General features: G+C 60.9%; 42 protein-coding genes, 1 pseudogene and 2 riboswitches (1 of these 45 running past the window's edge). Of the genes and pseudogenes, 11 read left to right on the top strand and 32 right to left on the bottom strand.

Translation table 11 applies throughout. The features are described 5' to 3' along the window. From argH to ACTQYB_RS05975, 12 genes are all read right to left on the bottom strand, one after another. Positions 1 to 1,076 carry the 5' portion of an argininosuccinate lyase gene (gene argH / locus ACTQYB_RS06030; protein ID WP_033507341.1) on the bottom strand. It extends 427 nt beyond the left edge of the window, so only the first 1,076 of its 1,503 coding nucleotides appear in the window; its start codon is at positions 1,074 to 1,076; its stop codon lies off the left edge, out of view. Positions 1,077 to 1,306: 230 nt separating this feature from the next. After that, positions 1,307 to 2,545: an argininosuccinate synthase gene (locus ACTQYB_RS06025; protein ID WP_015451273.1), complete on the bottom strand. Its 1,239-nt coding sequence runs from the start codon at positions 2,543 to 2,545 to the stop codon at positions 1,307 to 1,309. A 266-nt stretch (positions 2,546 to 2,811) separates the two neighbouring features. Then, complete coding sequence (gene argR / locus ACTQYB_RS06020; RefSeq protein WP_029577051.1) at positions 2,812 to 3,330, bottom strand: arginine repressor; 519 nt, start codon at positions 3,328 to 3,330, stop codon at positions 2,812 to 2,814. A gap of 14 nt (positions 3,331 to 3,344) precedes the next feature. Next, positions 3,345 to 4,310, bottom strand: coding sequence for an ornithine carbamoyltransferase (argF, locus tag ACTQYB_RS06015; RefSeq protein WP_015451276.1), 966 nt, complete (start codon positions 4,308 to 4,310; stop codon positions 3,345 to 3,347). 131 nt (positions 4,311 to 4,441) lie between these two features. Then, a complete protein-coding gene (locus tag ACTQYB_RS06010; protein WP_033507335.1) occupies positions 4,442 to 5,740 on the bottom strand; it encodes an acetylornithine transaminase in 1,299 nt (432 codons plus the stop codon). Beyond that, positions 5,730 to 6,683: an acetylglutamate kinase gene (gene argB, locus ACTQYB_RS06005; RefSeq protein ID WP_101452661.1), complete on the bottom strand. Its 954-nt coding sequence runs from the start codon at positions 6,681 to 6,683 to the stop codon at positions 5,730 to 5,732. The genes ACTQYB_RS06010 and argB overlap by 11 nt, the downstream gene beginning before the upstream one ends. 71 nt (positions 6,684 to 6,754) lie before the next feature. After that, a complete protein-coding gene (gene argJ / locus ACTQYB_RS06000) occupies positions 6,755 to 7,924 on the bottom strand; it encodes a bifunctional glutamate N-acetyltransferase/amino-acid acetyltransferase ArgJ (RefSeq protein WP_441482136.1) in 1,170 nt (389 codons plus the stop codon). Then, positions 7,921 to 9,015, bottom strand: coding sequence for an N-acetyl-gamma-glutamyl-phosphate reductase (gene argC, locus ACTQYB_RS05995; RefSeq protein WP_441482135.1), 1,095 nt, complete (start codon positions 9,013 to 9,015; stop codon positions 7,921 to 7,923). Before argC ends, argJ begins: the two co-directional genes overlap by 4 nt. 148 nt (positions 9,016 to 9,163) lie before the next feature. After that, positions 9,164 to 9,961 (bottom strand): hypothetical protein, encoded by a 798-nt coding sequence (locus ACTQYB_RS05990; RefSeq protein ID WP_441482134.1) that lies wholly within the window; start codon positions 9,959 to 9,961, stop codon positions 9,164 to 9,166. Between the two features lie 196 nt (positions 9,962 to 10,157). After that, complete coding sequence (gene pheT / locus ACTQYB_RS05985; RefSeq protein ID WP_412170657.1) at positions 10,158 to 12,770, bottom strand: phenylalanine--tRNA ligase subunit beta; 2,613 nt, start codon at positions 12,768 to 12,770, stop codon at positions 10,158 to 10,160. Between the two features lie 7 nt (positions 12,771 to 12,777). Next, the gene (gene pheS / locus ACTQYB_RS05980) at positions 12,778 to 13,845 is read right to left on the bottom strand and encodes a phenylalanine--tRNA ligase subunit alpha (protein ID WP_033493423.1); all 1,068 of its coding nucleotides are present in this window, start codon (positions 13,843 to 13,845) and stop codon (positions 12,778 to 12,780) included. A gap of 57 nt (positions 13,846 to 13,902) precedes the next feature. Beyond that, complete coding sequence (locus tag ACTQYB_RS05975) at positions 13,903 to 14,811, bottom strand: TrmH family RNA methyltransferase (protein ID WP_441482133.1); 909 nt, start codon at positions 14,809 to 14,811, stop codon at positions 13,903 to 13,905. 323 nt (positions 14,812 to 15,134) lie between these two features. Between ACTQYB_RS05975 and ACTQYB_RS05970 the strand changes: the two genes are divergently transcribed. Beyond that, entirely contained in the window at positions 15,135 to 15,707 is a 573-nt protein-coding gene (locus ACTQYB_RS05970; protein ID WP_321046208.1) for a TIGR01440 family protein, read from the top strand. 52 nt (positions 15,708 to 15,759) lie between these two features. On the opposite strand, the gene ACTQYB_RS05965 is transcribed toward ACTQYB_RS05970, so the two are convergent. From ACTQYB_RS05965 to ACTQYB_RS05925, 9 genes are all read right to left on the bottom strand, one after another. Further along, positions 15,760 to 16,473, bottom strand: a complete 714-nt coding sequence (locus tag ACTQYB_RS05965; protein ID WP_441482132.1) for a hypothetical protein — start codon at positions 16,471 to 16,473, stop codon at positions 15,760 to 15,762. A 348-nt stretch (positions 16,474 to 16,821) separates the two neighbouring features. Beyond that, positions 16,822 to 19,392: an ATP-binding cassette domain-containing protein gene (locus tag ACTQYB_RS05960; protein ID WP_441482131.1), complete on the bottom strand. Its 2,571-nt coding sequence runs from the start codon at positions 19,390 to 19,392 to the stop codon at positions 16,822 to 16,824. Between the two features lie 206 nt (positions 19,393 to 19,598). Next, the gene (locus ACTQYB_RS05955) at positions 19,599 to 20,303 is read right to left on the bottom strand and encodes an ECF transporter S component (protein ID WP_441482130.1); all 705 of its coding nucleotides are present in this window, start codon (positions 20,301 to 20,303) and stop codon (positions 19,599 to 19,601) included. 216 nt (positions 20,304 to 20,519) lie between these two features. Beyond that, a complete protein-coding gene (locus ACTQYB_RS05950; RefSeq protein WP_404441724.1) occupies positions 20,520 to 21,149 on the bottom strand; it encodes an ECF transporter S component in 630 nt (209 codons plus the stop codon). Positions 21,150 to 21,181: 32 nt separating this feature from the next. Then, a riboswitch (TPP riboswitch) is annotated at positions 21,182 to 21,292 on the bottom strand. A gap of 865 nt (positions 21,293 to 22,157) precedes the next feature. Next, complete coding sequence (locus tag ACTQYB_RS05945) at positions 22,158 to 23,279, bottom strand: hypothetical protein (RefSeq protein WP_441482129.1); 1,122 nt, start codon at positions 23,277 to 23,279, stop codon at positions 22,158 to 22,160. A gap of 26 nt (positions 23,280 to 23,305) precedes the next feature. Further along, complete coding sequence (locus tag ACTQYB_RS05940; protein ID WP_152356117.1) at positions 23,306 to 24,061, bottom strand: ABC transporter ATP-binding protein; 756 nt, start codon at positions 24,059 to 24,061, stop codon at positions 23,306 to 23,308. Beyond that, entirely contained in the window at positions 24,052 to 25,137 is a 1,086-nt protein-coding gene (locus tag ACTQYB_RS05935; protein ID WP_033507312.1) for a hypothetical protein, read from the bottom strand. The genes ACTQYB_RS05940 and ACTQYB_RS05935 overlap by 10 nt, the downstream gene beginning before the upstream one ends. 68 nt (positions 25,138 to 25,205) lie before the next feature. After that, positions 25,206 to 25,982, bottom strand: a complete 777-nt coding sequence (locus tag ACTQYB_RS05930) for a hypothetical protein (RefSeq protein WP_152570420.1) — start codon at positions 25,980 to 25,982, stop codon at positions 25,206 to 25,208. A 70-nt stretch (positions 25,983 to 26,052) separates the two neighbouring features. Next, positions 26,053 to 26,793: a hypothetical protein gene (locus ACTQYB_RS05925; RefSeq protein ID WP_033493401.1), complete on the bottom strand. Its 741-nt coding sequence runs from the start codon at positions 26,791 to 26,793 to the stop codon at positions 26,053 to 26,055. A gap of 337 nt (positions 26,794 to 27,130) precedes the next feature. On the opposite strand from ACTQYB_RS05925, the gene ACTQYB_RS05920 reads away from it, so the two are divergent. Further along, on the top strand, positions 27,131 to 27,745 hold the full coding sequence (locus ACTQYB_RS05920) for a hypothetical protein (protein ID WP_441482128.1): 615 nt from the start codon (positions 27,131 to 27,133) through the stop codon (positions 27,743 to 27,745). Positions 27,746 to 28,057: 312 nt separating this feature from the next. Here ACTQYB_RS05920 and ACTQYB_RS05915 read toward each other — a convergent pair whose 3' ends face one another. After that, positions 28,058 to 29,428 (bottom strand): dipeptidase, encoded by a 1,371-nt coding sequence (locus ACTQYB_RS05915; protein ID WP_441482127.1) that lies wholly within the window; start codon positions 29,426 to 29,428, stop codon positions 28,058 to 28,060. A 174-nt stretch (positions 29,429 to 29,602) separates the two neighbouring features. Here ACTQYB_RS05915 and ACTQYB_RS05910 point away from each other — a divergent pair, with 174 nt between their 5' ends. The 5 genes from ACTQYB_RS05910 to ACTQYB_RS05890 all read left to right on the top strand — a co-directional run bounded on the left by ACTQYB_RS05910 (position 29,603) and on the right by ACTQYB_RS05890 (position 36,175). Continuing rightward, positions 29,603 to 30,229 (top strand): DUF3043 domain-containing protein, encoded by a 627-nt coding sequence (locus tag ACTQYB_RS05910; RefSeq protein ID WP_441482126.1) that lies wholly within the window; start codon positions 29,603 to 29,605, stop codon positions 30,227 to 30,229. A gap of 222 nt (positions 30,230 to 30,451) precedes the next feature. Then, positions 30,452 to 31,930, top strand: coding sequence for a dihydrolipoyl dehydrogenase (lpdA, locus tag ACTQYB_RS05905; protein ID WP_441482125.1), 1,479 nt, complete (start codon positions 30,452 to 30,454; stop codon positions 31,928 to 31,930). 148 nt (positions 31,931 to 32,078) lie between these two features. Continuing rightward, positions 32,079 to 32,870, top strand: coding sequence for a DUF4191 domain-containing protein (locus tag ACTQYB_RS05900; RefSeq protein ID WP_015451296.1), 792 nt, complete (start codon positions 32,079 to 32,081; stop codon positions 32,868 to 32,870). Positions 32,871 to 33,228: 358 nt separating this feature from the next. Then, positions 33,229 to 34,665, top strand: a complete 1,437-nt coding sequence (gene glnA / locus ACTQYB_RS05895) for a type I glutamate--ammonia ligase (protein WP_033493394.1) — start codon at positions 33,229 to 33,231, stop codon at positions 34,663 to 34,665. Positions 34,666 to 34,921: 256 nt separating this feature from the next. After that, positions 34,922 to 36,175, top strand: a complete 1,254-nt coding sequence (locus tag ACTQYB_RS05890) for a P-loop NTPase (protein ID WP_441482124.1) — start codon at positions 34,922 to 34,924, stop codon at positions 36,173 to 36,175. Positions 36,176 to 36,338: 163 nt separating this feature from the next. Here the strand turns inward: ACTQYB_RS05890 and ligA are convergent, their stop codons facing one another. Together ligA and ACTQYB_RS05880 are read right to left on the bottom strand one after the other, a co-directional pair. Further along, positions 36,339 to 39,137 carry an NAD-dependent DNA ligase LigA gene (gene ligA / locus ACTQYB_RS05885; protein ID WP_441482123.1) on the bottom strand — a complete coding sequence of 933 codons (2,799 nt, stop codon included), beginning with the start codon at positions 39,135 to 39,137 and terminating at the stop codon, positions 36,339 to 36,341. 279 nt (positions 39,138 to 39,416) lie between these two features. Next, positions 39,417 to 43,097 (bottom strand): tetratricopeptide repeat protein, encoded by a 3,681-nt coding sequence (locus ACTQYB_RS05880; RefSeq protein ID WP_441482122.1) that lies wholly within the window; start codon positions 43,095 to 43,097, stop codon positions 39,417 to 39,419. A 60-nt stretch (positions 43,098 to 43,157) separates the two neighbouring features. On the opposite strand from ACTQYB_RS05880, the gene ACTQYB_RS05875 reads away from it, so the two are divergent. Next, entirely contained in the window at positions 43,158 to 45,383 is a 2,226-nt protein-coding gene (locus ACTQYB_RS05875; RefSeq protein ID WP_441482121.1) for a glycosyltransferase, read from the top strand. A 5-nt stretch (positions 45,384 to 45,388) separates the two neighbouring features. Then, a complete protein-coding gene (locus ACTQYB_RS05870; RefSeq protein ID WP_441482120.1) occupies positions 45,389 to 46,180 on the top strand; it encodes an ATP-binding cassette domain-containing protein in 792 nt (263 codons plus the stop codon). 197 nt (positions 46,181 to 46,377) lie between these two features. Here the strand turns inward: ACTQYB_RS05870 and ACTQYB_RS05865 are convergent, their stop codons facing one another. The 3 genes from ACTQYB_RS05865 to ACTQYB_RS05855 all read right to left on the bottom strand — a co-directional run bounded on the left by ACTQYB_RS05865 (position 46,378) and on the right by ACTQYB_RS05855 (position 50,396). Next, the gene (locus ACTQYB_RS05865; RefSeq protein WP_441482119.1) at positions 46,378 to 47,571 is read right to left on the bottom strand and encodes a pyridoxal phosphate-dependent aminotransferase; all 1,194 of its coding nucleotides are present in this window, start codon (positions 47,569 to 47,571) and stop codon (positions 46,378 to 46,380) included. Between the two features lie 849 nt (positions 47,572 to 48,420). Next, positions 48,421 to 49,209 carry a polyphosphate--glucose phosphotransferase gene (ppgK, locus tag ACTQYB_RS05860; RefSeq protein ID WP_033507295.1) on the bottom strand — a complete coding sequence of 263 codons (789 nt, stop codon included), beginning with the start codon at positions 49,207 to 49,209 and terminating at the stop codon, positions 48,421 to 48,423. A gap of 170 nt (positions 49,210 to 49,379) precedes the next feature. After that, positions 49,380 to 50,396, bottom strand: coding sequence for a glycosyltransferase family 2 protein (locus tag ACTQYB_RS05855; protein ID WP_033507293.1), 1,017 nt, complete (start codon positions 50,394 to 50,396; stop codon positions 49,380 to 49,382). A gap of 88 nt (positions 50,397 to 50,484) precedes the next feature. Continuing rightward, positions 50,485 to 50,641: riboswitch (FMN riboswitch) on the top strand. A 4-nt stretch (positions 50,642 to 50,645) separates the two neighbouring features. Between ACTQYB_RS05855 and ACTQYB_RS05850 the strand changes: the two genes are divergently transcribed. Continuing rightward, positions 50,646 to 51,365: an ECF transporter S component gene (locus tag ACTQYB_RS05850; RefSeq protein ID WP_441482118.1), complete on the top strand. Its 720-nt coding sequence runs from the start codon at positions 50,646 to 50,648 to the stop codon at positions 51,363 to 51,365. A gap of 151 nt (positions 51,366 to 51,516) precedes the next feature. Then, positions 51,517 to 54,255 carry an energy-coupling factor transporter ATPase gene (locus ACTQYB_RS05845; protein ID WP_441482117.1) on the top strand — a complete coding sequence of 913 codons (2,739 nt, stop codon included), beginning with the start codon at positions 51,517 to 51,519 and terminating at the stop codon, positions 54,253 to 54,255. Positions 54,256 to 54,577: 322 nt separating this feature from the next. On the opposite strand, the pseudogene ACTQYB_RS05840 reads toward ACTQYB_RS05845, so the two are convergent. The 5 genes and pseudogenes from ACTQYB_RS05840 to ACTQYB_RS05820 form a co-directional block, all read right to left on the bottom strand. Continuing rightward, a pseudogene (locus tag ACTQYB_RS05840) lies at positions 54,578 to 54,964 on the bottom strand (DUF4186 family protein); the annotation flags it as partial. A gap of 59 nt (positions 54,965 to 55,023) precedes the next feature. Beyond that, positions 55,024 to 55,272, bottom strand: a complete 249-nt coding sequence (locus tag ACTQYB_RS05835) for a hypothetical protein (protein ID WP_033507291.1) — start codon at positions 55,270 to 55,272, stop codon at positions 55,024 to 55,026. Further along, positions 55,269 to 55,481 (bottom strand): hypothetical protein, encoded by a 213-nt coding sequence (locus ACTQYB_RS05830; protein ID WP_441482116.1) that lies wholly within the window; start codon positions 55,479 to 55,481, stop codon positions 55,269 to 55,271. Before ACTQYB_RS05830 ends, ACTQYB_RS05835 begins: the two co-directional genes overlap by 4 nt. 341 nt (positions 55,482 to 55,822) lie before the next feature. Continuing rightward, positions 55,823 to 56,542 (bottom strand): hypothetical protein, encoded by a 720-nt coding sequence (locus tag ACTQYB_RS05825; protein ID WP_441482115.1) that lies wholly within the window; start codon positions 56,540 to 56,542, stop codon positions 55,823 to 55,825. Positions 56,543 to 56,578: 36 nt separating this feature from the next. Next, positions 56,579 to 57,028: a hypothetical protein gene (locus ACTQYB_RS05820; protein ID WP_441482114.1), complete on the bottom strand. Its 450-nt coding sequence runs from the start codon at positions 57,026 to 57,028 to the stop codon at positions 56,579 to 56,581. Between the last annotated feature and the right edge of the window lie 643 nt (positions 57,029 to 57,671).

Raw genomic sequence — 57,671 nt, 5'->3', positions numbered from 1 at the left:
GCGAATGCGGGCAGCACGACCTCAAGGGTGTCCACTTGGTCGAACACCGCTTCCTTATCTTCCTGCAAATCGCGCGCATATGCGGTCGGCAGACCCTTCAGAGTGGCGAGCAGACCGGTCAGGTCGCCGATCAGCCTGCCGGACTTGCCACGGGTGAGCTCGGCGATGTCCGGGTTCTTTTTCTGAGGCATGATCGACGAGCCGGTCGAATAGGCATCATCAAGTTTGACGAAGGCGAATTCCTGAGTATTCCAGATGATGATTTCCTCGCTCAGACGCGACAGGTCTATGCCGGCCATCGCGGCGACGAAGGCGAATTCCGCAACCACGTCGCGGCTTGCCGTCCCGTCGATTGAATTTTCGGTGACACGGCTGAAACCGAGTTCGCGTGCCACGGCATCAGGATCAAGGCCCAGGGTGTTGCCGGCGAGCGCACCGGAACCGTACGGGCTGGCGTCCGCCCGGCGGTCCCAGTCGACCAGGCGTTGTACATCGCGCAGCAACGGCCATGCGTGCGCCATGAGCTGGTGGGCGAGCAGAACGGGCTGGGCGTGCTGCATATGGGTGCGTCCGGGCATAACGGTGTCCCCCGCCTGTTCGGCCTGGCCGATCAGCGCCTGGACGACATCGATGATCTGCCCGGCGATGAAGCGGGCATGGCGACGCAGCCACATGCGGATAAGCGCGGCGATCTGGTCGTTGCGCGACCGGCCTGCCCGCAGTTTGCCGCCTAGCTCGTCTCCGGCGATGTCCAGCAGACCTCGTTCGAGCGCCGTCGCCTCGTCCTCGTCCTCCTCGATGGGGGTGAACGACCCGTCATCGACGGAACGCTGCAGCTGGTCGAGCGCGGCTTCCATACGATTGAGCTCGTCCTTGGTGAGCAGTCCCGCACGACCGAGAGCGCGTGCATGGGCGCGCGAACCGGCGATGTCGTCGTCGGCGAGCCGCCAGTCGAACTGGGTCGATTTGCTCAGCCGCGCCAGCTCAGGCGAGGGACCGGATGAGAATCGCCCTCCCCACAGCGCGATTGAATGTTCCGGTGCGTTCGAATGTTCCTGTTCGTTGTTCTGTTCCATGAACGTTGGCGTCTTTCTGTGTTGTCTGGGTTGTCGGATTCGGCGTTGTCGGATGCAATATTGCCGGACTCGGTATTCCGCAGGCTTGTTGTGTCCTACCCTACACCGGCGATTCGTCAACCGGCCGGATATGCCGGGAAGGCCATGGACCGGCGTGCCGGCATGGCCTTCCCAATGCATTCCCCCGCACGCAACATCCTGTGCCGCAGGTTGCGCGTGCCGCGTTGGGGTTACTCGACGGTGTTCTCCGGTACTTCGATGCCGTTGCCGAACTTGACGTCACGAGCGGCGGCGACCTTGCTCGGCAGGCCGTAGATCTCGATGAAGCCGTTGGACGCGTGCTGGTCGAAGCTGTCACCAGAATCGTAGGTGGCGAGGTTGTAGTCGTACAGCGAGCTGTCGGAGCGGCGTCCGGTCACGACCGCGCGGCCGCCGTGCAGGGTCATGCGGATTTCGCCGGACACGTACTTCTGGGTGTCCTCGATGAAGGCGTTGAGCGAATGGACCGCCGGAGAGAACCACTGGGCATCATAGACGAGCTCCGCCCAACGCTTGTCGATATCGCGCTTGATGCGGTGCTGCTCACGTTCGAGGCAGCAGTTCTCGAGTTCCTGATGCGCGGTGATGAGCGCGACAGCACCCGGGGCTTCATACAGTTCGCGAGACTTGATGCCGACGAGACGATCTTCGATCAGGTCGATACGGCCGATGCCCTGGGCGCCGGCGCGACGGTTCATTTCCTCGATGGCCTGCAGCGGGGTGACTTCCTTGCCGTCGATCTTGACGGGGACGCCCTGCTTGAATTCGATGACCACCTCGTCCTCGACCGGTGGGAACGCCGGGTCGTCGGTGTAGGAGTAGCAGTCCTTGGTCGGGGCGTTCCACGGATCTTCGAGGAAGCCAGTCTCGATGGCGCGGCCCCACACGTTCTGGTCGATGGAGTACGGGCTCTTCTCGGTCTGGGTGATCGGCAGCTTGTGGTCCTTGGCGAACTGGATTTCGACGTCGCGGGTCAGGGACAGATCGCGAATCGGGCTGATGGCCTTGAGTGTCGGGTCGATCGACTGGATGGAGACCTCGAAGCGGACCTGATCGTTGCCCTTGCCGGTGCAGCCATGCGAAATGGTGTCGGCGCCGAACTGGTGGGCCGCACGCACCAGATGCTTGGTGATCAGCGGACGGGAGATGGCGGAAACGAGCGGATAGACGCCTTCGTACATGGCGTTCGCCTTGAGGGCGAGCATGCAGTATTCGTCGGCGAACTCCTCACGGGCGTCCACGACATATGCTTCGACCGCGCCGCAGGCGAGTGCACGCTGCTTGATGGTCTCGAGGCTTTCGCCGCCCTGGCCGACGTCGAGGGACACAGCAACGACGTCTTTGCCAGTGCGCTCCTTGAGGTACGGGATTGCCACGGAGGTGTCGAGGCCTCCGGAATACGCCAAGACGATGCGCTTGTTGTCGCTCATGACTGCCCTTTCTGATTGGAGTTCTTGCATGTTGATACTGTAATTATATACAGACCTATGCATAAGTATGCATTAAGCGGTGTTCCGCGTGTCGTTTTTCGGATCGGACCGCGCGCAGACCCGTCTGAGGACAGGATTTGCATACAAACCACCATTTGCCGAAACGAGCCGCGATGACCAAACCCGCGCAGAAAAAAGTACGCAGAAAAAAGTACGCCCGGCGGATTGTCATTGTGGTGACAGTCCACCGGGCGTGGCACACAGGATCAGTCAGTGCTCTGCTGGCTGTTGGAGGAGGCGATGCTTAGCAGCCATTTGGCACGCGCGGCTGCCGATTGGTCGTCCTTGCAGATGATGAGCACGGTGTCATCGCCGGCGATTGTGCCGAGCACATCGTCCAGTGATTGGCGATCCATGACACTGGCCACATACTGGGCCGCCCCCGAAGGCGTATGTATCACCGCAAGATTGCGCGCCGACGCCACGGAAGTGACCAGTCCGGACAGAATACGCGACATCTGCTGCTGCGCCGATTTCGGAGTCGTCGACTGCCCGTACCCCAACACGTAGGCGACTGTCCCGTTCTCGAGACGTGTTTTCGTCGCGTTGATCTCCTCGAGATCTCGGCTGAGCGTCGCCTGGGTGACGTCTATTCCCTCATCCGACAGCATGTCGGAGAGTTGGGATTGGGACGTGACGATGTGATGCAGCAGCATCTCCTCGATCGCGCTGAGACGAGCCGCCCGTGTCGCAGGCCGTTGCAACGGCGTTTTCTTGTCTTCCATAGCGTCCATGCAGCTTAGGCGAGCAGGCTTTCGTCGCCGCGCAGCTGGCCAGTCAGCCAGGTGAGCAAAGCCTTCTGGGCGTGCAGACGGTTTTCGGCTTCGTCCCAGACCACGGACTGCGGGCCATCGATCACCGATGCGGTGACCTCCTTGCCGCGATACGCGGGCAGGCAGTGCTGGAACAGGGCGTCCGGCTTGGCGAGCTTCATCAGTTCGTCGTTGACTTGGTAATCCCAGAACGGCTTGGAACGCTTCTCATACTCGGCCTCTTCGCCCATGGACACCCAGGTGTCCGTGAACACGCAGTCGGCGCCTTCGACTGCCTCGCGCGGATCGGTGGTCACAAGAATGGACCCGCCGTTTTCGGCCGCGATGCGCTTGGCGTCATCCACGATGCTCTGCTCAGGCAGATAACCGTAAGGCCCGGCGATGCGGACGTTCATACCCGCAGTCGCGCCAGCGAGCAGATAGGAGTTGGCCATATTGTTGGCCGCGTCCCCCAGATAGGCGATGGTCTGCCCGGCAAGCGCATCGACACCGCCGCGGAACTGGGCGATGGTCATGAAGTCGGCGAGCACCTGGCAGGGATGGAACTGGTCGGTCAGCGCGTTGACGACGGGGACGGTCGCATATTTGGCCATCTCCTCGACGCGTTCCTGCCCGAAGGTGCGCCAGACGATGCCGTAGGCCATACGGGTGAGTACGCGCGCGGTGTCGGCGACCGGCTCGCCTCGGCCCAGCTGGGAGCCGGACTTGTCGATGACCAGCGGATATCCGCCAAGTTCCGCCACGCCGATTGAGAAGCTCGAACGGGTGCGGGTGCTGGGCTTGTCGAACAGCACGGCGACGCCCTGCGGCCCTTCGAACGGCCGCTTGTAGAAGCGGTTTTCACGGAATTTCAATCCAAGTGCGATGATCTGCTTCTGCTCGTCATGATTGACGTCATCATCGCGAAGCATGTGGCGCAACTGCCCATCCATACGGTGTACTCCATTCTCTTTGGTTCTCTTTGGTCTGTACTGTCTCTTCGGTCTGTCCAACTCGGGCGTCGCACTTGCACCGGTCGCGAACCGTTTGTACATCGGTCGTAGCGGCCACGAAGGCCGTGACGTCAGTCGTCGGCGAGATCCGCCGGCACGCCGGCCATAATCGAAACGGCCTCATCTACATCCTGCGCGGAAACGATCAGCGGGGGTGCGATGCGCAGCGCATTCGGGGCGACGGCATTGACGATCAGCCCGTGTTCAAGCATCCAGTTCATCGCCGCATGGGCGCACGGGTGCGCCAGCTCGACCGCATCCAGCAGACCGGCGCCGCGCGTTGACTTGAACAGCGGATTACCGGTGGCCATGATGCCTTCGCGCAGCTGCTTGCCTCGCGCCTGGGCGTTGGCGAGCAGATCATCATGCTCAATGACGCCCAAGGTGGCGAGCGCAGCCGCGGCCCCGAGCGGGTTGCCTGCGAAGGTGGATCCGTGCGATCCGGGAGTGAACAGGTCGGACAACCGCTGCCCGAAGGCGATCATGCCGCCCATCGGGAAGCCTCCCGCCACACCTTTGGCGAAGGTGATGATATCTGGAGTCACGCCACCGGAGAGTTCCTTCTGTTGGAAGGCGAACCAGCTGCCGGTACGTCCGATGCCGGTCTGCACTTCGTCGATGATGAGCAACGCGTGATGCTCATCGCACAGCTGCCGCGCCTGGCGTACATACTCGGCGCCGACCGGCATGACGCCGGCTTCGCCTTGGATGAGTTCCATGATGACCGCGGCGACCGGGCCTTTGCCGTCAGCTGTGGTTCCGGTCGCGTCGAATGCGGCCTTGAGCGCTTCGACGTCGCCGGGTTCGACGAATTCGACCGCCGGGACGAGCGGCTCGAACGGCTCGCGGATCACGGGCTTCCAGGTGGCGCTCAGCGCGCCCAGAGTGCGCCCGTGGAAACCGTGGACCATGGAGATGATACGCGCGGGTTTCCCGCCCTGTTCAGGCAGGGCACCCGGAAGTGTGCGGCCATAGAGCTTGGCAAGCTTGATGGCGGCCTCATTGCCTTCGGCGCCCGAATTGCCGAAATAGACGTGGGACCCTTCAGGGGCCCCGGCGAGCTTGACCAGTTTCGCCGCGAGTTCGATCTGCGGTTCGGTGGCGAAATAGTTGCTGGTGTGGGCGACTTTGGCCGCCTGCTCGCTGACGGCCTTCACCCACGCCGGATGGGCGTAACCGAGCGAGTTAACCGCGATACCTGCGAGGAAATCAAGGTATTCATTGCCGTCGATATCCCAGATGCGCGTGCCCTTGCCGTGATCCATGACGCGCAGCGGAGTGCCGAACACGTTCATGTGCACTTGCGAGTATTTGCCGAGCCACGCTTTGTCTTTGGTCCCGAGTTGCTCGAGCTGTCCGTCAGTCGTCATAGGAACTCCTCATTTCCACACCATCTTCGGGCACGACCATGGTGCCGACGCCTGAGGTGGTGAATATCTCGTTCAGAATCGAATGTGGTTTGCGCCCGTCGATGATGTGCGCCTGGGGCACTCCCCCGTCGATGGCGCGCACACATGCCTCCATCTTGGGCCGCATGCCGGTTTCCAGATCGGGCAGCATGTCGCGCAGGTTTTCGACGCCGATGCGGCCAATCAGAGAGTTGCGGTCCGGCCAATCCGCGTACAGGCCGTCAACATCGGTGAGAATCACCAGTTTGCGGGCGCCAAGCGCGGAGGCGAGGGCAGCGGCCGCTGAGTCTGCGTTCACGTTGAGCACTTGGGTGGCGTCTTCTTCGTCTGGTGCGACCGAGGACACGACAGGGATGCGACCAGCGGAAATCAGATCCTCAACAGCGGAGGCGTCGACGCTGACCACATCGCCGACGAGCCCGATATCGGTGGGTTTGCCGTCGATGATAGGTTTGCGCTTCATGGCGGAAAACAGGCCGCCGTCCTCGCCTGACAGGCCTACGGCCATCGGACCGTGGGAGTTGATGTAGCCGACCAGTTCGCGGGAGACCTTGCCGGTGAGCACCATACGCACGACGTCCATCGCCTCAGGTGAAGTGACGCGTAAACCGCCCTTGAACTCGGATTTGATGCCGAGCGCCTTGAGCATCTTAGAAATCTGCGGGCCGCCGCCGTGGACGACGACGGGATGCATGCCCACTTGACGCAGGAACACCATGTCTTCGGCGAAGCACTGTTTGAGATGCTCGTCGACCATGGCGTTGCCGCCGTATTTGATGACGATCCGCTGCCCGGCGAACTCCTCGAGCCAAGGAAGCGCTTCGATCAGCACTTCAGCTTTCTGGTCCGCCCGCAAATCGGTGTGTACGTCCAGGTGGTATCCCGGACCTTTCAAATCACTCATGCCGTTCTTTCTGTATGTGTAATCGCTTGCGTGTCTGTGACAGGCATAGCCTCGTAAGCGACCTTTGCCGATCAGCTCTCGTAATCGGCGTTGATGTGTACGTATTCGTGGGTCAGGTCGTCGGTCCACACGGTCGCTTCGGCCTCGCCGGCGTTGAGGTAGACGTCCACCCCCACTTCGCGCGGGGTCATATCGACCTCGGAGCGATCACGCCCGGTGCCGCCTCCTTGGCAGATGCGCACGCCGTTGACGTCGACATCAACATGCGTTGGGTCGAATGGTGCGACACTAGGCGGAACCGTGCCCAGCGAGCTGAGGATGCGGCCCCAGTTCGGGTCGTTGCCGCTGACCGCGCATTTGAACAGGTTCGATGCGGCGATGGCACGCCCGCAGGCTAGCGCCGCGTCTTCACTGGTTGCCCCGTGGATGCTGATGCGGATGTCGTGGCTGGCGCCTTCACCGTCGCCTACGATCTGGCGGGCGAGGGATGCGCATGCCTGACGGACGAGATCGTTGAATTCGTCAGGGTCCGGCTCCACGCCGGAAGCGCCTGATGCGAGCAGCAGCACGGTGTCGTTAGTGGACATGCAGCCGTCGGTGTCAATGCGGTTGAAGGTCACTGAGGTGCCTGCGGACAACGCGGCCTGCATGGCGCCCGGGGTGACGACGGCGTCAGTGGTGATGACACAGAGCATCGTAGCCAGCTGTGGGGCGATCATGCCGGAGCCCTTGACCATGCCGCCGATGCGGTATCCGTTGCCTTCCAACGCCACGGTTTTCGGCTTGGTGTCGGTGGTCATGATTGCGTGCGCGGCGTCGCTTCCGCCCTGTTCGCCGGAATCAAGCCCCGCGTAAGCGCTTTGTACTCCGGACAGGACGTGGTCCAGCGGCAGCAGCTCGCCGATCAAGCCGGTCGAACATACCGCGACCTTGCCGTCTTCGACGCCGAGCAGGCCTGCCGCCTCATGCGCGGTGGCTTGGGACTGTTCGAACCCGGGCTGCCCAGTGCAGGCGTTGGCCCCGCCGGAATTGAGCACCACAGCCTTGAGATGGCCGTTGGCCACCGCTTTGCGTGACCATTGTACCGGGGCGGCGCAGAATCGGTTGGAGGTGAATACGCCTGCAGCCGCGTCAAGCGGGCCGTTGTTGACCACGAAGGCAAGATCAAGCTTGCCCGCTTTCGCGGAGATGCCGGCGGCGACTCCGGCGGCGGAGAATCCTTGTGCGAACGTTACACTCATGGCGCCACTCCAATCTTGGTCAGACCTTGGTCCTCGGGAAGCCCCAAGGCGATGTTCAGCGATTCGACCGCCTGGCCGGCGGTTCCCCTGTTGAGGTTGTCGATTGCGGCAAAGGCGATAATCCTGCCTGCATGCCGGTCGGCGACGACCTGAACATGCGCTGCATTCGAGCCGACGACATTGCCTGTGGCCGGAAGCGTACCCTGCGGCAACACGGTGACGAAATCTTGCCCTGCGTATGCCTGTTCCCAAACCGCATGCAACTGGTCGTCGCTCAGATCACGGGCGGCGTCGGTCATCGGCGCGCTCACCGTAGCGAGGATGCCACGCGCCATCGGCACCAGCACCGGGGTGAACGACAGAGAGAACTGCGATGCCTGCGCCGCCTGCAAACCGGCGGCATGGGCGAAGTTCTGCAGGATTTCAGGGATATGCCGATGGGTGCCGCCGACGCCATAAGGCACCGCGGAACCGAAGGCTTCAGCAGCCAGCAGGTTGGTGCGTTTGAGGTTCTTGCCGGCACCCGAATACCCGACGGCGAGGTCGGCGACGATGCCGGTATGCTCGATCAGCCCTTCGGCGATACCGGGCTGCAACGCGAATGTGGTTGCGGTGACATTGCACCCCGGGCCGGCGATGCGCTTGGCGCCGGGCAACGCGGCACGTTGACGGGCGTACGTGCCGTCAGTGCTCTTGCCGGTGATGAGCTCGGGCATGCCGTACGTCCAGTGCTCGTAGAAATCACCGCCATAGAAAGCATCCCAAGCGTCCCGCTCTTCGAGACGGTGGTCCGCACCCAAGTCGACAACGATGGACTGCGGGTCGAGCTTGGCGGCCAAAGCGCCGGAAGCGCCGTGCGGCAGGGCAAGCACGATGACATCATGCCCATTGAGTACTTCCGGGGTGGTGTCCTGCACCGTCAAATCCGCAAGCTGCGGGATATGCGGCATATGCTTGCCCAGTCGGTCTCCCACCGAAGAATGACCCGCGACACACGTCACCTCGAAATCGGGGTGCGTCGCTAAAATGCGCAACGCCTCCCCGCCTGCATACCCAGTGGCTCCCGCCACCGCGACGGTGTATTTTGCCATTTCACATCACTTCCCATGCATGATGGCTGCATATCAATACCGCCAGTATAGCATATCTATACAGAACCATGTATAACTATGCATTGGTGTGTCGCGCACAACGATCAGGCGACACCACAGCCCGCCGGGCACGCGCAGTCAGGCGCGGTCAGGCGCTCAGCGAATCCGTTCCGCTTCCCGATCCACCGCCGTACAGCTGGTTGCTGATCATCTGGTACAAATCGGCGGAGGTGATGCCTTTGACCAGCATCCACACCCACACCACAGTGATAATCACGTCGATGATGACGGCGGCGATGGCGAAGCCTCGACCTTTCATATGGAAGGTCTTGTCACGCCAGATCGAGACGGCCCCAAGAATCGCCGGAAGGATAGGCAAGCCCATGAGCGCGAACACGAACGACACGATGGCCGAACTGTCCCAGCGCCCGTACAACGGATTGGAAGCGGGGTCGTTGACATCGATACCGTTGAAATACCGTGGCTGATAACCGGGTTGGCCCGGCAACGGCGTACCGTTCCTGCCTTGTTGCGACCACACACCTTGCGGTCCGTACGGATACGGCCCGTATGGCTGGTTCGGATTCTGCGTTCCCGGCTGGGTGTATTGCCCAGACGGATACTGCCGGGACGGGCCTTGCGGTTGATTGTTCCCCGGCCATTGTTCCTGCTGCGGCGCGCCCGCCCACGGCATTGCCGGCTGGGTGTTGCCGTCCTGTTGCCCCGCAGGAGAAGAATTGGCGTCCTGACGTTTGTTCTTACCGCTGTCGTCATCGTCGCGGCCGAACTGGTAAGGATTGTAATCGGCGGGGAACTGACTGCGCATGGCACCGTATTCCGGTGCTCCGGACCGGCTTGTCTGTGCAGACTGTGCAGAACCGACGCTCTCGCCCGTGGTCTGCTGCGGTTCAGATGCCGTCTGTCCGGGACGATCGGCTTCGCTCATGGTTCCTCCTCGTTGCCGCGCGATGTCACGCACCGCGGCTGCCGTTGTCCGGCCTGTACGCCGCCCGGTCACAAGGCCGGACAGCCTGAATACACATCTGCCGGCGCCCAATCCGGGAGCCGGCAGAATCAACGGGCCTCCGGATGTGCGCCGCTTGCGCACACCACGATAGCACCCTTGTCAGCGTAACCGCCGATTACGCACGCAATTGCGCGCCAAGCTCAGCGGCAGCGTCAGTGACGGCCTTACGGACCGCAACGCTGTCTTGTGAGTCGAAGGTCTTATCCGCGGAGCGGAAGACCACCGAGAACGCAAGCGACTTCTTGCCTTCGCCGAGCTGATCGCCGGTGAATACGTCGAACAGCTGGATGGATTCAAGCTGGTCGCCTGCCGCCTTGCGGATCACGGCTTCAAGCTGAGCGGCGCTCACCGTATCCGGGACGGTGAACGCAAGGTCCTGCTTGACCGGCGGGAAGGTTGAAATCGGCTTGGCCTGCACGGGCTTGCCATCAAGTGTGCCGAACAGCGCGGTCAGATTGAGCTCGAAAGCGGCGGTATGCGCCGGGAATTCGAGCGCATCGTTGACGTGCGGATGCAGCTCGCCGACCATGCCAACCTCGGTTTCACCGGCCATCACCTTGGCGGCACGGCCCGGATGCCATTGCGCAGGAACATCGGCGGCCGACGGCTGCGACAACGTCAGATGCGCGCCCAGACGGTCGCTGATCCGCTGCACGGCCTCGACCGCGTCAGACCAATCGACGTCACGATGCACGCCCAGCCAGCCGGTTTCCTCAGCCTTGCCGGCAAGGATGCCAGCCACGTGAAGCGGCTGGTCCGGCAAACCCGCGTCCAACGCCTTGAGCTGTTCGTCGGTCGGCTTGACGCCGCCGGGGAGCGCCGGGATGGCAGGGGCGTTCGGATCCCACAGGTACACATGCCCGATTTCATACAGGCTGACGTTCTCAATGCCGCGACGCAGATTGCGCTGCACGGTGTGAGCCAAGGTCGGCAGGACTTCGCGGCGCAGGAACGGACGGTCTCCGGCGAGCGGGTTCGCGATTTCCACGCTGACGGGCTTGACCGCGTCGGCGTCATAGGAGAACGCCTTGTAGTCGGCGTCGCCGACGAACGGGTAGCTCAGCGTCTCGACCATACCGTATTCAGCGAGCTCGTTGGCCACCTCACGGCGATGACGCTGGTCAGGGGTCAAGCCGACAGCACCGGATACGGGAGCCGGCGGCACGGTGGTCGGAATCTGGTCGTAGCCGACCAGACGGGCGACTTCCTCGACCAAATCGCACGGCTCGTTCAAATCAGGACGCCACGTCGGTGGGGTGACGGAGAATTCGCCATTGCCGCCGCCGGCGACCATGCAGCCGATATCGGTGAGGATATCGCTGATCTTGTTGACTGGAGTATCAAGGCCTGCGACGCGACGCACCTCATCGGCCTTGAAGTGGATAGGACGACGACGCGCAGGCGTGTTGTTCACGTCGGTAGGATGCTCAGACGGCTCACCGTTGCCGTACTTGGTCATCAGTTCGGCTGCCATCTGCGCGGCTGCCGGCTGCAATGCGAAGTCCACGCCGCGTTCGAAACGCTTCGACGCCTCGGAAGGAATCTTGTGGCGACGGGCCGAACGCGCGATGGTGACCTGGTCAAAATGCGCGGATTCCAGCAGCACGTTCTTCGTTTCGGCGGTCACTTCGCCATACAGACCGCCCATCACGCCGGCGATGCCAAGGATGCGTGAACCGTGCTGGCCGTTCGGCGAATCCGTAATCAGCAGGTCCTCCGGGCTCAGGTCATGATCCTTGCCGTCGAGCGTGGTGAGCTTCTCGCCCGCCTTGGCGCGGCGCACAACGATCGGGCCTTCGATCTTGTCCAAATCGTAGGCGTGCATCGGCTGGCCCAAGTCAAGCATCACGTAGTTGGTGACGTCCACAGCGAGCGAAATGGACCGCATGCCCGAACGGATCAGACGGCGACGCATCCAGTTCGGTGTATGCGAGGACGGGTCGAAATTGCGCACCGCACGAGCATAATAGCGGTCGCAACCGGGGACACCGTGAATCGGGTTGTCGTCTTCGATGGACACTTCGATGTCGGACGGAGTGCCGGCCGCCACGGCGGTCAGATCCGGCGCCTTCTCGTTGAGCTCAATCACCGGATCGGTGAACTTCGCACCGGTGGAATGATGGTATTCGCGCGCCACACCACGGTAGGAAAGCGTGTACCCGCGATCCGGGGTGATGTTGATCTCGAGGATCGGCTGGTCCAGATGCAGCAGGTGCATCGCGTCGTCGCCGGGCTTGAGCGCCTCATACTCGTCAGGCGTGAAGCCGTAGTTGCGCAGCAGGATGATGCCGTCGTGGTTGTCACCGAGTCCGAGTTCGCGTTCGGAGGCGCACATGCCGTCGGACATATGCCCGTAGGTCTTGCGCGGCTCGATACGGAAATCACCGGGCAGCACAGCTCCCGGCAATGTGACGACAACCTTCTCGCCGGCGGCCATATTCGGCGCTCCGCACACGATGCCGCGCGGCACCTTGTTGCCGTTCTCGTCAACGGCATTGTACTTGTCGCCGACATCTACATGGCACCAGTTGATGGTCTTGCCGTTCTTCTGCGGTTCCGGCGTGGCATCCACCACATAGCCGACCACAATCGGACCGGTCACCTGGGAAGCATGAATCTGTTCCTCTTCGAGACCGACCTTGACAAGGTCCTTGGCAAGCTGTTCGTAGGTCAGGCCCTGGGGAACCTCGACGTGTTCCTTGAGCCAGTCAATATCAACCATAGGCATGGGTCAATCACTCCCCCATCACAAACTGTTCGCTGAAGCGCACGTCACCTTCGACGAGGTCGTGCATGTCGTTGATGTCGTGGCGCAGCAGAAGCGTACGCTCCATGCCGACGCCGAACGCGAAGCCGGTGTAGACCTCCGGGTCAAGCCCCGCGGACTTGAGCACGTTCGGGTTGACCATGCCGCAGCCGCCCCATTCGAGCCAGCCGGCGCCGCCCTTCTTGTCAGGGAACCACAGGTCAAGCTCGGCGCTCGGCTCAGTGAACGGGAAGTAGCTCGGACGTAGACGGGTCTTGGCCTCGGGGCCGAACATGGCGACGGCAAGCTTGTCCAGCACGCCCTTGAGATCGGCCATGGTCAGATGCTTGTCCACTGCGAGCGCCTCGCACTGGTGGAACACCGGGGTGTGGGTGGCGTCGAGCTCGTCTGTGCGGAACACACGGCCCGGGGACGCGATATACAGCGGAACCCCGCGGGTAAGCAGCGCGCGCACCTGGTCGGAGGAAGTCTGCGTACGCAACACCATGTTGGAGCCGACGAAGCCCGCAGCGTCCTTGGCCTGATTGCCCTTGACATAGAAGGTGTCCTGCATCTGGCGGGCGGGATGGTCGGGGCCGAAGTTCAAGGCGTCGAAGTCATACCACTCGGTTTCCACTTCCGGACCCGCCGAAATCTGCCAGCCCATCGAGATGAAGAAGTCCTCGACATCCTCCATAAGCCTCGGCAGCGGATGACGCGCGCCCAAGGGCTTACGGCGGATCGGCAGCGTCATGTCAACCGTCTCGGCGGCGAGGGCGCGCTGCTCCTCCTCAGCCTTGATCTGCTGCTGCTTGGCGCCAAACGCGCGCCCGAAATCGGCGCGCAGCTTGCCCATGAGCTTGCCGGCTTCCTTCTTCTGGTCGGCGGGGAGCGAGCCAATAGCCTTGCTCGCTTGCGTCATTGCCGATTCCGCACCCGCATACTGGGTTTTGATGGCTTTCAATTCCTCCGAGCTGGAGGCTTTTTCGATCTTCCCGATGCCTTCGTTGACCGCTGCGGTCACCGCCTGTGCATCGAATACCGCGCTCTGTGCCACGAGTACCCTTTCTTATTTCAGTGAAACGTCGCTCTCGCTCAAGCCGTTGTACCGTCTTCACATTTTCCCAATATGACTCGACATAGCCAGGCTCATGAGCATGACTGCCGCGCTGGTCGCCAGGTTCAGCGATTCGGCCTTCCCATAAATCGGGATGGCGACAACACGGTCGGCTTGCTCGACCAAGTGGGCCGGCAGACCGCGCGCCTCGTTGCCGAACAGCACGGTAAGCGGACGGCTGGAGTCCTGCGGTTCGCGTTCCAGCATGTGGCCGCGTTCGCCGAGCAGACCCGGCAGCTGTTCGGGGGCCCGATCCGGCGTGCCATGCACGTCGGCGGCGACCAAAGTGCTGTGCTCGCCAGCGCACCAACCAAGGAAATCCTGGGTGGTCATGGTCAGGACCGGCACATGGAACAGCGATCCGGCGGTGGCGCGGATGACCTTGGGATTGAAGCGGTCGACGCTGTCATCCACGAAAATCACGGCGTCACAGCCGGCGGCATCGGCGGCGCGGATCACAGTACCCGCATTGCCAGGGTCGCGCACCTGCCAGAACGCGGCGACCATGGGATGATCTGACCAGTCGAGGTCATCGGGGTCGTCTTGCATGCGTTCGGTGAGGCCGACGGCGGCGATGCCTTGGCAGTCCCCGCTGATCTGGCGCAAGACTTGGGCGGTGGCGCCGTGGATGTACAGGCCACCCTGCTGGCCCGCCCGCGGGTTGTCAAGCGCTTCGCGGTAGATTTCGGCGATGGTCTGGTTCGCGGGCTGTGGGTCGTCCCCGCTCATCTGCACGTACAGGTCAGTCACGGCGTCGGGACGCCAACGGATCGCCTCGCGTACGGATTGCGGGCCTTCGATAAGGAAGCGCCCGGAGCGTTCGCGCTGCGACTTGGACTCCAAGCCTGCGATCTTGCGCACGCGATCAGCATGCGGATTGCTCAGTATCTCATTGTTCAACGGCATACCGCCCACTGTACGCGGCGGCGGCTACCTGGCGTGGCGTGCGAGGATCCGCTCACACGGCGGGCATCTACCACGCTCCAGACCACCCGCACAGCATCCAACCGGGCCACCATGTGAGGATTCACTCACACGATGGGCACTGTTACAAGCCGCAATTATGGGGGAACACTTCCGCGTAACTTGCATTCCCATCGCATAACACTGGGATGGTTTTACCGAATTACCTGAAAAAAGCCGGGAACCCGCATCATGAATGATGATTGGTTTGACCGCAGGTGAACCGCAGGGGCAGTGTGCAACTCCGCGCTAGTACAATCGGCGGTATGCAGACACAGGATTTCGAACAGATCAGGCAGCAGACCGCGCAGGCGGTGCACGAGGTCCTCGAGGCGGCGCATCTGTCGTCCGGGGATATTTTCGTCATCGGATGCTCGTCCAGCGAGGTGCTCGGCGAGCAGATCGGCACCCACACGTCCATGGATGTGGCGCCGTACCTGTTCGAAGGCGCTCAGTCGGTGCTGAAGCCGGCGGGGATCTTCCTCGCCGCGCAATGCTGCGAGCACCTCAACCGTGCGCTGGTCATAGAACAGGAATGCCTGGAACATTACGGTTTCGACCAGGTCAACGCGATTCCCCAGCCCAATCATGCGGGCGGCGCGTTCGGCACCATCGCCTACCGGTCGTTCGACCATCCGGTACTGGTCGAGGACATCCAAGCCAAAGCGAAGGCCGGCATCGACATCGGCGGCACGCTCATCGGCATGCATATCCACCCGGTGGTCGTTCCGCTGCGCATTTCCATTGACATGATTGGCAAGGCGCACATCATCTGCGCACGATACCGCCCCAAGTACATCGGCGGCAGCCGCGCGATCTACGACGAAAAGCTGATGTAGGCCCTGACGGCCTCCAGTCACGGGCTGTGTCGGGAAGCCCGCAAGCCCGTGACTATTCGGCCGCCCCGGTCGCCTTGCCAAGTAGCCCGAAGTCAACAGTGGACATGAATATCGTCTGCGTGAGCATCGTGCGATAATTCTCACGCACATCGGTAGCGGTACACTCGCCGTTCGTCTGGATATGACGTAGGAAATCAACCATCAGGCATGAGAACAGAATCACCGCTTCTTTCGGATTGCTGCACACCATGCGAATAGACGGCTTCCACATATCCCATAGCTGATTGCCATGCGCAACCTTGGTCGTCCAGCTTCCGCCAAAAATCTGATGCGACCCATTACCGACCATTGAACCGACAACGGTGTCGGCAATGCCTTGAATGTCAAGATCAGCGCCATCCGGGTAGACGTTTCGATACCCGAACTGCACGAGACCAGCCACGCTGTAATCCTGCATATTGAGCAGATACTGGTCCAACGCGGGGCCCATCACCCAACGGCTGCCATCGGAACCCATCACCGTGTCAAGACGCAAACCCGAAGGCACACCCGAGTACACTGCCGCATACTGCGCGGCGTACGCAGCGATGAGCGCCACCGGATTCGCCATCTCACTGACCTGGACAACGCCGTTGATTGAACACTTCCGCTCAAGACGCGCATAGAACGGCCCTTCCGCCACAGCCAGGCCGTGCAACAGGTCGCGCTGCTTCTTCTTACGCACCCGCGCGAAATAAATTCTGTCTTGCAAAGTCGGCTTGGGCATCGGCTTTGCATACGCCGGCCAACCGTTCGTTGGTTCGTCATCATCCCTTCTTTCATTTTGATGATTTGGATTGTGTCTGGGTCCCGATTATGAGCGTTGGAAAAACATCTGCCTCACGTACGTCAGCTTTCGCCACGGCACACTCCTCTCAACCCAACGGAAACCAAGCTGCAAACGGTTCACCAACTCCCCCGTCAGCACGACCATACCCCCGTCACGCACGCAACATCTGCAACGTCACGCAGAAAACCATCAGAAAACATTCGTCAAACGTTTGACGTTTTTTCTGTGTCCCAACATGTGGACAATATCAAAAGCGAAAACCGCGCGCTACCGCCGCGACCGCACTCACCTGCCGCCAAAGAAACTGAACGCACCAAACCACACCGACACCGCGAGCGCGATCATCGGCACCGCGAAGCAGCACACGAGGAACACCCGGTCGCGCATCCCGCTCGTGCTGACACGCGCGTGGCTGCGAGGCCCATCGCCGCCGAATCCACGCGCCTCCATCGCAGTCGCCAAGGTGGTCGAACGCCTGATGGACAACACCAGCAACGCGAACGCCTGCGGGAAGAACGCCTTGAACGCATTGTCGTCGCCGATCCCACGCGAACGGCGTGAGGCGGTAAGTGCCGCCCAGTCGTCGCGTAGCACGGAAAACAGGCGCATACCGGCGAGCCCGCCATAGACGAATCGGTCCGGTAAATGCAGAATCTGGCTGAACGCGTCCGCCAGCTCGGTCGCATCAATGCCCAACACCAAAATAATCGCGGGAATACCCACCGCCAGAATGCGCAGTCCGGTAGCCAATGCAAGCCACGCCGACCGTTCACTGACGGTGATCATGCCCCAATGCCACCAGACGGCTCCCCCCTGTTTGCCGTACAGCAGTACGGCGAGCGCCGAACCTGGCGCCCCGATGAATACCGGCCACGTGGATTTGACGACCCGCAACGGTTTGAGCCCGAGACAAGCGAGCGCCAGGAATTCGACGATGAGCGCGGTGCATGCGGACACCCAGTCGAGGCTGAAAATAAGCGGCAGCGAGGCAAGCAGAGCGCCGAAGAGCCGGTAGGCGGGGTTGATGGATGCGATGACGCTTGACCTGCTGGAGGCTCGCGGCTGTTCGTGACGTTCGTTGACCGGGCTGACGCGGATGGTCTGCTCGTCATCCCATTGGCCTTGCCCGCCTTGCGGGATGAGTTCGATGACGCGTGCGCCGAGCGCGGTGACGAGCTCATGGTCGTGGGTGACGACGATGATGCTGACGCCGTCGCCGCGCAGCCCGTGGATGAGGTGGACGATCTGCATCCAAGTGCGGCGGTCCTGCCCGAACGTCGGTTCGTCAAGGATGAGCACGCGTGGGGCGGCGGCGAGCGCTGCGGCCACGGTGAGCCGGCGTTTTTCGCCTCCGGACAGCGTGTACGGGTTGACGTTCTCGTACCGGCTGAGGTTGAAGCGTTCGAGCAGGTCGTGCGCGCGGCGGCGGGCTTCGTCGGGTGCGATGCCGGTGCGCAGCGGTCCGAGCATGACTTCGTCGATGACGCTGCCTCGGGCGAACTGGTGCTCGGGGTTTTGGAAAACGTAGGAGATGCGGGAGGCGAGTTCGGTTGATTTCCAGTTGATTGGCTGGGTGCCGTGCGCGTTCCCGGCGAGTTCGCGGCTGGCGTTAACGGAGCCTTCGAGCGGTTTGAGCAGGCCGGCGAGGGTCAGGGAGAGCGTGGATTTTCCGGCGCCGTTCGCTCCGACGAGCGCGGTGATTTGCCCGGGTTTGAATGCGAGGTTGATGTCGCGTGCGATGGCGTCTTCACTGTGCCCGATGCTCAGGCCGCTGGTGGTCAGGATCGGCTCGCCGGTACCAGTCGCCGGATCATATTCGGGTTCGCTGTCGGTGTAGATGCGGGTGATGGCGTCTTCGGGGCGTTGGTAGCGTTTGGGCAGCCAGATGCCGAGGCCGGCGAAATCGATGGTGCGGTCGGAGAAGATCTCGTCCGGGGTGCCGTCGGCGATAATCACCGTACGTTGGTCGCCATGGCGGCCTAATTCGGCTTCATCGCCTTGCTGGGTGATGACGGTGGCGTTATCTGGTTCGTTCTGCCCGCCGGATTCCTCTGTTTCCCCGGCCCCGCCCGCGGGCTGGCTGTCTTGCAATCCGAGAACGATGACCCTGTCGATCATGTCAATCCAAGGTTCCGCTCGGTGTTCGACGAGCATCATGGTCGCGTGCGTACTGTCGAGCACATTACGTACCGCGCCGACGATCTGGTCTACACCGTCCGAATCGAGGTTGGCGGTGGGCTCGTCCAACAGCAGGACGCCGGGCTGCATGGCGAGCGCTCCGGCGAGGGCGAGGCGCTGCATTTGCCCGCCGCTTAAGTGCATGGTGGAACGGTCAAGCTGGATACCGTGCATGCCGACCGCGTCGAGACTGTCGCGGACGCGCTGCCAGATCGCTTCGCGCGGCACGTTGAGATTTTCCGGACCGAAGGCGACATTGTCACCAAGCCGTTCGAAAATCGCCTGCGCATCCGGGTCCTGCAATACGAGGCCGACGCGTCCCCTGGCCTGACTGACGGGCGTGCCGTCAACAGTGACGCTCCCCTCGGTCAACCCGCCATCCGCGTCAATGGTGCTGGTCGTGCCGTTAGCGGCGGTGTTCACGCTTTCGATATCGCCGCCGAGCAATCCGGCCGCGCCTTCGAGAATGGTAGATTTCCCTATGCCGGAAGCCCCAAGCAGCAGTACGCGCTGGCCGGGTTCAATGCTCAGGTTGAGGCCGCGGACGGCGAAGTGGCGGCGTGAAGCATGCCGGTAACCCCAATCATGGAATTCGAGGCGTGCCGGTTGTGTCGATACCGATGTCGGTTGCATCGATCCTGCCGTCATCGTGTTGTTGTTGTGTTCGCTTGACTTCATCGCGTCCTGTGTCCTGCCGTCTTCGAATGCGCTGGCGTGGAACCGTTGTTCTGTCGCCGTTCGCTACTGTATCGCGAACTGCCGTCCGCCGGATCGCGGTTCCACCCATGCTTGCCGGGCTATACTGCCATACTGTTCTGCCGTGCACTTGAACAGTTCCGTCGAAGTGCCGGCGTTTGGAGCGAGACTCATCGCCTCGCGGTTATTCAGGCTGCAGCCCGTGCCTCGCGTCCGGACGCGAACTTATCGAGCGCACCGGTCCGTGCGATCGCCCGATACAAGTACCACACTACGATACCGGCGAACACGATGCCAGAAATCACCGACGTGACCAGATAGATGGTGATGTACTGCCCGGTGAACGCCTGGCCGCGCATGAAAATGTCATGCAGCCACACGGCGACACCCGCGAATGCACCGGACAGCATGGTGATCGGCACGTTCCACACGCGGTACAGCACAATGAGGAACGCAAGTTCGGCGAACGCGCCCTGCATCAGCGATGTGCTGAACGTGTCCATGCCCGTCCACTGGTTGCCCATCAGGCTTTCGATGACCCCGCCGAGCAGTTCCGCGTACGTGGCGGCGCCGGGCTTGCGCATGATGACCGCCGCCAAGGGGCCGGCGAACAGCCACAAACCGTTGTAGATGCCTTGGAATCCGGGCATGACCAGACCGATCAGGTCGCCGACGCCCAGTGAGTAAATCAGGGACACCAGCCAGAAAATCAGTGCGCTGGCCACGCCGATCACCGACGCGACGGCGATATCTACGACACGCCATCTCAGGCTGGGGCGACCCGCTGCGACCGGGGTCGCCTCGGGTTGAACGGTTGCCAAATTGCCAGTAGATGTCGATGTGGCGACGGATGTGTTGGATGCGTTGGATGCGTTCGAAGAGTTGTTGCTCATATTCATGTCTTCCTATGCGATGCCGGATTTCGATGATGCCCGGCACAGGGTGGTATATCGCTGCAATGATCCCGAAACCGCCCGCCCATACTGGTGGCGGGTCTTATGCCACTGACTTGCGAAGCCGTATCGGCGCTCCGCCGCAAGCCCCGGGGTTTCAGACGCTGACGCTTTCAGATGGTGCTGTCAGACGGTGATTTCAGACGGTGTTGTCTCTCAGGCGCTGATACCGCGCACCTCACGCCCTGACGCGAACTTGTCGAGCGCACCCGTCCGCGCGATCGCACGGTACAGGTACCACATGAGGATGCCGGCGATCAACAGGCCAGACACCACAGTGGTGATCAGGTAGACAATGCCGTACGACCCGGCAAGATTGATGCCCTGAAGGTTTTCGATGAAGCTGTACGCCCAGCATCCGACCCCCGACAGCGCGCCGGACAGGGCGGCAACCGGCAGGGTCCACTTGCGGTAACGCACAATCGCGAACGCAAGCTCCGCGCACACGCCCTGCACCAAAGCGATCAGGAATGTGGCGAGACCGCCCCACATGTTGCCCATCAACGCTTCAAGAATGCCGGCGACGATCTCCGCATACACTGCGGCGCCCGGCTTACGCACGATGATGGCGGCCAAGGGCCCGGCGAACAGCCACAGTCCGTTGAACAGGCCGGGCAGACCGGGGACGATTGCGTCCAGTGCGGTCCAAGGTGCGGCGGTCAGCAGGGCGACCAGCCAATAAATCAGTGCGCTGGCCACGCCGATCACCGATGCAACGGCGATGTCGACAACGCGCCACTTGAGATTCACTGTGGATGATGCTGCGGTATTCGCGGCTTGTGTCATAATGATGTGCCTTTCTTGAACGGTTGTTCTCAGGCACGGGAAGAGCGACGTCCGTGCGCCGGCATTGCCCGGTTCACGTTCATTCGGTCGGAGGAAACCCCCATCTCAGCCTGGCGTTCAGCCAAGCCCCCGTGTCGGTTGTTCAGTCTAGGGGCACCCCATGATTTTGCATGATTCCCATATCATCCCCATACCGGCACGGCGGCCCCACGATATGCCCGCATCTCGGATATTCTGTACTCGCCCGGCACCGGCCACCCGAAGATGCATAGCCATCTCCGGCACCCCGCGAGCAACGCCATGCAGGAACCACCAACCCCACCCCCATCTCACACAACTTCCCGCACAAACCGCGCTATCTCCAACAACCCGCATTACCCCCGCACCAGCAAACCGCAGATGCACGCGTATCCCGGACTTCCTGCAACCCACGCCACACAGATCACGGCACATACATCCCCAACCCAGACAACATGACGAAACTACTGCGCCATCCCCCATGCCCCGCGCCCGCCCGACACCGGCAACTCGCGGATACACAACAATCTTTCAATCCACGCGATTCCAGTTGAATTGAGCCAGTCCCATACGCGATGAACTCACGAAAATCTCATGCCCATCTCACCATCCCCTATGCCCATTACTCATCCAGCAACAGCGCCTCAGAGATACACGCGCATTTCCAGTTCCCTGCAACCCGCACAATACGGGCCCAGCCATCTACGCCATCGACTCAAACAATATTCCACATTAGCTGCGCCATCTCAAGTAACCTATGCCGTCCCCGCACTGGCAACACGCAGATACGCAGCTATCTCCCACAGCCCGCAAACCACGCCACGTAGCAACCGCCAACACCGACCTCATCTCGCGCAACTTACCGTATAAACCGCGCTATCTCGGCGTTCCTGCTCCCTCAACCGCGCAGAAAACCGGAGATAGTCGCCTATCTAGCGCACGCCGCGTACCCACCTGCCGCACCTAACCCGCACACTCAAATCCCCAACCCTACCGGCTCTTGAAGAACCGCAGCAGCTGGGACTCCCGCACGCTGAGCCCGGCGAGGAATGTCGCGGCCATCGCTCCAGCGAACCCGGTTGCGGAGATTCGGCAGGCGGCGATGAAGATGTTCATCCAGCCGTCGGTGGACATACGCCAGCAGTAGGCACACAGCAACGCCAGGCACGCTATGGTCGCCAGCCCCGCCCAGATGAGCGTCTCCAGGATCATTTCGAGCAGTTGGGCGCCTTTGGTCTGCCCTACGTGCAAGGCTCCCGCGTATTCCAGTCGCCTGCGCCGCACGGAAATCACCCCGGCAATCACTCCGACCGCTAGCGAAACGTACGGCAGCCATACCGTCATGCGGTTCTTATAGCTGGAGTACGCATTGTACCGGGAGTCGAAGGATTTGTTGACCTGCGCGACCGTCGTGTTTCCGCCTGTTCCCGAAACGATCGCCGTGGAATACAGCAGGTCGTTGGTCTGTTCGCTGACCGGCCACTGCTTCGCCCAGCATTCGGTGAATTCGCCGGAGGATGCCGAAACCGGGATCATCGCCGCATAGGCGAATCTGGTGTCGCGGCCGTCGTTGGGCCAGGAGAATACGCCGGCGATGGTCATATCGCCACGGTTGGTTTGCATGACGCTGCCTTTAACCAGTCCGAAATCATGCGAGACGTCGGTTGAAATCCATATTCCCGAGGTGTCAGCGGTCTCGTTCACTTCCTGTTGCGTTGATGTCGCCCCCTGTTGCGCAGACGAGGACGCAGACGACGATGCCGCGTTCGCCGTTTTCTGCCCGGATGCAAGCAGTTTGATGAATCCCGGGGTCACTTCGTACGCGGGCAGTTCCATGCCGGGCGTCGAGGACGCGGTGATGCTTTCGGCAGCACGGGCCGCTCCTGCAAGGCTTGGCCCGTTGTGGACCATTTCGAGCCCGTCGCACGCTTGGCCGTCGACGCTTGCGCCGATGAAGGCTTTCGTATCGGCGTCCGAACTGATGCGCGTGATCGCTTCCTGTTCGAGCTGCACGATGGACATGGCTTCGTACCCGCCAAGAAGCGCACCGGTGATGAGCATGACGAGGAAAAACCATGCTGCCCGCGTGGTCCCCGCGCTGATGTTCCGCACGGCTTCGGAACAGATTGACCGGAGATTCATGATCTAACCCCCTCGCTTCCGGCAGCACTTCCAGCATCGCTTCCGGCAACACTTCCTGCAATGCTTCCGTCTGCGCTCCCAGCAGCACGCCCGTCCACACGTGCAGCAGCGCTCTCACCCGCGTCCCCATCCGCGTTTTCAGCACCGACCGGCGCGTAATCAGCCAAATCAATGATCCGGTCGCACGCGTCCCTGGCACGCGGGTCATGCGTCGCCACGACCACGATCATGCCTTGCCCAGCGAGATTACCCAACACTTCGCTCACGGATGCCGCCGTTCGCGTGTCCAGCTGCGCGGTCGGCTCGTCGACGAGCAGCACATCAGGGTGCGAGCATACGGCTCTGGCGAGCATCAACCGTTGCGCTTCGCCGCCGGAGAGTTCGGAAAACCTCCGGTCCGCCGCATATTCCAGATCGAACAGTCCCATGGCTTGCAACGCTTCAGGGATCGCTTCACGCCTGCTCATGCCGTGGCACAGCAGCGGGAAGACCACGTGGTCGAGCGCGGTCCGCTCCGGAACACCGTAGGGGTTTTGGAATACCCACCCGATGCGGTGGATGTCGTCGCGTTCGACTTGCCCCGCCCATGGTTTCACCCATCCCGCGAGAATCGACAACAGGGTGGATTTGCCGCATCCGGAAGGCCCGCACAGCGCGACGGTCTGCCCCGGGCTGATTTCGAAATCGAGATGTTCGAACAGAATATCCGTTCCGGGGAAACGGTGTGCCAGGTCTATTGCTTTCAGGAGCATGTTGCGCCCGCGATCTTCGACCCGATTTCCACCGAGGTGATGGATGCCGTGCTGCCGCCGTCATTGAGCTGCACAAGACTGACGCCTAGCGAAGAGCCGACAACGGTGACGGCATGTTTCGTCCCGCCCGTGGTCATGATGCACCCTTTGCTTCCGTTCAGGCCGAATACGGCGCCCGCGGGCACGCGAAGCGCTTCAATGGATTGCGCCAGGGAGAGCGTGCCACTGATGCCAGCCGCAAGCGTGTCCTTTGTCTGGGTTCTGTATTCCTCCGTCGCCGAAACCTGTTTGAGGTAGTCGGCGTTGTCGATGGCGGTCTGGCCTGCGGGCAGCGTGGTCGATTGGCCGAATACGGTGATTACCCGATCCTGGTCCGAGGGGTTCGTGTTCTTGATGCTGAGTTTGACCAAAGCCCCTGGAATATCGCCGATCTGCGACCCTTGGGTGACGCTTGCGCCTGTGGTTCCCTGCCAGTTGCTGACAGTGACGCTCTGCTCGGGAATCCATAGGATGTCGCTGAGCAGGAGCGTACCGTCGCTGTCCGAACCGTTGTCCGCCATGAGGCGTTTCCACCCTTGCTGGGTGTTCCATGAGTACCGGTCGCTGTCGGCGTCGGATTGATAGCCGAGCCGGGACAGCTCATTGTTCAGCGCACGCACGTCCTGCCCCCGGTCTTCCACGTGCAGGTCACGGTACAACGGCAGGGCCGTGTTCAGGGCGATGACGGCACGGTCGTTGACGCGCATGCAGGCATGGCCGGAAGATAGCCCGTTGCCTGAATAATCCGCTGTCACGGTGCCGGTGCTGTTGCCCAGAATGGTCCTGTCGCTGGCGATGCTGGGGATCAGTGTGACTGTTTGCGCGCCATTGTACTGCTGCGTTGACACTTTGGCTTGCGTCACTTCTCCGGATGTGCCCAGTAGTGCGGGCGGACGGTCGGGCATGAACATCGCGCACGCCCCCGCGGTGATTGCGGCGGCCACCACGATGGACATGATGACCCACGCCGCAATATTGACATGCCGGCGGCGTTTGTTGTCGACTTTGCCTTTGACACCACGCTCATGACGAAACATCGATGTTCCCCTTCCCTTGTTGCTAACGGACTATCGTATACCGGCAATCGGTGCGGATGGTGCGCGACCTATCCCAGCGGTTTCCAGTAAGACGCCTGATCTGACGCTTCTGCGTACCCGTACTGATAGAGTGCAAAGCATTCCTGTGCTTCTGCACTATGGAAGAATTCCGGGGCCGAGTCGCTCGACGTATCCTTCGAGAACTGGTCTTTCGAATACGATGTCGGGACAACGTTTTTCTTAATCAGACAATCGACGATAAGCTGATGATAATCCGTAGACAGTTCGGCATTGCCCTCCTGTGTACGATACAGTAAATCAACATTCATCATTTCATGGCCGATGCAATACGATAAATCTTTGTCAAGTTTCTTGCTTTGCGAATCCGTCAAGCCAGCATAATTCATAGCGGGCATGGAATAGAACCCACCATATGAAAGGGGTTTCGAATCGGTCCAACCACGATTCACGATGCAGGAACGAAAGTTCATCCAAGACTGCTCGTAGTCCGAACGCGATATTTTACCATTGTTCTTTGTCGCACGTATGATGATGTCCCGCTGCTGGGCGCTCATAACATCATCGCTGTCCTTTTTCTCTTTTTTCAAGGTATTGTCATCATTCAGCATTCGTCTTGCCAACGCTTGCAGTGAAGAAGCAAGATGGCCACTATCTTCCCCAAAATCCGGATCAGCACTGGATCGAGAAGAAGAGGATTCCCCTGAAGTATTAGCCTTGCCTGTCTGCGTCTTCCCGGACCACGGCGCGGAACATGCACTGGCGCAGGCCCCAACGCAAACAATAACGGCAACAATACCGATTATTCTCTGCCATACACATCTCATCACCCCATCACCTTCTTTGGACTATTGCAGATTTCATCATTGAATACTGATATCAACTATTCCGGCTTGTTCAAGATATCGGTTTCCATACCGGCTCCGACGTTCCTGCATCATCGTTGAAATAGAAGCCTTGGGCGAAGAAGCAGGATTGGACGCGCTCATCGCTTACGGAAAATGATGTCGGACCCACGTATTTCTCCCCGGGGGACAGGTCTTCTCCCATCTCCTTCTTGTATTGTTTCTTAGTGAACGACACGGGGACTACACCATTCTTGATGAGACAGTCAACAATCAGCTGATCCGTATCGGAAGACAAACCAGGATTACCAACTTGCGTACGGTACAGTGAATCCACATTGGTCTTGTACTTGAAGGCACAGTCCTGGATATCATCGAAAAGCTTGTCCGACTGCTCCTTACTCATCCCTTTCGTGTTGACCTGTGGTTCACCGTACAAGTCCCCATGCTGTATCACGGGCGGGGACGTCCATCCCCGTGAAGTGATGCATGTGCGATACGTGCTCCACGCCTGCTCATAGTCAGCGCGTGTAAGTTTACCGTTGTTCTTGACGGCACGCTCGATGGTTTCTTTCTGCTCGTCGGCCATCGACGGGTGCTTCGCATCTTCATCCAACAACGATTGGGCAAATTCTTGCAAAGACGACGCTATCTTCCCGCCCGTCTGTGACGCCGACACTGAAGGAGACGAGGTTGTTTCCTGCTTCTGTGCAGAAGTGCGCATCGAACATGCCGACAGCATCATCGCCATCGCAAGACCAACCGCGACAACATGCATCATCTTGGGCTTCATGGCCTTCTCCTCTTCCCATGTGCTCCATCATCGGAGTCGTTTTGCCAAGCCCCCCCCCACTGACCAACCAGCGAAGGAACATATTGCTCTCAGTATAGCCTATCCCAGCGGTTTCCAGTATGCGCTTTCATCGCGCGCGTCGTTCGCGGAGTATCCGTATTTCACCAAGCAAGCTGCCGAGAACGTTTGCCTCACTTTCCGGGTTCATCTATGAAATATAATTGTGATTGACATTGGTGTCAGACATCGAGCAACGCAAAAGGAGGGGTGTTTGCATACGGAATTTGCAGAGTATTACGGCATTGAATACCAACCCAACTATGGAAAGCATGCTGATATGAAGAAGCAACCACAGCTCGCAAAGCCGATTTTGGCAATGGTGGCGGCCTTCTCGCTGGCTCTTGGCGTCGGCGCCTGCGGTTCCGGCAGCACACCGACCCAGACCAGCGGGAGCACTACGGCAAGCGAAAACGGAACATCCCGCGCGAAAATATACGACTCCGTCAAAGCGATTACGGATGATTCCGATCTGGTGATCGTCGGCACCGTCGCCGACCAGAAAGTCGTCCAGGACATCGACGATGAGACGGACTTCACCCTCTCCACGGTCAAAGTCATCACGACAAAGAAAGGCGATGCCGGCGATAAGACCGTCGTTGTCCGCCAGAACGGTTCAACCAAGAACCAGACCGCGGGGACAATCATGAAAACCGGATCGACCTACCTGCTGTTCCTCGTGCGCAGCGGACTGTCCGGCGACCTCGCCTCGCAATACTACGTGACAGGCACGGACGCCGGAATCTACCTCGCCCCCGCCACTGCGAAAGCGAAGGCACAAACGGGCACGGCAACCGAACAGGATATCAGTGGGGAGACCTTCAACCGGGTGAACAACGACTCCGGCGACAACCTGCCCGCAACACTGACCGTCAACGAAGTACCCGCAAGCTGACAGGCTGCAGATGGCGGGCTGGCGGGTGTCGTTGCGGTGAGTGTCGTTGCGTGAGGATTTGCTCGCACGACGACACCCACAGCCTTTCAACCAGCCCTTATCGGCCACCCAACCGCCCACTTTGTGAGCCAATCCTCACAAACCGACGTGCGCCAAGCAGAAAACACAACCAGAAGCCATCCGGACGGGCTTCCATGTGAGCCAATCCTCACACAGAGACCGGTTCCCAGCCCAGAATCAGCGCCGGCACCACCGCCTCACCAGACAAACAACACGCGATCGATCACTTCGACCGCGACATCCGCCGCCGCATCACTGCCCGAGTTTGGCGAGCAGCAGCGCCTCGGCGACCACGTTCTTCTTCAACCCGGGCAGGCTGACCGACTCGTTAGGGCTGTGCGCATTGGATTGCGGGTCTTCGGGCCCGGTCACCAGCACTTGCGCCTTCGGGAAGATGCGCTGCAATTCGGGGATGAACGGGATGGAACCGCCCTCACCCTTGTTGATCGGTTCAACGCCGAACGCCTCACGCATGGCGGCGAGCGCATCCTCGGTCGCTTCGGCGTCAGGGTTCATGGCCCACCCCATGCCGTTGTCCAGCGGGGTTACGGTCACGCTCGCGCCGAACGGCGCGTTTGCGGTGAGGAAATCGGCGACCGCCTGCTGCGCCTCTTCAGGTCGTTGACCGGGGGCGGTGCGCACAGACAGGCGGAATCGCGTCTCGTTGGCGATTACGTTGAACGACCCGTCGACCGGGTGTGCGTCGAATCCGATGACCGTGGCGCTCGGCTTGGTCCACAGGCGTGAGGCGAGCGAACCGGTGCCGGCGAAACGGTAGCCGGGCACGAGCGACGTGTCGGAACGCACCTTGTCGGGGTCGAGATCCTGTTGCAGGCCGCCGATTGGCTCCTGGGAGAGCAGGCCGGGGATGTCAAGCTCACCGTCGGCGTTGTACATGGAGGCGATGAGCATGGCGGCGAGCGTGTTCGAGTCGAGGATCGGCCCGCCGTACTGCCCGGAATGGACGGGATGGTCGAGGACTTTCACGCTCACGTCGAGCGTGGTGTTGCCGCGCAGGCTGGTGGTCAGGCTGGGGATGTCCGGGGTCCAGTTGCCGGAATCCGCGACGATGATGACGTCGGAATCGAATTCGTCGCGATGCGCTTCGATGAACGGGATGAAGCTGCGCGAGCCCATTTCCTCTTCGCCTTCGAAGAACACTTTGATGTTGACGTGCAGGTCATCGCCGAGCGCCTTGAGCGCGCCCGAGTGGATGGCGATGCCGCCGCCGTCGTCGCAGGTGCCGCGCCCGTAAAGGCGGTCGCCCACTTGGGTGGCGATGAAGGGGTCATCGATATCCCAGTCCGCTGGATTCGGCGCGGGCTGTACATCGTGGTGCGCGTACAGGAGCACGGTGGGCGCTTCCGGGTCAACGATATGCGATCCGATGACCTCCCATGCGCCCGGCGTGCCGTCCGGGTTGGTGGACTGTTCGACATGCGCGTCGATGCCGACTTTGCGCATTTCGGCGGCGACGAATTGCGCTGAACGCTTCATATGCTCGCCGGTGATGCCTTGCGCGGACACGGCTTTGAGCGCGATTTTCTCTTTGAGCAGGTCGACGATCCGGGTCCAGTCGGCTTCTACGCGCGTGCGGACGGTCTGTTCATTCAACGCGGTCATGGGTTCTCCTTATATATCTGCTCATCGTGTGTGCGATGTGTGATGTGTCGCCGCCGCGCACCATCCGAGTACCGCGATACCTTGGCGTCCGGCCGTGCCCATCGGGCTGGTTTTCGGCGGTTCCGGGCGGATTGTCAGGCTGCGAGCGTCTAGTGGTCACCGTAACCTGCAAGCATGACATGGAACCCGTTCAAGAAGAGCACCGACGAGCAGCCGGCTGGGCAGGACGAGCCGGCGGCGTCGATGGAATCAGGCGCGAAAACCACTGAAGGCAAGGGGCATCCGACCCCCAAGCGCAAGGAGGCGCAGGCGCGCAATCTTCGCCCGCTTGTTCCCAAGGACCGTAAGGCGAGCGCGAAAGCCGCCAAACAGCGGATACGCGCGAAGGAAGACGCGGAATACGCGGCAATGCAGAACGGCGATGTCCGACACATGCCGAAGTCGGAGCAGCTGCCGTGGCGCGTGTATATTCGCGATTATGTGGACGCCCGTTACAATCTGGGCGAATTCTTCATTCCGGTGATCGTCGTGATGATGGTCGTCATGATGGTGTTCAGCGCCCGCAGCCCGCAGGCGGTGATCGTCCTGACGATTCTGATGTACGCATACCTGTTCGCGGTGATCATCGATATCGTGGTGATGTGGCACAAGCTCAAGAAGAAGCTCGTCGCCAAGTTCGGCGACCGTGCGGTGGCTCGTGGTTCGCGTTCGTGCATGTACGCGTGGAGCCGGTCGATCCAGATCCGCAGGTGGCGTCTGCCCAAGCCCACGTCCCCGAAGCGCGGCAACTGGCCTGACTGAGTTTCGTTCGGTCGCTTTTCCGGTTTTGTCTGACACCCCGTTGCGGCATACCACCGCAGCGGGGTTGTTGTATGTGGCGGCATGTTGTCCGCCAACCGCAAGCTTCGCCACGGGCGGATACGGGCGGCAGGTAGAAGCGTCACCTTAGACTGGAAGACATTGCAACCTGAATCGGAGCCCGGCGCACACGGCAGCGCGGCGGGTCATGCGCGAGGAGGCCATATGAGTGAACATGCCGACATCGTCATCATCGGGGCCGGGCCGGGCGGATACGCCACCGCACTGCGAGCCGCGCAACTAGGCAAATCCGTTGTGCTGATTGAACGGGACGCCACACTCGGCGGCACATGCTTGAACCGCGGGTGCATCCCTTCCAAGGCACTGCTGACCGCCACACGCACCATCGACACAATCGGACGCGCCCAGCAGCTGGGAATCGATGCTACACTCAGTGGCGTGGATTACGGTGCGCTACGCGATTATCGGCTGCACATCGTCGACACGATGACCAAGGGGCTGGCCGGTTTGCTCGCCCACCGCAAGGTCACGGTCATCCGCGGGCAGGCCGAGCTGACCGACCATTCCACGGTCAGTGTCACCCCCAGTGCCGGAACACAGCAGGTTCAACGGTTCCGCAATGCGGAAATCCCCGAGGATGCTGGCCAGACCTTGGTCTTCAACGCGGAACATGTGGTCCTGGCCACCGGCTCGGAACCCAAGCCGCTGCCCGGTCAGCCGTTCGGCGGGGCGCTCATCGATTCCACGCAGGCGTTGGGGCGCAACCAGTTCCCGTCCAGCGCGGTGATTATCGGCGCCGGGGCCATCGCCATCGAATTCGCTTCGATGTGGCATGCGGCGGGCACCGACGTGACCATGCTGATCCGCAAGGACCGACTGTTGTCGGCGTGGGATCGCCGGACGTCCATGGCGTTGACGCGCGAACTGAAACGGCATGGCATCACCATCATCGACCATGCTTCCGTCAGCCATGTTGATACGGGAGTCAATCTCGGCGCGACGGTCCATTACACGCGTGGCGACGACGCGACGGACCACACCGCATACGGCGAAGTGGTACTCGCCGCGATCGGCCGGACGCCGAATACGTCGAGTCCGTGGTTCGCTTCGAACGGGATCGCCCTGACCGACGGCGGTTTCGTCGTCACAGACGCATACGGACGCACCAATGTGCCCGGCGTGTGGGCGGTGGGTGATATTACGGTCGGGCCAGCACTCGCCTACCGCGCGTATGAGCAGGGCATCGTCATCGCGGAATCGATCGCCGGGCTCAATCCCCCGCCGGTTGACGATGACGCCGTGCCGCAGATCGTATTCTCCACGCCAGAGGTCGCGTCTGTCGGCATGACGCTTGACGAGGCGCAGAAGCGTGACGATGTCCAGGAAGTCAAGGAAACCCTGTACCCGATGCTGTCGAACGCGCGCATGCTGATGAGCGGCTCCGCGGGTTCGATGTCCGTGGTGAGCGGCATGCGGGCGAGCGACCCGGATACCGAGGTGATCCTCGGCGTTCACATGATGTCGCCTGTGGCCAGCGACTTGATCGCCGAAGCCGAGCAACTGGTCGGCAACCATGTGCCGCTGAGCCAGGCGGCGCGGCTCATCCACCCGCATCCGACCTTCAGCGAGACGCTCGGCGAGGCGATGCTCAAGGCGGACGGGCGGCCGTTGCATACGCGTTGAGCCGCACGCAACACCGCGAGCCAGAACCGACCGCGGAAAGCTGCCCGCAGACAGCGATTTCGCTACCCGCGGGCAGCCTCCGGCGCTTCCACACCGTTTGATAGAGTGGTGCCCAGTGTGTCCGTTTCCCAGAAGATAAGGATCGCAAATGGCAGACAAGGCTGAAAAGAGCAATGGCGGCAAGCGCCAGAACATGGTGAAGAATATCATCGCGCTGTTCAAGTTCACCTACAAAGAGGATAAGAAGCTGCCTTGGCTGGCCGCAGGCGCCTTCATCGCGCCGATTGTCGTCGCGATTGTGCTCGGCATCGTATTCCACTGGTCGGTCATCGCCTGGATCCTGCTCATGATCACCGCGGTCATGTTGGGCGCCCTGTTCTTCACCATGGTGCTCACCAACCGCGCTGACCGAGTCGGCTACGCGAAGCTCGAAGGCCAGCCGGGCGCCGCCATCGGTGTGCTGGGCAATATCAGCAAGGCCGGCTACTCCTTCCCGCAGGAACCGGTGTGGGTCGATCCGAAGACGAAGGATATGATCTGGCGCGGCACCAGCAATTCCGGCATCTACCTGCTCGGTGAGGGCGACGAGCAGCGCGTCAGCCGCGCGATGGACCGCGAAGAGCGCAAGATCAAGGGCGTCACCGCCGGCTCGTCAATCCCGGTCTACCGCATCTGCGTGGGCACCGGCGAACATCAGGTGCGCTTAAAGGACGTGCGTCGTGCCGTGCTCAAGTGCAAGAGCTACGAACCGACCCACCACAAGCTGTGGATCGCGAAGAAACTCCACCCGCGCACCCGCTTCTACCTGACCAAAACCGAACTCAACACGCTCAACGAGCGTCTGCGCACCCTGCAGCTCAAGCAGGGCTACGGTATCCCGAAGGGCATCGACCCGACGCGCGCTCAGCATGTCAATCGTCGAGCGCTGCGCGGTCGCTGACCCATATCGCTGGTCGCGGCAACACTAAACGCACAGCGACATCACATAACAACACCACACGAATGCCCGGTCGGACTTGTCTCCGGCCGGGCATTCGTCGTTCCGCACGCCGCCCGAGACGGCGCCAACGCATGCGCACATCGTCCGCCCAAGACGCCCAGATACGCTCACATGTCCATGTTTCGAACGCCAAATGCACGAAATCCTTACGGATTAAAAAATACAGAACCTTGATTTTCCAACGATTTCACCCAAATGTTACCAAAGTACGAAACATGTTCGTAACGCAAACGGCGAGTGGCCGAAACCGACGAACCTAGACTTGGAGCCTGTAAGTTCACATGAAAGGAGCGGTCCCTTGACTGCACTCGAAACCAAAGCAGACGTCGAGGCCCTGATCAACCAAGAGGGCGTTGAGTACGTCTCCGTTCGCTTCACCGATCTCATCGGTATTCAGCAGCACTTCACGGTTCCCGCCAGCGAGTTCCTCAAGGATGCTTTCACCGACGGCATGCCGTTCGATGGTTCCTCCGTCCAGGGCTTCCAGGCCATCAACGAGTCCGATATGAAGCTGGTGCCGGATGTCTCCACCGCGTTCATTGACCCGTTCCGCAAGCACAAGACGCTCGACGTGGCCTTCTCCATCGTCGACCCGATCACCGATGAGCCTTACTCCCGCGATCCGCGCCAGGTCGCAGGCAAGGCTGAGGCCTACCTCAAGTCCACCGGCATCGCCGATACCGCGTCCTTCGCGCCTGAAGCCGAATTCTTCATCTTCGACAAGGTGCGCTACGAGAACAGCATGCGCCGCTCCTTCTACGAGGTTGACTCCATCGAGGCTCCGTGGAACTCCGGCGTTGACACCGAAGATGACGGCACCCCGAACATCGGTTTCAAGAACCGCGTCAAGCGCGGCTACTTCCCTGTCCCGCCGACCGACCACTACCAGGATCTGCGCGACGACATGGTTGCCAACCTGCAGAAGGTCGGCCTGATCCTCGAGCGTTCGCACCATGAGGTCGCGGGCGCCGGCCAGCAGGAGATCAACTACCGCTTCAACACCCTGCAGCACGCTGGCGACGACCTGATGAAGTACAAGTACGTCGTTCACGAGACCGCAGCCCTCGCCGGCAAGGCCGTGACCTTCATGCCGAAGCCGATCGCAGGCGACAACGGCACCGGCATGCACTGCCATCAGTCCCTGTGGAAGGACGGCAAGCCGCTGTTCTACGACGAGAAGGGTTACGGCGGGCTTTCCGATATCGCTCGTTGGTACGTTGGCGGCCTGATCAAGCACGCTTCCTCCGTGCTCGCCTTCACCAACCCGTCGCTGAACTCCTACCATCGTCTGGTTCCGGGCTTCGAGGCTCCGGTCAACCTGGTGTACTCCGCTCGTAACCGCTCCGCAGCCATCCGTATTCCGCTGGCTGGCACGAGCCCGGCTGCCAAGCGCATCGAGTTCCGCGCTCCGGATCCGTCCTCCAACCCGTTCCTCGCCTTCTCCGCACAGCTGATGGCAGGCCTTGACGGTGTGCTCAACCACATCGAGCCTCCGGCTCCGGTGGACAAGGACCTCTACGAGCTGCCGCCGGAAGAGCATGAGGGCATCAAGCAGGTGCCAGGCTCCCTCGGCGAGGCGCTCGACGCCCTCGAGGAAGACCACGACTTCCTGACCGCCGGCGATGTGTTCACCGACGATCTGCTGGAGACTTGGGTTGATCTCAAGCGCGGTGAAATCGACCAGGCTCGCCTGCAGCCGACGCCGCTCGAGTACGAGCTGTACTTCAACATCTGATTTCGCTAATCAGTAGCTGAAACGGGAAGCAAGTTTGGGCTTGCTTCCCGTTTTTCGTATGTGTGCGGGATGTTCTCTGTCACGCTTTTCAGTGGTGCGTGAGGTCTTTCGGCATGTGTGCGGGATACGCCTGATCACAGCATGACATCGTTGCCATCGGGACGTTTGTCCGGTAATCGGTCCCCGTATATGCGCTTCGCCACTGGCGTGGCGGACGGAAGCGCGCTACGGTGTTCAAGGACAATCAGGAGGAACCATGGCACACACCCCGACTTCCCAGCAGACGACGCACAGCATCAACGGCACCACCGGCGGCACCACCGGCATCACGAGCAATACCAGCAGCGCTGACAGCACTGACAACACTGACGGCACAGCGCACGTCCCGAACAGTCAGCCGAATGCCATCGAAATCGCCATCTACCACCGGTTGAGCAAGGTCATCGACCCAGAATTGGGGCGTTCCATCACCGATCTGGGCATGATCGCCGCAATCGAGGCGACCCCTCACGATGCACTCCCTTCGACCTACGACGTGATTGTGCACGTGGAGCTCACCGTGGCGGGATGCCCGTTGTCGAAAACCATCACGAACCAAATCAACGAGGCTGTGGCGGCTTACCCGGATGCCACGCTCATCCCCCACATCGAAGTAAGCGCGATGAGCCAAGACAAGCTCGCGAACCTCGTCGCCCAGCTCAAGGCCGAACGCCGGCAGAACCCGTTCACCAAGCCGGGCATCAAGACGCGAATCTTCGCCATCGCTTCCGGCAAGGGCGGGGTCGGCAAATCCTCGGTCACTGCGAATCTCGCCGCCACCTTCGCCGCACTCGGCTACGATACCGCTGCCATCGACGCGGATATCTACGGATTCTCGCTTCCGCGGCTGTTTGGTGTACACACGCAACCCACAAATCTGAACGGCATGCTCATGCCTGTGGTCTCGTGGGGCGTCAAACTCATGTCGATTGGCATGTTCGCCGGCTCGGAGCGCGCAATCCTGTGGCGCGGGCCGAGACTGCAACGCTCGCTTGAGCAATTCCTGTCGGACGTGTGGTGGGGCAGCCCGGACGTGCTGCTGCTCGATATGGCTCCCGGCACCGGTGACATGGCGATTTCGGTCGCGCAGACCTTGCCGAATGCCGAACTTGTGGTGGTGACGACCCCGCAGCCGAGTGCCTCGGAAATCGCGGTACGTTCAGGTCTGGTCGCCCTGCAGGTGCCGATGAAAGTGCGAGGGGTCGTTGAGAATATGAGCTATTTCGAGCACAAGGGCGAACGGCTGGAGATTTTCGGACACGGCGGTGGACAGCGTGTCAGCGAACAGCTGACCCGCGCGCTCGGATATGATGTGCCGCTGCTTGCCCAGCTGCCGCTCGAGCCGGAAATCCGCGAAATCGACGATTCCGGGCGACCGGCCGTACTGACGCCATCCGGCGAGTTGGCCGATACTCCGCTCGCCGCCCAATTCACCACCCTCGCCCAATCCCTCATGTCCAGTGCCAAGTAAACAGCACCGAACAACACGGGTGTGCAGCGCCATCCCAATACCCCAACGCAGCCCCTTCCCAAAACGTCTACGCAAACAGCCCTGTCAGTATAGCCAGTTTGTGCAGCTGCTGCTTCTGCCGACGCTGAGGGCGGTCTCAGTGTCGGTAGAAGGTTGGGAGAGGTCAGTCAGCGAGTTCGGGTTGGGTTGCATCGGCTGCGCCAGCGCCAGCACGAGCGGCCGGTTCGCCCGGTTCGCCGGTGTCCAGCAGGCGGTGGAACTGGGTTTCGTCGAGAATCGGCAGGCCGAGCTCCTCGGCTTTCGTCGCTTTCGAGCCAGGATTCTCGCCGACCACCACGTATGTGGTTTTCTTGCTGACCGACCCCGCGGCCTTGCCTCCGTGCGATACAATCGCCTCCTTGGCGGATTCCCGGCTGAAATCCTCCAACGATCCAGTCACCACGACCGTCATGCCGGCCAAGGTCTGCGGCTCGGTGTTCTCATGCTCGACCTGCCCCACTCCGGCGGCTTTCCAAGCGGCAAGAATCCTGCCACGCCAATCGCCCGGTTCGCGTGACTTGGCGAACCAGTCGACCACCGAACTGGCGATTTCCTCCCCAATACCGCCGATTTCAGTCAAATCCGCGACGCTCGCATGCTCAATCGCCTCAAGCGAGCCAAAATGGTCGGCAATCGTGCGGGCGGTCGGCGGCCCCAACCGCCTGATGGACAATGCAACCAGTACACGCCACAAATCCGCCTGCTTGGCCTTGCTGATCTCATCGAGCAGCTTGTACGTGTTCTCCATCGGCCGTACATACACCGGCTGGCGCGCAACCGTGCCGTCGCGCAGGGTCCGGATCAGCTCGCGCACGACATGCGCGTCGCGCGGCACAGCGTACCCCGGGTAGGATTCCAGATCGTCCCCGCGCGCGTTCGCCTGTTCGATCGTCTTCCCACTGGTCGCGGCTTTCGCGTTTGTCGGCGTCGTCCAGAACACCGGCACCTGATGCCACAGGCCGGATCCGCCAATCCGACGGCGTATCTTGCGTTTCCTTCCGTTTTCGTCAGTCTGCTCGCGCACTTCGATAATCGGCGCCTCACGCCACACCTGCACATCGCGCAGCATTTCGGCGTCCAGCCCGAACAGCCCTGCTTCGCTGGACAATACCGGCGTCTGCATGGGCGGCAGTTGCAAGCCTTCCACCGGCTCATAGGGCTCCGGTTCTTGTCCGGGCTTCACGTCGATCTCGGCGCGGTACGGGTCGTAGGATGCCACGGAATCCGGCCGGTTCTCCTCCGGATTGGTCAACGCAATCGCGCTCTGGTCGCCCAGATGCTCGATGTCGAAGGCCTTGCGCGACCCCAGGTTGATAATCCGCTCGGTCAGCTGTGCCGGGCAGGATTCGACATTCGGGCAGCGGATATCCTTGTCGCCTTCCTTCGCCGGGGCGAGCACCGCTCCACAGGACGGGCAGCGGGTGGGCATCACGAACTCATGCAGCTGGTCTTCCCTGCCTTTGCGCCGTTCCAATACCGGCCCGACAAGCTCCGGGATTACGTCGCCCGCCTTGCGCACGACCACGGTATCGCCGATGAGAATGCCCTTGCGCTTGATTTCGAAGGGATTATGCAGCGTGGTGCGCGCGACCGTCGATCCGGCGACATACACGGGTTTGAGCACGGCGACAGGCGTGACGCGTCCTGTACGCCCGACCTGCACGATGATGTTGAGCAGTTCGGTATTGACCTCCTCCGGCGGGTACTTGTAGGCGATCGCCCAGCGAGGGGCGCGCGAGGTGGCGCCCAGCCGGCGTTGCAACGCCAGATCGTCGACCTTGACGACAATGCCATCGAGCGCATGCTCGATATCGCCTCGGTGCTCGCCGTAGTAGTCGATCATGTCGAGAATCTGGCTGAAATCCGTGACCTCGCGGTTATGCGGGGATACCGGAATTCCCCACTTCTTGTACAGGTCGTACGCCTGCGACTGATCGTCCACCTGGTCGTGACCCTGATGCGCGCTGCCCTCACCCCAACGCAAAGTGCCCAGGCCGTGCGCGTAGAAGCTCAATCGTCTGGTCGCGGTGATCCGCGGGTCCTTCTGCCTGAGCGAACCGGCGGCCGCATTGCGCGGGTTGGCGAACGGGGCGTGTCCCTCGTCCTCGTTGCGTTCGTTGAGCGCGTGGAAATCATCCCACCGCATGAACACTTCGCCGCGAATCTCCACGAATTCAGGGATATCTGAAGCAGGGCCGGCAAGATTCTGCGGAATGGTCGAAATCGTGCGCACGTTCATCGTGATGTCTTCGCCGACCACGCCATCGCCGCGTGTCAAGCCCTGTTCGAGTACGCCGTTGCGGTAGATGAGGTTCAAGGCGAGTCCGTCGATTTTGACTTCGCAGGTCATCGGCAGCGGCTTGTCTTCCGGCCATTCGAGGTCTTCCCGCACGCCGTTGTACCAGTCGTGCAGCTCCTCGATAGAGAACACGTCGTCGAGGCTCATCATCCGCGAAGGGTGACGCACCGACACGAAATCATTGGAGAACGCCCCGCCGACACGGTGGGTGGGCGACTGCGGGGAATCAAGCGAGGGGAACGCGGCCTCAAGACGTTGCAGACAGCGCATGCGCGCGTCATATGCGGCGTCTGAGGAAACCGGCGAATCGTCGATATAGTAGGCGACCTGGTCGCTTTCCACCCACGCGGCGACCTTGGCCCACAACCGTGCCGCCGCATCCGCATCCATGACGCTGACATCGAGCCGGTCGAGCCGCAGCGCATCCTCGTCATCCGCGCGCAAAGCCGCAATCCACTGCACACTGCCGGGCGCGTACTTGCGCACGCCTTCGTCTGCGGCCACCGGAATGCCTTGTGTGCCCGTTGCTGGCGTATTTCCAGACTCCTGATCAGGAGCGTCGAAATCCCATGCCAGCTGTTCCCCTTCAGCCTCGCCAGCCTTGTGTGCATCATGTGCAGTCATGCCAAACCCGCCATTCGTCATCGTTGCGCGGGCCGAACGCCCGCTTCCATGCACTCGATGATAGTAGAAGCCCGTCACCATGGGCGCATGATGATGCCCGGCTTGGGGAGGCGGTCACCGATTCCGCCGCACGTCGCCACTAGCGTTTTTCGTCGCGCGTCACCGCGTGCCGCTGTGTGTCGCCTTGTGCCGGCTTCACGCAGACGCTTCACGCAACCGATTTCAATGCGCGCGTCGTACCCCGCCAATCGGCGCCGGCATCGCCGCGACATCACCGGTTCATGCGTCCAAGGACCGGAGGAACTGCGCCTGCGCCATATCGATACCGTCGCTTTGCCCGTCGTTCAACCGCGCATCCGCGATGGACAGCGTGCGGGCGGGCACAAACATACTGTTGTCGACGCACACCCGCGCGGCCTGACGCACAATCGGTTCGACTTCGGTGTGCGGCCACACCGGCAAATCATGTTCAGTCAGCACCGTCGCCGCATCCACGACATCGTGCGGCACGGGGATGCATTGCGAACGTGCCCGTTCCATGAGCTCATCCAACTCCGCAGGAAGTGTGGAGAACTGTCCAGGAGCGATATGGGCGGCCATAAGGTAGGCGGCGGCAGCGGTGTCGAACCGGTCGCGCATCCATTCGGAGTATGCGAACCGGTAGTATGCGAACGCCGCATCAGCCCGGTCGAGGGCGACCCGCAACGCGTTGAGGCAGGCGGCGCGTGCGGAATCCCAATCCTCGTCCCTGGCCAGCTGCACCGCCAAACGCATATGCGACAGCGGGTAGGCAGGCGCGTACGAGACCATCGCGTTGAGATGCTTCAGCGACGCCTTGGCCCCCTTGACTTGGGAGAGAATGTCAGCAAGCTCCATATGCGCGTAGAACAGGCTGTCGGGAATCAAGACCGTGCGCTCCCCCGCCGTGGCGAACAGGCGGTTGTACACCACCCGTTCCGCGTAGGAGTTGAAGTATCGGGGCACGCCTTTCGACTGCGCAAACAATGTGTCGACCCGACTGACCGCCGCTTCCTGGACCTCGATCGCCTGGTCAGGCTGCCCTGAGAACAGCAGGTCTCGCGCTTTGACACGTTCGGCATCCAAGCGTTTGGCGAGGGTGAAATCGAAGTCGGGGGTGTCCTTGCCGTCAATCAGCGCGGCCCCGACCTGCGGGGCGAGCTGGGAGAGTTCCGGATCGCCGATATGCTCGACGATGCGCATGGCGTGTTGCGCTTTGGCGACCGACGGCATGCTGTCATCCGAGGCGAGGTGATGGAAATCGGTAACGGCACGCTGCAGTAGATCGACTCGCTGAATGGACAATCCGGTCGCATCCGTGCATCCCAGAACCCGGCTGGTCTGGGGGCCGAAATGGGCTTCCGAGAACTCCGGCTCTTGCTGCGAGGCGAGCGGGCTAAACTTGGCGTCGCGCAAATCAAGGTCGGTGTCCACCGGTTCAAGCGCGCCATCGGAATCGACCGACATGACCGCATCGAACATGCGGTACGTGGTGACCGGGTCGTTGAGCCCATGATTGTGTACATAGCCCAAGAAAGCGTCCCGGCTGAACGTGACCGCGACCATATGCCGTACGGTCGGGTTGCTGCGCAGGGCTTCCAGCGGGTCGTCGCCGCGTTTGCCCGTGTGGGCGTTCCCGGCGTTGCCCGCGATTCCGGCGCTTCCCGCGATTCGGTTCGATTCGTTCGGTTCATTCTGCCCAAGCGAACTGTTTCGGTCGTCGGATCCATCCGACCCGTCCTGCCCGGCAGCCCCGTTCGCAGCGTTCAATGTGCTCGATGTCGAACCGGAATCGGCGATGGTGAAGGATTCAGCTCCGGACCCATCTCGCTCGTTATTGCCTTGCGGAACGCTGAACACCGCTTCGTCGATGTCGGCGCCCTGCATCAAATCCTCGAATTCCTGCTCTTCCGCGGATTTCAAAGCATTATCCGGCGCACCATGACCTTCGTCTTGACCCTCGCCATACCCCTCGCCGTGTTCAAACGAGGATTGCGCACTCAGCCCGTCGGCCGGAATGCGCCCCTCGCCCACATGCGAATCAGCGGCATCATGCGACCCGTCTCCCGGCTTGGGGGACGCCAGCGACGGATCGCCGTGCACATCGCCGTCCTTCGGCGCGGATTTGCCGCCCATCGCCGCTCCGGGCTCCTGGGTGCGCATGCGTTCGAACGCTTTAAGCGCCTCGCCCATGAGTTTGGCGATGGCGCTGTCCTGTTCGGCGACCGCCTCCTCAAGCCCGATGGAATCAATGGTCACGGACACCTGCCGCACCCGTGTGTCCACGGCGAACGCCGTACCGGCCATCATCAGACCGACGCGCAGGTTGTATGCCGCACTCATCGCGGCGCGCTCATGCTCCTCGAGTTTCACCCAGTCATGCCGGCGTTCGCTGTACCGGCTTTTCGGCATCATCGCGGCGCCCGCCGTGGTGAAGGCGATTGCCACGTTGCCGTCATGCAGGTTCGTGCGGAAATCAACGTCGAATCGGAAGGGCAGACGCATGCTGCGCAGCAGCAGCGACAACGTCTGGCGGTACACCCATTCGGACCCCGCGGCATCCTTGGCGCCCGTCATCGCACGCCCTGTCGGGTCGGGGAAATCATGGGCCGTCTGCTCGGCGGCATCCCGCGCGATGCGCATCATGGTGTGCAACGGGGCGATACCGTCGTCATGCAACGGATCCAACGGCGTGCGGTCGTCGCTGCGCAGGGCGATGAGCGCGGGATCGTTGAGCAACGCCATATCAAGCTGCGCCGCCTGTGCACGGGTGACATTGTCTTCGATCGGCTGCTGTCCGACTCTCGCGTTGCGTTCCAACACCGCGCTGACGGCGGCGAAACGGTTGAGCCCGCCTTCAATCACCAAGGATGCAAGCGCCGGCGAGAATTCAAGCGAGGAATCCCAACTGAAGAAATAGCTCCCCGAGAAACTCGAAGTGTACAGGTGCAGCGGCTCGGCGCCATGAACTGCCTCCAGACCGGCGACCGGTTGAAGCGCTCCGGCCTCCCGCATAAGGTCGGAGAAGTAGTCTTCAAGGCCGGAAGAGCGCAAGCCATGCGCCCGCGCTTCCAACGTGTCGCGGACGCTGCGCCGGATTGCACCCATCGGGGCCTCACGGTTGAGTCTGCGGAAGATATTGCCCGATCCGAAGCCGATAAGCAAGCCACTCATCTGGGGCAGCAGATAGGCGGTGAAGAAGGCAATCGCGATGGCGTCACGGTATTCGAGGTCGCAACGCATCTGGGGGTCGAGCTCCGCGCGCAACTGTTCCAACGTATAGCGGTTGTTGCGTTTGATCCACGAAGCGAGCCACATCATCCGCCCGTCCTGTCCACGCCCGACGATGCTGCCTTGCAGCACATCGACCTCGGATTTGCCGTTGCGCTCGCCTCCGATTACACCGCGCAGGAAATCGCCGGCGCGTACGCCCATGGACGCCTGCGCGCGAGCCCCTGTTCCCAGCCGTGTATGGTCCGGCAACCGCGATTCGCCGTCCTTGCTGAACATGAATCGGATTTCAGCGCCTTGAACATCCATCGTCGGGTCTGTTCCGGCGAATACACGGCCGCGATCGTCGGCGAGCGCGATCTGGGCGAAACGATCATCCCCGATGAACATGCCCAAGGAGAACGCCCGCCCGCGTGTCTGCGGCAACTGCGCCCATCCAAGGTGCAATCCCTCAGGCACACCAGAAAGGCCCTCGTAGACCCGGCGCTTGACGATTGGCGTGAGTTTGATGGCGTGGCGGCTCAGCTCGTCCACCACATTGTCTGGATTCGACAGCGCCCGTCCGAAGGGATTCGCCGGCGCGGATGAGCCGTGCCCGTTGCCATCCGACTGGCCGAATACCGAATGGCGAATCGATTCTTTCAGCTTGGCGAACATCGATGGTTTCGGCTGGCTGCCGTGTGCGTCCGTATGCTTCCTGAATCGTGTCATACGGCGATTGTCCCAATGCGCGCAGACATGGCGGGGTGGTCTTGCTCTTAGAATAAAACCGTGCTGTCTGTCCACGAACCTCTTGTCCGCCGCGGCCGGTCCCATCCGGCGGCGCGGTTCGCCCTCATATCCGTACTCATCATCGCCGTGCTCGAATGCGTGGTGTTCAACCTGCCGTATTGGACAGGCGTGGCGGCGAGCACCGATTCACCCGCCACGCTCAACACCATGGGCTCAGGACTGGTGCGTGAAGCCTCCGGCACGCTGGAAGTGACCGATCAGACGAAGGCGTTTCTGTCCGTACCTGTGGACGGCAGTTCACACTATGTTCGCCTCGATCTGGCGCAAGTCACCAAGGCAACAGGGACGACACGCTCCCACATCGTATCCGTCGTTCGTGTCCGTCTTGATTCGGACGGCCGCGCCGGCTCGTCCACGCTGGTCGACATATCCCGGCCGCGCTCATTGTATCTGCGCACAGATGCGCAGCATACGGTGAAACTGTGGATTCAGGCTCCCACCGGCACCCAGGTTCCGATTTTCGCGGTCCGTCCCAATGTTCGCGTCGCGTTCCAAGTCGATTGGCTGCGCGTCGCCGTGATGGCCGCCATCGCCGTCCTCATCGCCTGTTGGCGGCCTCGTTCGGCGCTGTGGCGCATTCGCGTCAACCCGGCGAGCGCCTCCCAGCGCTTGGCCTTTTTCGCGGTGATGGCGGTTGTCGGGGTGATTTCGCTCACCGGCGCGGCGATTATCGCCACCATATGGAAACCATTGGTATTCCAAGCCCCGAACGGGTACACGTACGATTTCGACCAGTATGGTCATATCGCCGATGCGCTTCTGCAAGGCAGGGTCTGGCTTGATCTGCCGGTATCATCAACGTTTGCGCAGAGTGCCAATCCGTATGATCCCGCCCTGAGGGAACGTCTGTTGGACGCGGGGGCATCTCCCATTTATTGGGATTACGCGTTCTATCACGGGCACTGGTACTCGTATTTTGGTGTGATTCCGGCGATTATTCTGTTCGTGCCCTATCAGGCGCTGTCGCACGTGATAGACGGCATGCCGGCCATGCTGCCGTCGGCGAGCGCGGTGCTGGTGTTCCTGTTCGGATTCGTCCTGTTCGGTTCGCTGCTGACGATCAGAATGCTGCGGCGTGTTGCCCCCAATTGCTCGGTGGCCGCCATGAGCATGGCTTTGGTGACGCTGCTGTTGGGTTCGAACGTAGGGTATCTGTGGCTTCGCACGAACTTCTATTCTGTGCCGATCGCCGCCTCGCTGATGTTCACGACGCTTGGATTGTGGCTGTGGGCGGGAGCTGAACGTCCGGAAGGCTCCCGCCGGCTGTGGTATGTGGGTGACGCCCCCGGATTGTCGTTGCCACGGTTGGCTTGCGGCGCCGCCTGCATCGCGGCGAACGCGGGGTGCCGCCCGACCTTCGCGTTGAGCGCATTGCTGATCTTCCCCATGTTCTGGCGGCAAATCAGGCAGATGGCGAGATTGATGAGGGCACGCAAGGCGACGCGTCAACTATGGGCCGGCCCCGCGGCGGTGATCCTGCCCGCAATCGCGGTGGTGATTCCGGTGTGCGTCTGCAACGCGCTACGTTTCGGCTCGCTGTTCAATTTCGGCAATTCGTATCAGATCACCGTCAACGACATGACCTCATACAGCGAACCGGTGGCGAATATCCCTTGGATCATCGGCTATTATCTGCTGCTGCCGCCCCGACTGCAATCGACGTTCCCGTTCGTGGCAATCAACCCTACGCCATTGCCACATTGGGGGTTCGCTGAGCCGATGGCTGCCGGATTGTTCGCCATGTGTCCGATGGCGTTGCTGGCCTTCCTCATTCCGCTGTTGTGTCGGCATCGTCGTGAGCGATTCGGCGCGCTGTTCTCCTGCATGTTGATGCTCGGCATCGCCATCATGCTGGTCGATGCGTTCAAGGCCGGGTTGGGCTGGCGGTATATCTGCGATTTCGGGTGGCTCATCACACTGGCAAGCCTGCCGGGGCTGCTGTGGGTGCTCGGCGAACTGCCCGAACAAGGGGTCACAGGCGGCACGGGGGGCACCGGCACACATGCGCTGCAAGACGTTCGCATGACGGGACGCTGGCAACGGTTCGCGCTTGATACCAGGCGCATCCTGATCATGATGCTCCTGCTGGCGAGCATCCTGTTCCTTCTCGCCTCGTGTTTCGTCACCGGCCGCGATGATTCGCTGCAACGCTCGGCCCCGGACATTTTCGCGCGGATTCAAGCCTGGTTCTCGCTGCTAGGATGACTGGTATGGGTATCTTCTCAGGATTGTTCTCGCGCAGGAATGACACGCCCCGCCCCGACCATGTGACGTTCACGTTGGCACAGGCCTCGTACACGTATGAGGATGGCAACACGGGCTTGCACGATACGACCCTGACCCTCGACACACGACGCACCGCGGTAATCGGTCTGAACGGCTCAGGCAAGACGACACTGCTGAAACTGCTCGATGGCTCGCTCGCCCCCACTTCAGGTTCGGTCACAATCTGCGCGGGCGAGCACACGCTGCACCCCGGCTCCCGCAAAGACCGCAAACGTGTCGAACAGCTAATCGGTTGTGTGCGACGGGAAGAGATTCCGAACAGCTTCTACTGCAGCGAAAACATCGCGAAGGCGCTTGACGCGCATATGCAGGCGCGACACATCGCGGATGCGGAGCGTCAGGCGCGTATCGGCTCGCTGTTGGCGCAGCTTGATTTGTCGGTGTGGCGGGACAGGCCGGCGGACGCGCTCGACAGTGAGCACCGTCATCTGCTGGCCATCGCGGCCGCGTTATGCCTTGATCCTGCGGTTCTGGTCGCCGACGAGCCGACGAAGGGACTTGACGAAATCGGAACCGCCCACGTGGCGCGCGCCCTGTTTGCGCTTGACCGTCAAGTGGTATTCGCCACGCACGACACGGATATGATCACCAGACCGGAATACGCGATTGACCGGGCATTGCTCTTGGACGGCGGACGTATTGTATTCGACGGGAGCCCCCAAGACGCGGTCACCGCCTATACTGATTTGATTCGCCGCATGCGCGATCGCGTGTAAGACTAAGCCCGCTCGCGTAAGTCTATGATTCGCACACGCGATGCCGTCTGCGCCGCTTGCGATGTTCGCGCAGTTTGATCCACTGTTCGCCTGATATCAGTGAACTTGGGTTCTTGCCACCCAAGTTCTTGGGATTTCCGTTCGCGGACGATAGCCTAACAATCGCTAACTTTTCGCTGAATGCTCGCCGGATTCGTCTATTCCTTGAGCATCGCCGCTACGGTATCCAGCATCGCGGCGATGTTGTGCTCGAAACGATCCGGCTGGGGTAGGAGCGAAACCGCGAGATACCCGTTGGAAGTCATGTCGAAGAAGTAGCCAGGCTGCCCGGTCAGCCGATGGTCGCGGATCATCCGCAGCACGACTTCGTTTTCGTCAAGCACCGAGGGGATTCGCACCAAAGCATTCCAGCCGCCTTCCATACGCAGCATCGATACCAGACCGTTGGGGTCATCGGCGAGCATACGACGCAAGGTTCCGGCGTTCGTCTGGACACGATCGCTAACCCGTGCGGTCTGTTGCGCCGCCTCGGCAAGGAACGAGGGAAGACGGTCTGCGATAATATCGCTCATGGGCAGATAGTCGTCGGCGATCACGTCAAGTCGTTTCAATGCTTCAGCGACATCAAGCTCGGGGCCGGACACCTCGATCCACCCGACTTTCGCGTGCGGGGCTGCAAGTGTTTTCGACAATCCGTCCAACGCGAAAGTCAGCACGCGTGGCTCCCCCGCCAAGCGTGCGTTGCCGGGGAACGGTTCGACCGGGAAATCATAGAACACCTCGTCGGCGATAATGGCGACACCATGCTCGGCACATAGCCTCACAATCGTCTCACGCTCTTCGGGCTTGACGTACGAACCGGTCGGGTTGTTCGGATTAATCAGCACCAACGCGCGGATTTTCGCGCCTTGCGGGCCGTTCAGCAGGGATTCCAGTTGCGCGGTATCGATGATCCATGACCCGTCGAAACGCTGTTGATACGTGATGACTTGGACGCATTCCAGCGCCGCAATCGATTCGATGAGCGGATATCCGGGCTTGGGGGCGAGCACGATGTCGCCGGCGTCGCACAGCAGTTTCATCAGCCACGAATACGCTTGTGAGGTTGAGCTGAGCAGATACAGACGATTCGGATCGACCGGCTGCGCGTCAGGCAACGTGGACTCGCGGCGGCGTCTATCAGCAAGGAAACCGGCCAGTTGTCGCCTGGCTTCGAATTGGCCGCGGGGTTGCGCAGCGTAGACGGTCGGCAAGGATTGCGGCGCGAGCGCGAACTTGGTCGGATTCGAATCGTTGAGTTTGTCAAGCGTGATGCCGTCCTCTTTGGCGGCTTGCTCCGCCCGGGCAATGGCATTCGGGGCGCTGATGTCTACTCGTGATGAAAATCGCACGCCACCATCCTAGCGCACACCCTCATCACGGCCATGGCCGGCAACGAGCGAGGATTCCCCGTGGAAGTCAGCGCCGCCAGACTTCCGCCTCGCAGAGATGCCCAAGCCAAACCGTCGTTTCCAAAGCCGCCCGCACCTCCACCATGTGAGCAAATCCTCACACAACACCGCCAAACCCCGCCACATCACCCCTCCCCAACCAACCAACCGGTCATCGTGCGAGCCAATCCTCACACAACCACGGCAAAGAGAACCAAAGGCATTGATTATCATCCCAACGGACGTTGCGACTACAAGACACGCTAGGGCATCAGAGAACTCCGTAATGTCGTCGGTATCAGGGGACGCAATCGGGTTTGTCATGTGGCCGGGTCCCCCAATCGCGAGTGTGCCAGAACATACGCTGTGCGACGGAAGCAAGCGCCCGGGGGCCCTGATATACCGATAACGCGTCGTTGTGTACGCCCGGGCATGCACAAGCCGGCAGACGCCAAGCGATCGTATCGTTCCTCTGCGCCTTCCGTATGGTTGCGTATGGCACCGCATACGTAACCAGATGGAACTCTCATTCACCACCATGGTGCCAATACGCCGCAACGACCAAACTCCATCAACTCCGCCAACCAACCGACCGCACCATGAACCAACCGACCGTAACGCCACCAACCAAACCAAACCGGCAAAACCAATCACCAACCCAAACCGACGAACCGCCCAAACCGCCTCCAAATACGCGTTGTGGCCCGCCCCGATTATCTCGGGACGGACCACAACCGATGCTTCAGCATCCTCCGACATCCCAACCGCATGCGTTCATCCGCTCCGGACCAGGATTCGCCGCAGAACCTGTTACTTGGCGGCTTCAGCAGCCTTAGCGGCCTTGACGCTGGCGTAGTAGGCGGCACCGATGATACCTGCCTCATTGCGCAGCTTCGCCGGAACCATCGGGGTCTTGATATCGATGTACGGCAGGAACTTCTCGCTCACACGGCTGACGCCACCGCCGACCACGAACAAATCGGGGTTGAAGTACTTCTCCATAAGGCCGTAGTACTTGGTCAGGCGCTTCGCCCACTTCTTGTAGCTCATGTCGAGCTTGTCGCGCACGGACGACGCCGCGTACTTCTCCGCGTCGCCCTTGCCGTTCTGCAGTTCGATATGGCCCAGCTCGGTATTCGGGATGAGCACACCGTCGTAAATCAACGCGGTGCCGATGCCGGTGCCAAGCGTGGTCGCGATAACCAGACCGTCCTGGCCCTTTGCCGCACCGAACTGCTGCTCGGCGATACCCGCCGCGTCAGCATCATTGACGACAACCACAGGACGGCCGCACGCCTTGGAGAACTCCTCGGTAACGTCCACGCCGATCCAGGACTGGTCGAGGTTCGCCATGAAATCAAGCGGCTTGCCGGGCTTGATCGGCGCCGGGAACGCGATACCGACCGGCGCGTCCTCAGGAACTTCAAAATGTTCGAGCTGCTGACGCACAATGTCTGCAACGGCCTGCGGAGTGGATTTCTCCGGGGTCAGAATCTTCAGACGCGGTTCAGCGAACTCACCCTTCTCCAAATTGACGGGAGCCGCCTTGATGCCGGAGCCGCCGATGTCAACGCCGAAAGCCTGTGCTGTCTCAATCATCTTTGACCTTCCTATGAGGTGATGGGGTGTATGAACCGGTACGGCGATTGTACCGCGCCCCCTGACCGAATGAGGCCGCGCCACGCCGAAAACCTGCAAACGCTTTCATCATTGTTCCCAAGTCTTCGGGCGACACGCGGCCAATCGAATTGCAAACGTGACTTCGCTCCTCACTTTAGCGCGGGCATCGGCCGCCAATCGGGATCATGCAGCAACTTGTGCGAATCCCACCAGCCGCGCGCGATAGCGGACAGCCCACTGCGCAGGTGCCCCTTATCCACGGCAACCAATCGGATGACCTCCTTGATTGCGGTGGCAGCCGTACCGAGCGCAAACAACGCAGGACGATAATCCCCGTACACCATGAAATACCGCGCCATATACCCGCGGTTGCGCATGATGTGGTACCGGTTCATATCGGATGTGGAGTTCAACTGCCGCAGCCCGGCGATATTCCAGTTGTCGATATCGCGCGTACGGCGAATGATGACGTCCTTGACTTCGATCGGATTGGTGACTTTGCTGGCAAGATAGCCGTACATCGTGTCATCCCAGTAGATGAAGAACCGCCCGTCTGGGAAGCCGATTTTCTCGACGATGTTGCGGCGGAACAGCCCGCCCTCGAAGCACATGGTGTTCATGAGCCGGTAGCCGCGCGGCCCGAACGCCGCCGGGGCGATCGGATCGGGGATGCCCAGCGGGACGATGAAATGGTACTGCCAGTAGAACGGACCGCCGTCATAATCGTTGCGGCTGCCCTGGATCACGTCGTGATGGAGGGTCCATGGAGCGAGCTTCTCAATGGCATCCGGCAGCACCGCCACGTCGTCGTCCATGACCCAGAACCATTCGGCGCCGAGCTCATACGCTTTGCGCACGCCGTTGCTGAAACCGCCGGAACCACCGATGTTGCCTTCTTGCGGGAAGTACACCACACGGTTCATGTTGCCTTCCGTGTCAGCGATGGTCTGCCCCCATTGGGCGGTGACCGCGGCGCTGAAATCTTCGACCATCGACTTGGTGGTCTCGCTGTGTTCGTTGTCCACGACGACAATACGCCACGGCGCGACGGTCAGCGCCTTGAGCGAATCGAACAGTGTCGCGAGCAGCTTCTGCCGCTTGTAGGTGACGATGACAATGGCCAGCTTGTCGATGACAGCTTTCTTGGCGTGCTGTGATTGTGTCATGGTCACCATTCTTGCACTTACCCTCGCCGAACGCCGAATATCGAGCATTGACTTGCGTTTGCTGCCGTCATACGGTATTTATGATTTCTGTAAGTTTCAGGGAAGGTGAAATTCCTTACTGGCGGTAACGACAAGCCGTCCGCATTGAGCGGCGGCGTTCCATGTCGAAGCCCGCGACCCGCGCAAGCGGCTGATCCGGTGGGAATCCGGGGCCAACGGTACAGTCCGGATGGAAGAAACGGAGCTCAGATGAGCATCTTTTCGCATACCCATATTCATGTACGCGCCATTGTCAAGAATGATGATCTGCCAGGAAGCGCCCAGCCTACTGATACCGCAGCTGATTCCCAGGCCACACCCGCAACCGCGCCAGCAGCCACACCCGTGGCCGACGCAGCCGTGTCACCGAAAGACGCCCATTCGACCGGCGTCGGCGATTCCGGCCGCTGGTCAACCCGCCGCATCGCCATGTACGCATGCTTCGTGGCGTTGTCCATGGCGTTGAGCTTCGTTGAATTCCCGCTGATTCCGGGTGTTCCGTGGCTCAAATACGATCCGTCGGGCATCGTCGCGCTGGTCGCGGGCTTCGCTTACGGTCCTGCGGCCGCGCTGATTGTCAGCATCCTCGGGTTCGTCCCGCATCTGTTCATCAGCCCGTGGGGTACGCTCATGGCCTGGCTGGTCGCGATCGGGTTGTCTGTGCCGGCAGCAGTGATCTACCGGCGTATGCACACCCGTCCCGGTGCGGTGCTCGGTCTGGTCGTCGGCGCGATTGTCGCACTCGCGCTTGCGATCCTCGGCAATCTGGTCATCACCCCGATGTACGCGCATATGACCGTCGCCCAGGTCGCCGCATTGATTGTACCGGCGCTGTTGCCGTTCAATCTTGCGAAGTACGCGATCAACTGCGTGGTCACGTTCCTGATTTACAAGCCGGTGTCTGAACTGCTCAACAAGTCGGCACGCTGACCAACACGCAGGTCTGGCCGTCCGGTGGCCATGAGCGTCGAACGGTCAGACATGCGTCTCGTTCCCGGAACCTTCGATTCCCACATCATCGATAAACTCCATTGACGCACCACCCCTGCTCCCACGAAAGATACGGATACTGCACATCATCATGAACATCTCCCGGTTTTCCTCCCCCGCCCCGGATTCGGTCGCGACATCGACACCGGCTTCGGCGCAGGTGGATGCAAACGCGAACGACAGGCAGGGCCTTGCCGCGAGCTTGCGCCGTGTTCGCTACCGGTATTCCGGTGCACACGACTGGGCGCTCGACGGGGTGGACCTCGATATCCACACCGGTGAATATGTGTGCATCGTGGGGGCCAACGGTTCGGGAAAATCAACGCTTGCCCGGCTTCTTGCAGGGCTTTCCGCCCCGGATTCGGGTGTGATCACGTTGGACGGGCATCCGGTATTCGATGCCGCGGGCGCGCATGCCGACCAGTACCGGCTCGCCCGACATGATATCGGCGCGGTGTTTCAAAATCCTGAGGATCAGATTGTCACGACCATCACCGGCGACGATGTGGCCTTCGGACCGGAGAATCTGGGGATGAGCCGCCCGCGCATCGGCGATCAGGTCGCGCATGCACTCAAAGCGGTCGGCATGATGGCGCGTATCGAAGATGATCCGACGACGATGAGCGGCGGCCAGCAGCAGCGCATCGCCATCGCCGGGATCATCGCGATGAATCCTGCGATGGTGGTGCTCGACGAGCCGACCGCAATGCTCGACCAGGATGCGCGTATCGGCGTGCTTGACATCCTTGACGCACTTCACCGGCGGGGGGCCACCATCGTGCATGTGACCCATCATGCGGATGAAGCGCATCGCGGTCAACGTGTCATCACCATGAGCGCAGGGCGGATCATCGACGATTCCACCGTTGCAACGCCATCCCCGGATGGTTATTCCAATTCATCAGAGCATCCCGCCAAGGATGATTTCCGTCATCTGCTGCAAACAAGCGGCATGCCGGTCACGTGGCTGCACCCTGGTTCAATCGACGGACGTACGCCGTTGCCGTCCGGCACGTCGCCTGCGCAGGGGACCATGTCCCTCGCCGCGGCGACACCCATGACCGCCGGTACCGATGCCGCCGGCAAGTCTGGCACTGGTTCACCCGATGCCGAGGAAATCCCTGCCGCACACCGCCCGGCACCCGCGATCAGCGTGGACCATGTGTCCTTCACCCCTCAGGGCGCAACCTTCCCCAGCGTGCATCGGTTGACTTTCTCCGTGCGTTCCGGCGAAACCGTGGCGCTCATGGGCACCAACGGAGCAGGGAAAACCACGCTGATCAGGCTGCTGGCCGCCTTGGAGTGCCCCGACAGCGGCAATATCACCATCGACGGCATCCCTATAGCCACAGATTACAGGCGCACTGGGAACGCAGACGAAAGGCGACCGACGCAACCGGCTGAACGATTGAAGTCCCGGCTGATGACTTGGCTGGTCAAGCCCAGGTCGGGGGTGCGCCCGTTGTCCCGCGCCCAACGAGTCCAGTTGAGACACCGGCTTGGACTGGTCATGCAACATCCGGAACGACAGTTGTTTGCACAGACGGTGGCCGAGGATGTCGCGTACGGCCCGCGCAATCTGGGGCTTTCCGAGCAGGAAGTCGCGCAACGTGTCGATGAAGCGCTGGAATTGCTGCATATTGGCGATATCCGCGACCGCTCGCCGTTCAGCCTGTCCGGTGGACAACAGCGGCTTGCAGCCATTGCGGGGGTTATCGCCTGTCATCCGGATGTGCTGCTGCTGGACGAGCCGACGGCCAGTCTGGATGAGACGGCGAGCGCACGAATCCGCGGTTTGCTCGCTGATCTGCACCGCCGCGGGGTTACGGTGCTGCTGGTCACCCACAGCATCGACGAGGCACGCGCTGTTGCCGACCGCGTGCTGGTGCTTGAGTCTCCGACAAACGCCCGGCAGAAGGTAACCCCGCAATCGGCAGACGGCCAGAAACCGACGGACACACTGCAATCGGCGGCATACACGGCGGTATCATCAGACGATATCCCCGCGATTCCATCTGCCAACACCACGGATAGCCAACCTTCCAAAGCCCGGCGAACCGGCACCGGACGTTCCGCAATCGACAAGCTTGACACCAGGGTGAAAGTGGTCGCGTTCCTGACGCTCATGTTTTCGGCGTTCGCCATCAGTTCACCATATCAACTGGCCGTCGGCGCCATCCTGACCGCCGGTATCGTCGCCGCCGCGCGAATCAGCCCACTTCAATTGCTAGCGCGCATCCACATGTTCCTGTTCCTATTTGTGTTCGCGGGTGCGCTGAACATCTTCTTCGTCCGCACAGGCACACCACTTGCCCATATCGGTCCCGTGCCTATCACTGATGACGGCGTGCACACGGCAATCATCTACGCCTGCCGCTTCGCTCTGGTGATTATTCTCGGCGCGGTGTATGTGGAGACGACAACGCCCACGGCCATGACCGACGCGTTTGAATCCCTCTTGTCCCCGCTCAAACGATGCGGCATCCATGTCCAGGAGATAGCGCTGGTACTGAGTCTGGCGTTGCGGTTCCTACCGACGTTGCGCGTGGAAATCATCTCCGTCGCCCAAGCGCAAGCGGCCCGCGGCGGCAGCATCGAAAGCGGTTCCCCGGCTCAGCGGTGCCGTGCGATGTGTGCGATCATCATGCCGGTGTTCGCCGCGTCGCTAAGGCATGCCGACAATCTGAGTCTTGCCTTGGATGCACGTTCCTATGAGGAAGGCATCCATCGGACTCATTGGCATGAGATGCGAATGCACGCCCGCGATGGCGTGTTCTGTGCGGCTTGTGCCGTCTATGTGGCTGCATTGGTTCTCGTCGCGTTGCTGTGACGTGCGCTGTCACGATGCCACGCTGCCGCGACCAGACCATCAAATAACCGTACTGCGTTCCTTTCGTTGCGCTTACGCCGTATCTTCCCTGCAGCCCTGCTGAAAGCCATCTGACATATTGCAATTATTACAGCAGCTTGCCTTGGACGAAGCCGGATGCACCGTCGGCGTGCCGATCACCCGGATGTCGTCCGCTCCTCCCCGAATGCCCCGCAGCGTTTCGGTGCCGACGCAGTTGCGGTGTTGCCCCACCTTGTTCTACGCCGGCATCCTTGGGGTTCTCGGGCGGTGCCGCCCATCCGTCACGCTCCCCTGTCGCCGCTGGGTGCGCGGCAAGATCGCGGTCAATCCAGGCCATAATCAATCCTGCCAGTTGGTTGATCTCCTGAGCACTCAGTTCTCTGCCCCGCGGAATATGGTGCCATTTCTCGATGCATCCACGACAGCAGCATGCGGTGGCGTGTTGGGCGGTGAACACAGGATGGCCGCGCCAAGGCGTTTGCCTCCCGTCTTTCGCAGGCTGGGCAGCGCCAACCCGTTGAGCGAGCATCTCATGCGCATGCCGGTCAATGAGTTCACGCCCTTTGCGCCTCGCATATTCAGCGTCGTGCGGACTCAACGTGAATGATGACCGGAATGACGAACGGGAAAGCCGTTCCAACGTTTCGGCAATCCAATGGGCGGCTTGCCGAGCGTCGTTTCCGTCGATGCGATCGCCGGATTCGGTCGGCTGCCTTGCACCCGCAGGCAGATTGTCACTCACTGCGATCACGCTTCGTTATGCGTCTCGTGCGTGGGCGCGGCTGTGGACCGGTCGAACATCTCGACCCGCTCATGCAAGTCATCTGCGATGCGATACCAATGCTGGACCGTATTCTCCAGAAAGAAGTAATACCTGATATACCCAATGAGCAGTCCCAGCATTGCCAGGTAGATGATGGTTGACACAGGAATCGTGGAGGGGACGAGCACCATGAAGGCGAGCGCGACCAAGAACACGGCGATGGTGATCATCATGACCCCAAATGGATGAGCCGCTCATGCTGCAGCCATGCGAGCTTGCGCTCATGCCAATCCAACAGTCGACGGGGATCTTCACCTTGATTGAGGCGCGTGGCGACGCTCTTTTCATGCCGTTTCGTCCATTCGCGCAGATTCAAGCCGTATTTGTCCCGAGTGTCCTCCACGCGTCCCGTGGCTTGTTTTCTCGATTGATCGCCATCCATCGGCATGCCTCCCTCGCAACGACGCATGCTTTCATCGTACTCGTCCGCGCTGTGGATACGACAGTGCTGCGCGGCAACCGGCGCAATTGCAGAAACAGTACGCAGAAACAATATATGGAAACCGGACGGTACTTAGAATGCACAATCGATATGTAGGATTGAAGATGCATGATCTCATAGATATGCACGGTTGAAAAACTGCACTGGATTGTGGACGCACGGAATGGTTAACCGCGTGGGAATCGCATGGTAGATGGCAACGCATCACGGAGGAGACAGGAGAAGACGCAGTCCGCTTCCAGTCTGCGTGGTGAGCAGCAGACGATTCATCACTGATGCCGTCAGTCGACCACGCACGTTCCGGCGTGCGCTGAAGCCGCCGCCTGGTCGGTCTGCGCATTCATCGCATATTCCGGGAAACTTGCACCGATGCTGTTCAAGGTGTCGCGGTTCGTCCCCAGATACATTACCGCGTAGGAATTCGTCATGCCCTCGTTCTCGACATGAAGCGGCGGAACGGATGTCTCGCAACGGGAATACACCAGATAACGGGCGATTTCATGGCGAAGCTCGTCAAGATACTGCGTCGAGCGAACGACGTACGGGTACGCCTCATGGCCGGTGTTGACGAAGTTGGTATCGGCTTTCCCTTCGCGAAATGCCGCAAATGCGTACCGATCCGCTTGCGTTGAAGGACAGTAGTTGCCCATGCTCTGGAAATCGTAGTCGGCATACGGACCGACGATTGACAGCATTTGTTCACCCGACTGTAGGTAGGTGCCGTTCTGCCCTGTCTGTCCTCGGAAAGACGCGATCTGCTGTTCGATACTGTCCAATTGTTGAGGCGATGGCGCGTGATGGCTGTCATCTTGGGTAAGGACGATCTCGAAATAGGAGCCGGTCGCCGTGGTATGTGTCTGGATTGAGATGTTGTACGACTTGTGAATCTTAAAATCGTATTCAAGCTGATGCCAGTCGGCGAGCTTCGCCGTGTAGTATGCCGTGGCATCGTTGCGGTTCATGGAGCGTCTCGCATCACCGTAGGACGTTGCTTCCAGCATATGATCTAAGGCCTTGAGCCATGAATCAATCGCTGATTAGGCGTTCGGAAGCGCTTTGACATATTCATTGATCTGGGCTGCCGGCATGGCATGGTGCTTGTCATGCATGGCTTTGATTTCGTTGATGTATTGACGGTATTGGTCGCATGAACCATACCGGTAGCCGATGATTCCGGTCGAATCCGATGAATCTGAAGACGCTGAGTCAGTCGGCTGCTGTTGGTTTTGCGTAGAACCGCTGGATGACGGCCGAGACGATGGCGAGCCTTGTGTATAGGTGACAGTCCTATCGCGGGATTGAGCTGAAGAAAGCTTTTTGACACCGGCGTTGACGAGTCCGCCGAGTATCAGGCATATCACCACAATAACCGTGCAGATGTTATCAAGAACAGAACCATTAGTCCAAGGCAGAAGGGAAACAGATGACCGGTCAGATGTGGAGCGATGGGATACGTGACGGCTACGAAACCCGCCCATGTTGCTCATATTCGGTGCGAAACCATGAGGCGAATCATCACCTGGTTATCATCATAAAAGTTCATTAATCCCCACCCGCGTCAGTGTTCATTGCAAATACTTACGATTGCATATGGGATACCATCATACAACTCAAAGCAGATATTCAGCCGTCCCCCAGAGTGAATTTAATTTTGTCCCCACCGACCTAGGGATTCCTATCAGCAGTAGTCTGCTCGACAGGCTTATTCATTGGGCATCGCAAGTTGATCGGTGCTCCCACACGCCGGTTTTGCAAGTACCCAGCGCAAGGGGCATTGCCGCATACATCTCCCAAACTGGTTGTGTTGATGGGTTGTCTGGGGTGGCCGGTTTGTTTTGTGGTGTGGGCCCGTCGCATGTGCGGTGCCGCACTTGCCTGTTCACAGACGGGTTCTGTGGGTAGTCCGGAGTAACTTGTTATCGTGGGGTAGGGTCGGGCGTGTGTGTCGTGGCGTCATTGCCGGCGTGGGGTCCGTGGCCTGTTCCGGCGGCCGCCGTGCCGGGTCCGCCGTGTGTGTCTGGGGTATGTGGAAAAGGGAGGGGGCACGCTGGTGGTGTCCCCTCCCTGTGAGGTTTGGGTGCGGCGGCGTGCTACTCTCCCACACCCTTCCGGGTGCAGTACCATCGCCGT

The organism is Bifidobacterium sp. LCP19S3_E9 (genome assembly GCF_052121135.1).
Lineage (GTDB): Bacteria > Actinomycetota > Actinomycetes > Actinomycetales > Bifidobacteriaceae > Bifidobacterium > Bifidobacterium thermacidophilum.
The sequence above is the reverse complement of the archived record's forward strand: the minus strand, read 5'-3'. Positions and strand labels throughout refer to the sequence as shown.

Excerpts from the sequence above, each read along its gene's own strand:
- argJ (WP_441482136.1), bottom strand. The coding sequence starts at position 7,924 with ATGAGTGTAACGTTCGCACAAGGATTCTCCGCCGCCGGAGTCGCCGCC.
- ACTQYB_RS05975 (WP_441482133.1), bottom strand. The coding sequence starts at position 14,811 with ATGCCGTTGAACAATGAGATACTGAGCAATCCGCATGCTGATCGCGTG.
- ACTQYB_RS05855 (WP_033507293.1), bottom strand. The coding sequence starts at position 50,396 with ATGACACAATCACAGCACGCCAAGAAAGCTGTCATCGACAAGCTGGCC.
- ACTQYB_RS05820 (WP_441482114.1), bottom strand. The coding sequence starts at position 57,028 with ATGAGCAACATGGGCGGGTTTCGTAGCCGTCACGTATCCCATCGCTCC.
- ACTQYB_RS05965 (WP_441482132.1), bottom strand. The coding sequence starts at position 16,473 with ATGCCCAAGCCGACTTTGCAAGACAGAATTTATTTCGCGCGGGTGCGT.
- ACTQYB_RS05935 (WP_033507312.1), bottom strand. The coding sequence starts at position 25,137 with ATGTTTCGTCATGAGCGTGGTGTCAAAGGCAAAGTCGACAACAAACGC.
- ligA (WP_441482123.1), bottom strand. The coding sequence starts at position 39,137 with ATGACTGCACATGATGCACACAAGGCTGGCGAGGCTGAAGGGGAACAG.
- ACTQYB_RS05900 (WP_015451296.1), top strand. The coding sequence starts at position 32,079 with ATGGCAGACAAGGCTGAAAAGAGCAATGGCGGCAAGCGCCAGAACATG.
- ppgK (WP_033507295.1), bottom strand. The coding sequence starts at position 49,209 with ATGATTGAGACAGCACAGGCTTTCGGCGTTGACATCGGCGGCTCCGGC.
- ACTQYB_RS05960 (WP_441482131.1), bottom strand. The coding sequence starts at position 19,392 with ATGAAGTCAAGCGAACACAACAACAACACGATGACGGCAGGATCGATG.
- ACTQYB_RS06025 (WP_015451273.1), bottom strand. The coding sequence starts at position 2,545 with ATGAGCGACAACAAGCGCATCGTCTTGGCGTATTCCGGAGGCCTCGAC.
- ACTQYB_RS05990 (WP_441482134.1), bottom strand. The coding sequence starts at position 9,961 with ATGAGCGAAGCCGATCGTCCCGGACAGACGGCATCTGAACCGCAGCAG.
- ACTQYB_RS05940 (WP_152356117.1), bottom strand. The coding sequence starts at position 24,061 with ATGCTCCTGAAAGCAATAGACCTGGCACACCGTTTCCCCGGAACGGAT.
- ACTQYB_RS05825 (WP_441482115.1), bottom strand. The coding sequence starts at position 56,542 with ATGCTGGAAGCAACGTCCTACGGTGATGCGAGACGCTCCATGAACCGC.
- ACTQYB_RS05910 (WP_441482126.1), top strand. The coding sequence starts at position 29,603 with ATGACATGGAACCCGTTCAAGAAGAGCACCGACGAGCAGCCGGCTGGG.
- pheT (WP_412170657.1), bottom strand. The coding sequence starts at position 12,770 with ATGCCTATGGTTGATATTGACTGGCTCAAGGAACACGTCGAGGTTCCC.
- argC (WP_441482135.1), bottom strand. The coding sequence starts at position 9,015 with ATGGCAAAATACACCGTCGCGGTGGCGGGAGCCACTGGGTATGCAGGC.
- ACTQYB_RS05915 (WP_441482127.1), bottom strand. The coding sequence starts at position 29,428 with ATGACCGCGTTGAATGAACAGACCGTCCGCACGCGCGTAGAAGCCGAC.
- ACTQYB_RS05830 (WP_441482116.1), bottom strand. The coding sequence starts at position 55,481 with ATGGATGGCGATCAATCGAGAAAACAAGCCACGGGACGCGTGGAGGAC.
- ACTQYB_RS05950 (WP_404441724.1), bottom strand. The coding sequence starts at position 21,149 with ATGACACAAGCCGCGAATACCGCAGCATCATCCACAGTGAATCTCAAG.
- argR (WP_029577051.1), bottom strand. The coding sequence starts at position 3,330 with ATGGAAGACAAGAAAACGCCGTTGCAACGGCCTGCGACACGGGCGGCT.
- lpdA (WP_441482125.1), top strand. The coding sequence starts at position 30,452 with ATGAGTGAACATGCCGACATCGTCATCATCGGGGCCGGGCCGGGCGGA.
- ACTQYB_RS05835 (WP_033507291.1), bottom strand. The coding sequence starts at position 55,272 with ATGATGATCACCATCGCCGTGTTCTTGGTCGCGCTCGCCTTCATGGTG.
- ACTQYB_RS05930 (WP_152570420.1), bottom strand. The coding sequence starts at position 25,982 with ATGAGATGTGTATGGCAGAGAATAATCGGTATTGTTGCCGTTATTGTT.
- ACTQYB_RS05925 (WP_033493401.1), bottom strand. The coding sequence starts at position 26,793 with ATGAAGCCCAAGATGATGCATGTTGTCGCGGTTGGTCTTGCGATGGCG.
- ACTQYB_RS05880 (WP_441482122.1), bottom strand. The coding sequence starts at position 43,097 with ATGACACGATTCAGGAAGCATACGGACGCACACGGCAGCCAGCCGAAA.
- ACTQYB_RS05955 (WP_441482130.1), bottom strand. The coding sequence starts at position 20,303 with ATGAGCAACAACTCTTCGAACGCATCCAACGCATCCAACACATCCGTC.
- argB (WP_101452661.1), bottom strand. The coding sequence starts at position 6,683 with ATGAGTGATTTGAAAGGTCCGGGATACCACCTGGACGTACACACCGAT.
- ACTQYB_RS05890 (WP_441482124.1), top strand. The coding sequence starts at position 34,922 with ATGGCACACACCCCGACTTCCCAGCAGACGACGCACAGCATCAACGGC.
- ACTQYB_RS05920 (WP_441482128.1), top strand. The coding sequence starts at position 27,131 with ATGAAGAAGCAACCACAGCTCGCAAAGCCGATTTTGGCAATGGTGGCG.
- ACTQYB_RS05850 (WP_441482118.1), top strand. The coding sequence starts at position 50,646 with ATGAGCATCTTTTCGCATACCCATATTCATGTACGCGCCATTGTCAAG.
- argF (WP_015451276.1), bottom strand. The coding sequence starts at position 4,310 with ATGGATGGGCAGTTGCGCCACATGCTTCGCGATGATGACGTCAATCAT.
- ACTQYB_RS05845 (WP_441482117.1), top strand. The coding sequence starts at position 51,517 with ATGAACATCTCCCGGTTTTCCTCCCCCGCCCCGGATTCGGTCGCGACA.
- ACTQYB_RS05870 (WP_441482120.1), top strand. The coding sequence starts at position 45,389 with ATGGGTATCTTCTCAGGATTGTTCTCGCGCAGGAATGACACGCCCCGC.
- ACTQYB_RS05970 (WP_321046208.1), top strand. The coding sequence starts at position 15,135 with ATGCAGACACAGGATTTCGAACAGATCAGGCAGCAGACCGCGCAGGCG.
- ACTQYB_RS06010 (WP_033507335.1), bottom strand. The coding sequence starts at position 5,740 with ATGACGACTGACGGACAGCTCGAGCAACTCGGGACCAAAGACAAAGCG.